Origin of the sequence: Alteromonas pelagimontana (genome assembly GCF_002499975.2) — a bacterium.
GTDB classification, from domain to species: Bacteria; Pseudomonadota; Gammaproteobacteria; order Enterobacterales; family Alteromonadaceae; genus Alteromonas; species Alteromonas pelagimontana.
This window is the reverse complement of record NZ_CP052766.1, coordinates 4,152,347-4,210,017: the sequence shown is the minus strand read 5'-3', so window position 1 is coordinate 4,210,017 and position 57,671 is coordinate 4,152,347. Positions and strand designations below refer to the sequence as shown.

Annotated in this window: 48 protein-coding genes and 3 pseudogenes (1 of these 51 cut by a window edge); 22 read left to right on the top strand and 29 right to left on the bottom strand. The window is 47.0% G+C overall.

The genetic code is table 11. From position 1 onward, the window contains the following. The 4 genes and pseudogenes from CA267_RS18940 to CA267_RS18465 all read left to right on the top strand — a co-directional run. Positions 1-101 carry the 3' portion of a Tn3 family transposase gene (locus CA267_RS18940; RefSeq protein WP_217358043.1) on the top strand. The gene continues 481 nt to the left of window position 1, outside the view, so 101 of the gene's 582 nt are visible here — the last part of the coding sequence; the start codon falls outside the window, past its left edge; it ends in the stop codon at positions 99-101. Beyond that, positions 31-601 (top strand): annotated as a pseudogene (locus tag CA267_RS19270) (Tn3 family transposase). The gene CA267_RS18940 and the pseudogene CA267_RS19270 overlap by 71 nt, the downstream one beginning before the upstream one ends. Positions 602-683: 82 nt before the next feature. Continuing rightward, positions 684-1,483, top strand: a pseudogene (locus CA267_RS18470) (undecaprenyl-diphosphate phosphatase). A gap of 24 nt (positions 1,484-1,507) precedes the next feature. Beyond that, a pseudogene (locus CA267_RS18465) lies at positions 1,508-2,524 on the top strand (FAD:protein FMN transferase). Between the two features lie 208 nt (positions 2,525-2,732). Here the strand turns inward: CA267_RS18465 and CA267_RS18460 are convergent. From CA267_RS18460 to CA267_RS19265, 7 genes are all read right to left on the bottom strand, one after another. Further along, positions 2,733-3,587: an acyl-CoA thioesterase gene (locus CA267_RS18460; RefSeq protein ID WP_075609425.1), complete on the bottom strand. Its 855-nt coding sequence runs from the start codon at positions 3,585-3,587 to the stop codon at positions 2,733-2,735. Positions 3,588-3,602: 15 nt separating this feature from the next. Then, positions 3,603-5,435, bottom strand: coding sequence for a protein kinase domain-containing protein (locus CA267_RS18455; RefSeq protein WP_075609426.1), 1,833 nt, complete (start codon positions 5,433-5,435; stop codon positions 3,603-3,605). Continuing rightward, on the bottom strand, positions 5,432-6,292 hold the full coding sequence (locus tag CA267_RS18450) for a 23S rRNA (adenine(2030)-N(6))-methyltransferase RlmJ (protein ID WP_075609427.1): 861 nt from the start codon (positions 6,290-6,292) through the stop codon (positions 5,432-5,434). Before CA267_RS18450 ends, CA267_RS18455 begins: the two co-directional genes overlap by 4 nt. 371 nt (positions 6,293-6,663) lie before the next feature. Next, complete coding sequence (locus tag CA267_RS18445) at positions 6,664-8,286, bottom strand: dihydrolipoyllysine-residue acetyltransferase (RefSeq protein ID WP_075609428.1); 1,623 nt, start codon at positions 8,284-8,286, stop codon at positions 6,664-6,666. An 11-nt stretch (positions 8,287-8,297) separates the two neighbouring features. Next, entirely contained in the window at positions 8,298-9,275 is a 978-nt protein-coding gene (locus CA267_RS18440; protein ID WP_075609429.1) for an alpha-ketoacid dehydrogenase subunit beta, read from the bottom strand. After that, entirely contained in the window at positions 9,275-10,462 is a 1,188-nt protein-coding gene (locus tag CA267_RS18435; RefSeq protein ID WP_075609430.1) for a thiamine pyrophosphate-dependent dehydrogenase E1 component subunit alpha, read from the bottom strand. The genes CA267_RS18440 and CA267_RS18435 overlap by 1 nt, the downstream gene beginning before the upstream one ends. A 371-nt stretch (positions 10,463-10,833) precedes the next feature. Further along, on the bottom strand, positions 10,834-10,902 hold the full coding sequence (locus CA267_RS19265; protein WP_170669111.1) for a hypothetical protein: 69 nt from the start codon (positions 10,900-10,902) through the stop codon (positions 10,834-10,836). Between CA267_RS19265 and CA267_RS19170 the strand changes: the two genes are divergently transcribed. From CA267_RS19170 to CA267_RS18405, 5 genes are all read left to right on the top strand, one after another. Then, a complete protein-coding gene (locus CA267_RS19170) occupies positions 10,890-15,404 on the top strand; it encodes a S8 family peptidase (RefSeq protein ID WP_170669091.1) in 4,515 nt (1,504 codons plus the stop codon). The genes CA267_RS19265 and CA267_RS19170 overlap by 13 nt on opposite strands. 346 nt (positions 15,405-15,750) lie before the next feature. Next, positions 15,751-17,049 carry an efflux RND transporter periplasmic adaptor subunit gene (locus tag CA267_RS18420; protein WP_075609431.1) on the top strand — a complete coding sequence of 433 codons (1,299 nt, stop codon included), beginning with the start codon at positions 15,751-15,753 and terminating at the stop codon, positions 17,047-17,049. Between the two features lie 17 nt (positions 17,050-17,066). After that, the gene (locus CA267_RS18415; RefSeq protein ID WP_075609432.1) at positions 17,067-17,768 is read left to right on the top strand and encodes an ABC transporter ATP-binding protein; all 702 of its coding nucleotides are present in this window, start codon (positions 17,067-17,069) and stop codon (positions 17,766-17,768) included. Between the two features lie 10 nt (positions 17,769-17,778). Continuing rightward, positions 17,779-19,092, top strand: a complete 1,314-nt coding sequence (locus CA267_RS18410) for an ABC transporter permease (protein ID WP_075609433.1) — start codon at positions 17,779-17,781, stop codon at positions 19,090-19,092. A 10-nt stretch (positions 19,093-19,102) separates the two neighbouring features. Then, the gene (locus CA267_RS18405) at positions 19,103-20,326 is read left to right on the top strand and encodes an ABC transporter permease (RefSeq protein ID WP_075609434.1); all 1,224 of its coding nucleotides are present in this window, start codon (positions 19,103-19,105) and stop codon (positions 20,324-20,326) included. Between the two features lie 48 nt (positions 20,327-20,374). Here CA267_RS18405 and rmuC read toward each other — a convergent pair whose 3' ends face one another. Together rmuC and CA267_RS18395 are read right to left on the bottom strand one after the other, a co-directional pair. Beyond that, the gene (gene rmuC / locus CA267_RS18400; RefSeq protein WP_170669090.1) at positions 20,375-21,832 is read right to left on the bottom strand and encodes a DNA recombination protein RmuC; all 1,458 of its coding nucleotides are present in this window, start codon (positions 21,830-21,832) and stop codon (positions 20,375-20,377) included. A gap of 126 nt (positions 21,833-21,958) precedes the next feature. After that, entirely contained in the window at positions 21,959-23,488 is a 1,530-nt protein-coding gene (locus CA267_RS18395) for a fumarate hydratase (protein WP_075609436.1), read from the bottom strand. A 203-nt stretch (positions 23,489-23,691) separates the two neighbouring features. On the opposite strand from CA267_RS18395, the gene pabB reads away from it, so the two are divergent. From pabB to CA267_RS18380, 3 genes are all read left to right on the top strand, one after another. Next, positions 23,692-25,116, top strand: coding sequence for an aminodeoxychorismate synthase component I (pabB, locus tag CA267_RS18390; RefSeq protein WP_075610067.1), 1,425 nt, complete (start codon positions 23,692-23,694; stop codon positions 25,114-25,116). After that, positions 25,109-25,681, top strand: a complete 573-nt coding sequence (locus tag CA267_RS18385; protein WP_075609437.1) for a CoA pyrophosphatase — start codon at positions 25,109-25,111, stop codon at positions 25,679-25,681. The genes pabB and CA267_RS18385 overlap by 8 nt, the downstream gene beginning before the upstream one ends. A 179-nt stretch (positions 25,682-25,860) precedes the next feature. Then, on the top strand, positions 25,861-27,231 hold the full coding sequence (locus CA267_RS18380; RefSeq protein ID WP_075609438.1) for an L-serine ammonia-lyase: 1,371 nt from the start codon (positions 25,861-25,863) through the stop codon (positions 27,229-27,231). A gap of 18 nt (positions 27,232-27,249) precedes the next feature. On the opposite strand, the gene cysB is transcribed toward CA267_RS18380, so the two are convergent. Beyond that, the gene (gene cysB, locus CA267_RS18375) at positions 27,250-28,224 is read right to left on the bottom strand and encodes an HTH-type transcriptional regulator CysB (RefSeq protein ID WP_075609439.1); all 975 of its coding nucleotides are present in this window, start codon (positions 28,222-28,224) and stop codon (positions 27,250-27,252) included. Between the two features lie 181 nt (positions 28,225-28,405). On the opposite strand from cysB, the gene CA267_RS18370 reads away from it, so the two are divergent. Together CA267_RS18370 and CA267_RS18365 are read left to right on the top strand one after the other, a co-directional pair. Further along, the gene (locus tag CA267_RS18370; RefSeq protein WP_075609440.1) at positions 28,406-29,119 is read left to right on the top strand and encodes a sensor histidine kinase; all 714 of its coding nucleotides are present in this window, start codon (positions 28,406-28,408) and stop codon (positions 29,117-29,119) included. 86 nt (positions 29,120-29,205) lie between these two features. Next, complete coding sequence (locus CA267_RS18365; RefSeq protein ID WP_075609441.1) at positions 29,206-29,967, top strand: hypothetical protein; 762 nt, start codon at positions 29,206-29,208, stop codon at positions 29,965-29,967. A 25-nt stretch (positions 29,968-29,992) separates the two neighbouring features. On the opposite strand, the gene CA267_RS18360 is transcribed toward CA267_RS18365, so the two are convergent. Next, entirely contained in the window at positions 29,993-30,874 is an 882-nt protein-coding gene (locus CA267_RS18360; protein WP_075609442.1) for a LysR family transcriptional regulator, read from the bottom strand. Positions 30,875-30,981: 107 nt separating this feature from the next. Between CA267_RS18360 and CA267_RS18355 the strand changes: the two genes are divergently transcribed. The 3 genes from CA267_RS18355 (at position 30,982) to CA267_RS18345 (ending at position 34,085) form a co-directional block, all read left to right on the top strand. After that, positions 30,982-31,689 (top strand): CoA transferase subunit A, encoded by a 708-nt coding sequence (locus CA267_RS18355; RefSeq protein WP_075609443.1) that lies wholly within the window; start codon positions 30,982-30,984, stop codon positions 31,687-31,689. 1 nt (position 31,690) lies between these two features. Then, positions 31,691-32,347 carry a 3-oxoacid CoA-transferase subunit B gene (locus CA267_RS18350; protein ID WP_075609444.1) on the top strand — a complete coding sequence of 219 codons (657 nt, stop codon included), beginning with the start codon at positions 31,691-31,693 and terminating at the stop codon, positions 32,345-32,347. Between the two features lie 391 nt (positions 32,348-32,738). After that, entirely contained in the window at positions 32,739-34,085 is a 1,347-nt protein-coding gene (locus CA267_RS18345; RefSeq protein ID WP_075609445.1) for a DEAD/DEAH box helicase, read from the top strand. 248 nt (positions 34,086-34,333) lie between these two features. Here CA267_RS18345 and CA267_RS18340 read toward each other — a convergent pair whose 3' ends face one another. From CA267_RS18340 to CA267_RS18330, 3 genes are all read right to left on the bottom strand, one after another. Then, positions 34,334-34,576, bottom strand: a complete 243-nt coding sequence (locus CA267_RS18340; RefSeq protein ID WP_075609446.1) for an EF-hand domain-containing protein — start codon at positions 34,574-34,576, stop codon at positions 34,334-34,336. Between the two features lie 62 nt (positions 34,577-34,638). After that, positions 34,639-35,634: an oxygen-dependent tRNA uridine(34) hydroxylase TrhO gene (gene trhO, locus CA267_RS18335; RefSeq protein ID WP_075609447.1), complete on the bottom strand. Its 996-nt coding sequence runs from the start codon at positions 35,632-35,634 to the stop codon at positions 34,639-34,641. 305 nt (positions 35,635-35,939) lie between these two features. Next, positions 35,940-36,452 (bottom strand): VC2046/SO_2500 family protein, encoded by a 513-nt coding sequence (locus CA267_RS18330; RefSeq protein ID WP_083638446.1) that lies wholly within the window; start codon positions 36,450-36,452, stop codon positions 35,940-35,942. Positions 36,453-36,578: 126 nt separating this feature from the next. On the opposite strand from CA267_RS18330, the gene CA267_RS18325 reads away from it, so the two are divergent. Next, positions 36,579-38,219: a response regulator gene (locus tag CA267_RS18325; RefSeq protein WP_075609448.1), complete on the top strand. Its 1,641-nt coding sequence runs from the start codon at positions 36,579-36,581 to the stop codon at positions 38,217-38,219. A gap of 308 nt (positions 38,220-38,527) precedes the next feature. On the opposite strand, the gene CA267_RS18320 is transcribed toward CA267_RS18325, so the two are convergent. Beyond that, entirely contained in the window at positions 38,528-39,004 is a 477-nt protein-coding gene (locus CA267_RS18320) for a LabA-like NYN domain-containing protein (RefSeq protein WP_075609449.1), read from the bottom strand. 208 nt (positions 39,005-39,212) lie between these two features. Continuing rightward, positions 39,213-40,061, bottom strand: coding sequence for a DUF6279 family lipoprotein (locus CA267_RS18315; RefSeq protein ID WP_075609450.1), 849 nt, complete (start codon positions 40,059-40,061; stop codon positions 39,213-39,215). Positions 40,062-40,306: 245 nt separating this feature from the next. Here CA267_RS18315 and CA267_RS18310 point away from each other — a divergent pair, with 245 nt between their 5' ends. Continuing rightward, complete coding sequence (locus CA267_RS18310; protein WP_075609451.1) at positions 40,307-41,305, top strand: 6-phosphofructokinase; 999 nt, start codon at positions 40,307-40,309, stop codon at positions 41,303-41,305. A 129-nt stretch (positions 41,306-41,434) separates the two neighbouring features. Here the strand turns inward: CA267_RS18310 and CA267_RS18305 are convergent, their stop codons facing one another. The 4 genes from CA267_RS18305 to CA267_RS18290 form a co-directional block, all read right to left on the bottom strand. After that, a complete protein-coding gene (locus CA267_RS18305) occupies positions 41,435-42,262 on the bottom strand; it encodes a LytR/AlgR family response regulator transcription factor (protein ID WP_075609452.1) in 828 nt (275 codons plus the stop codon). 2 nt (positions 42,263-42,264) lie between these two features. Next, positions 42,265-43,341 carry a sensor histidine kinase gene (locus CA267_RS18300; protein ID WP_075609453.1) on the bottom strand — a complete coding sequence of 359 codons (1,077 nt, stop codon included), beginning with the start codon at positions 43,339-43,341 and terminating at the stop codon, positions 42,265-42,267. A 144-nt stretch (positions 43,342-43,485) separates the two neighbouring features. Continuing rightward, positions 43,486-43,947, bottom strand: coding sequence for an Mpo1 family 2-hydroxy fatty acid dioxygenase (locus CA267_RS18295; protein WP_075609454.1), 462 nt, complete (start codon positions 43,945-43,947; stop codon positions 43,486-43,488). Between the two features lie 50 nt (positions 43,948-43,997). Then, positions 43,998-44,678 (bottom strand): PilZ domain-containing protein, encoded by a 681-nt coding sequence (locus CA267_RS18290; protein ID WP_075609455.1) that lies wholly within the window; start codon positions 44,676-44,678, stop codon positions 43,998-44,000. Positions 44,679-44,790: 112 nt separating this feature from the next. On the opposite strand from CA267_RS18290, the gene CA267_RS18285 reads away from it, so the two are divergent. Further along, positions 44,791-46,584 carry a M61 family metallopeptidase gene (locus tag CA267_RS18285; protein ID WP_075610069.1) on the top strand — a complete coding sequence of 598 codons (1,794 nt, stop codon included), beginning with the start codon at positions 44,791-44,793 and terminating at the stop codon, positions 46,582-46,584. Positions 46,585-46,608: 24 nt separating this feature from the next. Here the strand turns inward: CA267_RS18285 and CA267_RS18280 are convergent, their stop codons facing one another. From CA267_RS18280 to yejK, 3 genes are all read right to left on the bottom strand, one after another. Next, on the bottom strand, positions 46,609-47,433 hold the full coding sequence (locus tag CA267_RS18280; protein WP_083638448.1) for a M23 family metallopeptidase: 825 nt from the start codon (positions 47,431-47,433) through the stop codon (positions 46,609-46,611). 29 nt (positions 47,434-47,462) lie between these two features. Further along, positions 47,463-48,338: a 6-carboxytetrahydropterin synthase gene (locus CA267_RS18275; RefSeq protein ID WP_075609456.1), complete on the bottom strand. Its 876-nt coding sequence runs from the start codon at positions 48,336-48,338 to the stop codon at positions 47,463-47,465. A 63-nt stretch (positions 48,339-48,401) separates the two neighbouring features. After that, positions 48,402-49,487 carry a nucleoid-associated protein YejK gene (gene yejK / locus CA267_RS18270; RefSeq protein ID WP_075609457.1) on the bottom strand — a complete coding sequence of 362 codons (1,086 nt, stop codon included), beginning with the start codon at positions 49,485-49,487 and terminating at the stop codon, positions 48,402-48,404. A 157-nt stretch (positions 49,488-49,644) separates the two neighbouring features. Between yejK and CA267_RS18265 the strand changes: the two genes are divergently transcribed. Together CA267_RS18265 and CA267_RS18260 are read left to right on the top strand one after the other, a co-directional pair. Continuing rightward, positions 49,645-49,860 carry a YejL family protein gene (locus CA267_RS18265; RefSeq protein ID WP_075610071.1) on the top strand — a complete coding sequence of 72 codons (216 nt, stop codon included), beginning with the start codon at positions 49,645-49,647 and terminating at the stop codon, positions 49,858-49,860. A gap of 11 nt (positions 49,861-49,871) precedes the next feature. Next, a complete protein-coding gene (locus tag CA267_RS18260; protein WP_097349135.1) occupies positions 49,872-51,395 on the top strand; it encodes a DUF3413 domain-containing protein in 1,524 nt (507 codons plus the stop codon). Here CA267_RS18260 and CA267_RS18255 read toward each other — a convergent pair. From CA267_RS18255 to CA267_RS18230, 6 genes are all read right to left on the bottom strand, one after another. Next, positions 51,392-51,946 carry a D-glycero-alpha-D-manno-heptose-1,7-bisphosphate 7-phosphatase gene (locus CA267_RS18255; RefSeq protein ID WP_075609458.1) on the bottom strand — a complete coding sequence of 185 codons (555 nt, stop codon included), beginning with the start codon at positions 51,944-51,946 and terminating at the stop codon, positions 51,392-51,394. The two genes, CA267_RS18260 and CA267_RS18255, sit on opposite strands and share 4 nt — an antisense overlap. Then, complete coding sequence (locus CA267_RS18250) at positions 51,943-52,788, bottom strand: putative RNA methyltransferase (RefSeq protein WP_075609459.1); 846 nt, start codon at positions 52,786-52,788, stop codon at positions 51,943-51,945. The genes CA267_RS18255 and CA267_RS18250 overlap by 4 nt, the downstream gene beginning before the upstream one ends. Positions 52,789-52,925: 137 nt before the next feature. Further along, positions 52,926-53,819: a 3-hydroxyisobutyrate dehydrogenase gene (gene mmsB, locus CA267_RS18245; protein WP_075609460.1), complete on the bottom strand. Its 894-nt coding sequence runs from the start codon at positions 53,817-53,819 to the stop codon at positions 52,926-52,928. Further along, positions 53,813-54,958, bottom strand: coding sequence for an enoyl-CoA hydratase/isomerase family protein (locus CA267_RS18240; RefSeq protein WP_075609461.1), 1,146 nt, complete (start codon positions 54,956-54,958; stop codon positions 53,813-53,815). Before CA267_RS18240 ends, mmsB begins: the two co-directional genes overlap by 7 nt. Before the next feature lie 17 nt (positions 54,959-54,975). Continuing rightward, on the bottom strand, positions 54,976-56,130 hold the full coding sequence (locus CA267_RS18235; protein ID WP_075609462.1) for an acyl-CoA dehydrogenase family protein: 1,155 nt from the start codon (positions 56,128-56,130) through the stop codon (positions 54,976-54,978). 17 nt (positions 56,131-56,147) lie between these two features. Further along, complete coding sequence (locus CA267_RS18230) at positions 56,148-57,638, bottom strand: CoA-acylating methylmalonate-semialdehyde dehydrogenase (RefSeq protein ID WP_075609463.1); 1,491 nt, start codon at positions 57,636-57,638, stop codon at positions 56,148-56,150. Positions 57,639-57,671: the final 33 nt, after the last annotated feature.

Below are 57,671 nucleotides of genomic sequence, written 5' to 3'. Positions count from 1 at the left end.
CGCGACCTCAAGGATCAGCAGCTCTACCGGGTGGAACGCAACGTCAATTACGGCGTATTTACGCCCTTGCTGAACAAGACGGCGGATCTGGACATTATTGAAGAGCAGTGGGATGAAATGATCCATGTGGCCACGTCGTTAAAGGAACGCACGGCACCAGCACATGTGATTGTGGAGCGGCTGACCGACAGCTTTCCCTCTGACCGGTTGGCGAAGGCCTTCACCAACCTGGGCAGGATCATCAAAACCGAATACATCCTGCGCTACATTACCGACAAGGATGCGCCGCACGGTTCAGCTCCAGCTCAACAAAGGCGAGTACCGGCACAATCTGCCGCGCTGGATTTTCTTCGCCAACCAGGGTGAGTTCACTACCGGCGACTACCCGGAAATCATGAATAAGGCGAGCGCCTTAAGCCTGGTATCCAATGCCGTCCTGTATTGGAACACATCCAGAATCAGCAGCATAGTCGAACAGCTTCGGAAGCAGGGGGAGACGGTCGATGATGATCTACTGGCTCACATTTCCCTACTGCCGTACAAACACGTACTGCCTAACGGCACTTATTTTATCAACGATGAGGTAACGCTGCCCCCATGAGAAAACACGCGTTTTTATTACCATACGACAAATCAAATCGCAGGCAACCCATTGAGTTTTGGGTGTTGAAGCGGGAGGCCTGATGGATTTTCTTCAAGCGCTTTGGCTCGGAATCCTTCAGGGCATTACGGAATTCTTGCCAATTTCCAGCTCGGCCCATTTGATTTTGGCACCCGTGTTAGCGGGCTGGTCGGATCAGGGCGTGGCCTTTGATCTGGCCGTCCATGTAGGTACTTTGCTGGCCGTGGTGCTGTATTTTCATCGCGATGTCATAGCCCTGTGCAAAGACAGCGTCACCTCACTGGGGCAGCGGCGCTTTGTTGGATAAGGCTTGATGGCCACCTATTTGGTCATTGGCACCGTTCCGGCTGCACTGGTCGGTTTATTGCTGCTAGACCTTATCGACAGCCAGTTGCGTTCTGTGGAGATTATCTTCTTCACCACGCTGTTTTTTGGTCTGCTGCTGGGTTGGGCGGATTGGCGACCCAACCAGCACCGGGACATTACCACGCTTACCTGGCGGTATGCGTTGTTGGTTGGTGCAGCTCAGGCGCTCTCCCTGATCCCGGGGACGTCCCGCTCTGGTGTGACCATCACCGCCGGGCTGATGCTCGGCCTGAGTAGGAAGCGGCGGCCCGCTTTTCGTTCCTGCTGGCCATTCCCATCACCGCATTGGCGGCGTCCGCCAAATTGCTTGAAGTCGCTACTCGTGATGTGGCTGTGGATTGGCAAGGCTTTCTCATTGGGGGAATTACGTCATTTGCCATGGCCCTGACCGCCATTCACTTTTTTCTAAAATGGCTCAATCGTTTCGGCATGTGGCCCTATGTGGTCTACCGCTTGGCACTGGCCGCCCTGATTTACCTGGTTTTAATGAGATAAGGAAACGTGATCTTCAATGTTTCAATGTGTATTCGGGGCGTGTTGCTTGCTTTATCGCTCATGCTGGTTGCCTGCGGTCCATGGGACCAAGTACATCAACTGAGCGGCGCTGCCCAGGGCACCACCTGGCACGTCAGCGTCTGGCAACCGGGTGGGGTGGATGTTAACGCGCTCCAGCAACGAATTAACGCAGAATTTGATCGCCTGGATCGAGTGTTATCCAACTACCGGCCGGATTCGGACATTGAGCGTTTCAATGCCACGGATACCACCGCTTTGATTGATGTCGGCTCCGAGATTGTCGGACTGATCAGAGCTGCCAAGCAGGTTAGTCAAGCCAGCCAGGGATGCTATGACCTGACGATTAAACCATTGTTTGATCTCTGGGGGTTCTCGGGATAAACTCTGACAACACCGGACCCGACCACCCTGATGCAACAGCTACAACACGTCGGTTTTAGCAAGCTGGAAACCCCGACACCCACCCAACTGCGTAAAATCGACCCACAGATGCACGTTGATCTGTCCTCCATCGCCCAGGGCTACAGCGTTGGTCGGATTGCCGCCGTGGTCGAAGCTGCTGAAATACAGAACTATCTGGTGGAGATTGGCGGAGAGTTACAAACGCGAGGGCATAAGCCGGACGGCTCCCCCTGGCGTATCGGTGTCGAGCGGCCTCTGCTCGGTGGTCGTTCAGTGCAAAAGTCACTCACCAACCGCCAGGATGCCCCGGTTTCTGTTATGACGTCGGGCACCTACCGCCATTATTTCGATGACCGGGGTAAGCGTTACAGCCATTTGCTGGATGCCCGCACGGGCAAGCCGGTAAACCACAATACAGTCTCAGTCACTGTCATCAATGATAATCCAACCGTGGCAGACGCCTGGTCCACGGCACTCCTTTGCCTGGGCCGGGAAGCCGGTATGCCTGTCGCGAATGATAATGGTATCGCCGCCCTTTTCATCACTACAAACAATAGCCAGTTCGAAGAGGCTGCGACTCTTCGTTGGCAATCAATGAAAACGATAGAGGTTCATTAATGCTGAGACTATTTAAGATTGAAGGTGGCCTGATTCGCGAAATTAAGTGCGCTCCTGAAGAAAAACGGGGGTATCATTCAGAACCGCCCGCAGGCGCTGTGCAACAGGCGCTATGAACAACATGGAGCTGCTGCACAGCGGCCAAGGAAGGGTTTACAGCGTGTTCTGAATAGTGTCCTCGTTATGACTCATACTTCGGAACTGTTATTTAGACTTTCCTCATTAACCCTTCTTGCATGGTTGACGCCACTAAATCGCCTGCTTGATTAAAAATTTGTCCTTTAACAATTCCGCGGGCGTTACCGCTAAAGGGGCTGTCCATCACATAAAGTAGCCAATCGTTGAAATTTACTTCCCTGTGAAACCACATGGCATGGTCAATAGTGGCTATGCGCAGATTTTTGTCGGTTAATGATATGCCATGTGGCTGCAGTGACGTACTTAAAAAATGGTAGTCTGAAGCGTAAGCGAGTGTCGCCTGATGCAAGCTAAGATTGTCTCCCAAAGCTTCTCTGGCACGTAACCAGATTTTCCTTGTAGGTTCACTGGGCCGAGCGCGAAAAGATTGCGCGGCGTTTATTGTGCGGATGTCCACCGGGCGATGGTAACTGAGCGCTTCACGCATGGGGCGCGCTATTTTTTCGTAATTGTCTTCATAAAAAGTAATGTCTGACTGAACATCTTCGGGGGGTGGCACGTCCGGCATTTGTGCAAACTGATGTGACATGCCCTCTTCGGAAGTTTGAAACGAGGCAGTCATATAAAAGATATTGCGACCATCCTGAACTGCCTTCACTCGACGAGCCGAAAAACTGCGTCCGTCACGAACGGATTCAACTTCGTAAACAACAGGCTTTTTAGCGTCTCCAGGTAACAGAAAGTAGGTATGAAAAGAATGTGCGATTCTGCCTGGCTCCACGGTTTGGTAAGCGGCGGCTAGCGCCTGCCCTAATACCTGACCGCCAAACAGGGCAGCGAAGCCGAGATCCCAGCTTTGCCCGCGAAATAAACTGGCTTCAATTTTTTCCAGTTCCAGTAGCGAAGATAATTTAATTTCAGCCATGAATTTTGCTTTCTCCTAATGCGCCGCTTTGGGATTACGCGGATAGTATTTTTCGGGCAGTTGAGCCCGATGTTCAAAATAACGGGTATCTTTGTAAGGTAACTTCATAAATCCTGATATGCCCAGCCCTTCGATAGTTGGTACAGCTTTAACAATAGCCTCCAGTAAGGCAGAAAACCGCTGTTGTTGGCTGTGATCCAGCAACATATAATAACTGTGAATTTTCAGGTGTTTGGGCAACGCTTCGAAAATAATGCACCCTGTATGATGGATGGTATTCAGCTCCTCTAGCAACTGCATCATGGGCTCGGGCAGCTTTAATAACTCATCCGGGTCTTCCCCGTCTTCAAAGTACGAGTGGGTACGGCTCTCGTCTTTCATTGCCGGAATGCGTGAGAGTTCAAAGGGAATATGACAACCTTCGTCCGGCTGAAACGGTAGATTTTCATTTTCACGTTCGATGTGTAAGGTATCTTTTGCATTAAACATACAACATTTAAAGATACCACTGCGATGGATGGCGCGCGCAAGGGTTATGACATTATTTACAGACTGCTCGAACGCTCCCTTGACATCGTTGTTATAAAGATTAAGGCTGGAATCGACATAGATGCCGTCGGGCTCCCATCGAATGGCTATTCCGCCAACGACAGGGAAGCGCCCTAAGCGGCTGACCGCCGACACAAAACCTTTTTCCGTTTCTCCCATCCCTTGCAAATAATTTTTATAATAACGCTCGAATTGTGCATCATTAATATACTTAAGTTCGTTTTCTGCGTTTTCAGCATGTTGGCGTAAATAAGATTTACGGGAGCTATAGACTACCGTTTCGATTTCTTTTGCCGATTTCGCCACCCAGGTGGGAATGAATGCTTGATACGCGTTAGGTTTATCATCAGCAAACACCAGTTGTCGCAGCACATGCAGATTGTTAAAAAAATAATCGCCGCCCTGAATCCGCTGCTGAGGATCGTCACTCAGCATATAATCTAAAATATTTGCCAGAAGTTTTGGTAAACCCAGCGATAAGGGGGTGATAACTTTGCGACCAAACCGGCTTGACTGTCCAGATGCCATAGCGTAGAGCGTACCCGCCAAACCCTGCTCATCAAATCGAGGCGAAGATAAGGTGCCATTTAGCTGATCTTCGCCGATGAAATAAACATCGCCTAAACGCGCATTAGTTTGTTGCATGTCTCCTGACATCAGATCCATTACGTTATTACCAACAAACTGGCCAGTTTCGTCAAGCTGTGCAAAAACCGATGATCCCCAGTCGATCAGCTGTAACCTCTCCTGTTCCGCATGCCACACCAGGTTAGACGGTTTTATATCACCATGTACAATAGGTTTTGCTTCACCGGTTTCCGTAAAGTTTCGCAGCGCCAGCAAAATTTCGCCCATCTGCACAGCCATTTTCACAATAATTCTCGGCGATAACGGCCCATGTCGCAGGCTTACCTTTTCAAGGTCTTCGCCAGTCGCTCTATCCATAACCAGTATTGATTGCTTTTTGACCTGCTGAAACTCAACTAAAGGCGGAACTAATGGGTGCTCAACATGGCTAAGCATAAAAGCTTCTTCTTCGAGACGATCCTGCACATGCTGAGGTAAATTGATACGAGAAAATTTGAATACCCGTTGTCGGTTATCTGGCGTGACACCCCCAAATACAAAGCCGAAAGCCCCTTTTCCAATCAGGGAAATCTGGCGATATCCTAACCGGCTAAGTTGATCAATACAAAGGTTTACCCAATCTTTAAGCTTCTTCGCATCAGCATGCGAAAGCAGATAAATTGACTGCTCTTCAGGTATGTAGAAATGCTTAAGCGCTTTGGGCTGATTCATGCGCCCTGCTCTGTTTTCAGCCATTGCAAAGAATAAGAAGTGTGCTCACCAAGATAAGCACAGGCTTCCTCTAAAGCTTCCCGGAGCTGCTTATCCAGTTGCCACGCAGGATTAATCACACATACTCCCGAACCATACATGCCGGTATCATCGGCATAATCTGCCACAGTGAGTTCGGCACTAAACGCGGTTGTACCCAGCCTAGCTATTCGTTTTATCATAGCTTCACTAGCACCGGACTTCTCACCGGCTCGTGCAGACAGCAGCGGATACCAAAGCACAACCTGAGCGTTCTGCCAACGGTGAAACATCTTTTCAAGTGTGTCAGCAATATGCTGATACTCGCGATACTGTTCGTATGGCGGATCGATCAGTACTGCTCCACGATTGGGTTGTGGCGGCGTCATCGCTATCAATCCTTCCAGGCCATCGCGATGATGCACACAAACATTCTTGTCTTTACCCACCGCTCGCATCGCAGCATTAAGTGCATTTGACTCACCGGGATGCAATTCCATGAGATGCGCAATATCCTGTTCACGCATAACTGCTGCGGCTAAGGCGGGCGAACCGGGATAATGTTGATGAGCTAAAAAGTCCTGGGTAAGCGAGAGATAGGTTGCTAAAAGTTCGCTGTTTGCAGATATTCCGCTGAGGGGATGGATACCGGTCTCAAATTCTTTATTTTTTTGCGCCTGCTCAGAATCAAGTGGGTAAAGACCTGCTCCAGCGTGTGTATCAAAAAGTGTGAAAGGTTTATTTTTGCGTTTTAAATGGTTAATCACGCCTAACCAGCAAAGATGTTTTATCACATCTGCGTGATTGCCTGCGTGATAGCCATGTTGATAACTTAACACCGATTACCTGCTTGTTCGCGCTAAAACCGTTATTCTACATGTAGCTCCCAAAGGTAAACAAGAGCAAGTAACGTGAACATCTGCCGTTGCGGGCATTAAAGGATTTTTCCGGTATTATAGTGATTACCAGGGCGAATTCGTGAATATTTATTAAACATTAAGTGAAAGTTACTTAGCCGAACTTCTGGAGCATGGATGCTCCAGCAGAGCCATCAGGAATGATTTTACGGCGTATCGGATAAGAAAATATTACGTATTTTCACAGCTGATGGTTTTTCGCTCACTCATGCGGTTGCCCTGGTAATAGCCCCAACACCGTTTCGAACCGCCGTAAAAAACAGTGTCAGGTTTTGCTGCGCTACATTATCAACCTACCGTAAATGCATTAGCATTTTTACAGGGTCTGCTAAATATTTACACCACAGATTGTTAAATTTAACCATAGTCGCACCGTCTATGATTCGATGATCCCCTGACCAGTTAACCTGCATAATATGTTGCGCAATCACACTACCATCGTCGTTAAAGCGGGGAAGTTTTTGCGTTTTCCCTAACGCTACAATGGCAGCTTCCGGCTTATTTATCACCGGTGTAGCTGTAATGCCGCCTAACGCGCCAATATTGGAAATGCTTATGGTGCCGCCTTTAAGAGAATCGCCGCTCAATTTACCCTCACGCGCTTTCTCAATAATTTCTTGCATCTGGCTGGCAATCTCCAACAAAGAGAGATCCTGCACACGCTTGATATTCGGCACGAGTAAACCAATTTTTGAATCCACTGCAAAACCAATATTATGATCATCAAAAAAATGAAGTTCAGAGCCATCGTTATTCAGTTGACTATTAATAATGGGAAATTTCTGCAGAGCTAAAGACAGTGCCTTTATGAAGAAAGGCATAAAACTCAACTTAATACCTTGTTCGGCGAATTCCGGCTTAAGTGAACTTCTCAGTAACATGAGCGCATCCATCTGAAGCTCATCACTCACGGTGAAATGCGGAATGGTGTGTACGGAAGCGGACATCTGTTTAGCCATTGCCGCACGCACGCCACGTACCTTCTCTACTCTTACACCGCCCTGTCCTGGATTCTCGTTTGTCACTGCGCCTGAAGTTTCATTGTTAGCCATGAGAGTTGCAGAAGCTGACGAATTTTGAAGGTCTTTTTTAAGAATGCGCCCCTTTTTCCCAGACCCGGTAATATCAGCAAGATTAATCTCTTGTTCTCTGGCCATTCTGCGCACCGCCGGGCTGGCTAAAACTTTTCCAGGAATAACTACCGGTGGTTCGTAAGCGCCGTCAGCAAATCGCTGCTCGGATACGGGTTTTGTAGACGGCGATGCCGCTATAGCTTCTGTAGTCTCATCGTTGTCTGACGTCAGCGCTGCTGTCGATTTCTCCGCGCTTGTGCTGGCTACGGATAATGCGAATAATGGAGCGTGAACTTTGGCAATATCGCCTTGTTGATAATATAACTTGTGAACCGTCCCGGCATGTTTAGCAGGAATTTCTACCACCGCTTTATCTGTCATTACTTCGACAACCGGCTGGTCTTCCTCAATAGCATCGCCTTCCTGCACATGCCATTTAACAATTTCACACTCGACGATGCCCTCGCCGATGTCGGGCAAAATGAAGTCTTCCACATCGCTGCCCAGCTCACTTTGATGAGCAAACTGAGACGCTTCGTTTTCAGACTGTTTTTGGGGATCAGCGGCAGAAGCATCAGCATGATCGTCGTTTCCAGGGCTGGCGCCCTCAATAGACATTGCAAAAAGCGGTTTGTGCACTTGAGCAATATCGCCAACTTTGTAGTGCAATTTTACTACAGTTCCTGCATGCATAGCTGGAATTTGAACTGTGGCCTTATCTGTCATCACTTCAGCGACTGGCTGATCTTCAGCAATGTGTTCGCCTTCACTGACGAGCCATTCAAGCAGTTCACACTCAACAATACCTTCGCCAATATCGGGTAAAATAAATTCTGTTGTCATAATGCCTACCCTTAATAGTTCATTGTGCGCTTGATGGCTTCATACGTTTTGTACTGATCAGGCATGTATTCTTTTTCATGTGCCAGCGGATAGGGCGTGTCCAGACCACACACCCGGGCAATAGGCGCTTCAAGATATAAAAAGCATTTTTCCTGCACAGTTGCTGCAATTTCACTGGCAAAGCCACCTGTCTGTGGGGCTTCATGATTGACGAGTAAGCGCCCGGTTTTCCTTACCGAATCGACAACCGCCTCGGCATCCCAGGGTAAAATACTGCGTAGGTCGATAATTTCACAAGACACGCCATCTTCCAGGGCCATTTCTGCGGCCTTTTGCAGCACTTCTATCTGTGCGCCCCATCCCACCAAAGTGATGTCGCTGCCTTCTTCAACAATATCTGCCTTACCTAAGGGTAGCTCGTAATCATCTTCCGGCACGTCACTCACTGAAGCGCGGTAGAGCCGTTTCGGTTCCATAAACAGTACTGGATTGTCATCTCGAATGGATGCTAACAGCAGGCCTTTTGCCTGATAAGGATTGCGAGGAATGACAATTTTCATACCGGGAATATGCGCGAAAAAGGCTTCTGGCGACTGGCTATGATAATGTCCGCCGGCAATTCCGCCGCCGTATGGGGTGCGTATAGTCAAGGTTCCACAGGAAAACTGACCGCCCGAGCGATAACGAAACTTCGCGGTCTCATTGACTATCTGATCAAACGCCGGAAAAATATAGTCGCCGAACTGAATTTCAGCCACCGGGACAGATCCTTGCGACGCTAGGCCATTCGCAAAGCCGATAATCCCCTGCTCCGTTAGAGGCGTGTTGAAACAGCGGTCTCTACCAAACTTTTGTTGTAAATTACTGGTTGCCCGAAATACGCCGCCAAAATGGCCAACATCTTCACCAAAAACCATCACCCGCTTATCTTGCTCCATCGCGGTAATAAGAGCGCTGTTGATGGCTTGTAATAAATTCATCTTTGCCATTATTTCACTCTCCCTGAGGTTTTCGGGTACATCTGCGGATATAGACGAATATGAGATTTAAGGTTTTCCAGCTGCTCTTGTAAGTGCCAGGGCACTTCTGAGTAGACGTCGTTAACGATATCTTCAATGGGATTAATGGCGACTTTTTCTGCTTCTTTTAATGCACTGAGCACCGCCTGACGAGACGATTCAATGAGTTTTTTGTTGGCCTCTTCATCGAACCAGCCTTTTTGCTTCATCCATTTTGCCATACGGAGGATGGGATCCTTAGCGCGCCATTTATCTTCTTCGTCACGAGAGCGATATCCCGTTGGATCATCCGAGGTGGAATGCGCGGCTAACCGATAGGTCATAGCTTCAATTAAAACAGGGCATTTCTCATCAAGGGCAAGTTTTCTTGCATGCTGTGTGGCGGCAAAGACTGCCAGAGGATCGTTGCCGTCAACCCTGATCGTTTTTACGCCGTATCCTAAGCCTCTCGACGCAATGCCATCGCCAGCAAACTGCTCTTCAGCAGGTGTGGAGATGGCATAGCCGTTGTTGCGACAGAAGAAAATGACTGGACAATGCAGTACCGCCGCCATGTTTAAGCCTGCATGAAAGTCACCCTCTGACGCTGCACCTTCACCAAAATAACAAATAGTAATGGCGTCTTTACCAGCCATTTTTTGTCCATAGGCATAGCCGGATGCTTGCGGGATCTGCGTTCCTAACGGCGACGAAATCGTCATGAAGTTCAATTCTTTATCACCATAATGAATCGGCATCTGCCGACCTTTATTAGGATCTTTTTCGTTGCTGAACATCTGGTTCATGAACTGTTGAGTCGTGTAACCGCGATACGCTAGTGCTCCCTGCTCCCGATACTGCGACATGATCATGTCCTGATCGCTTAAGGCTGCAGCACTGGCAACTACCGCGGCTTCTTCACCCGTCGATGCCAAATAAAAACTGATGCGACCCTGACGCTGCGCGCCAATCATACGTTCATCAAGTACCCGCGTGTACTCCATGGTATCGTATATTTTTCGGGCTGTTTGCTCTGATATGTCCGGTTCAACAGCCTGCTCGTGGAGGCTACCGTCTGGCTTGAGGATTTGCAGCATCGGAATATCAATCAGGCCATTTTCAATAATGTTAACCTGATGCGTGGTAGATACCCGTGCGAGATGATTTCTGTCTTGCACTTTTGATCCCTCTTTTGTAAGGCGGTACCGTTAGTACCATTGTGTCCTTATGCTAGACCATCTCGAATTAAATCACCTTGCTATTTACCTGTCTCAAAGAGGCGGAGCTAGGAGAGATATCATGATGGTTTCCTCAGAAAGAGGATGATTATCCTAGTTTTTAATAATTTGTTAAATTGTAGCCGTTAACGTTAATATTTTGTCTTCTTGCCCACCGTTTTTTGTTTCCGTACTTTTTTACATACTGTTGCCGCGTAATGAAAAAGCAAATATTTTCATAAATGGTTACACTATGGCTATCGAAGGGGCGTCAATGATTCTCACGGCACCGGAGTTTTCGTGTCTCCCGCAACCTGCTATTGTTCAAAGTGTTACTCATATAATGCTAAATATAAATTCAGACATGTCCCGTAGTCGGAGTAAGCCTGTGAAAATTTCAACTTCTATTGCAGTGGCACTGGCGCTGCTATCGGCATCGGCATCGGCAAACAGCGATCAGCAACCAAATGCCGCCTGGCTGCAGCCGGTTTCGGTTAATAAAAAAGCGTCATATAACGTAACAACTCCTTGGAAATTGGATGAAAGTTATGCTGAGCGTGATATCTATATTGTTGAACTGAATGATGCTCCGGTTGTTAGCTACGAAGGAGCTAACCCTGCCTATTCGGCAACCGCTCATTATTTTAAGAATAGCGGCAATACTAGTGTGCAGCGAATCAGTGGCAGTTCACAGTCGGCAGTAAAAGCGTACCGAGGCTTCTTACAGGGTAAACAACAAGACGTGCTTGCTGAAATAAAGGGCAAAGTGGGAAAAATTGCGCCTGTAGCAAATTATGAGTACGCCTTAAACGGCTTTGCCATACAAGCCACACCAGAACAGGCGGCCGCTATAGCCGCGATGCCCCAGGTCAGCCACGTAGAAAGGGACAAAATCGTTTATCTTGATACCGATACCGGACCGATACTTATTGGTGCTAATAAGGTATGGGATGGCACTGCTGCACCTACGTTAAATGCACTTCAGGGTGAAGGCACGGTGATCGCCATTTTGGACACTGGCATCAATACCGACCACCCTTCTTTTGCTGCAGTAGGTGGTGATGGATATGCTCATACTAATCCGCTAGGAAACGGGGCATTTCTCGGCGATTGCGCGGCGTCCTTTCCGTCTCTTTGTAATGACAAGCTGATTGGTGTATTCAGCTATCCTGATATCGTGAACGCGTATGCAGACAGCGATGTCTTTACCAAAAATTTGCAGCGCAACGGCGAAGATTACAACGGTCACGGTTCGCATGTAGCAGCCACTGCTGCAGGTAACGTATTATTTGATGTTAAAGAACGTGTTCCAGAAGCCGATGTTAACGAAAGTGATGGTATAGAATCAGGCTTTGTTTACGACCGCGTTTCTGGCGTTGCGCCTCACGCCAATATTATTTCCTATCAGGTTTGCCTGCCTGGTGATGAAGGCGACGCTTATGTTGGCTGTATCAATTCTGCCATTTTAGCTGCGCTGGATGATGTAGTGGCCTCTGGCATTGTTGATGTAGTCAATTTTTCTGTTTCCGGCGGCGACGATCCATGGTCTTCCAATGTCAATAAAGCCTGGCTAAGAGTACAGCAGGCTGGCATCTTTGCTGCGCATTCAGCGGGTAATGACGGGCCAGACGATTACAGCACCGATAAATACTCTCCCTGGTATACGGTGGTGGGCGCAACGACTCACGGGCGCTTTATCAACTATGAGAAAAACCTGACCGACTTCTCAGGCGGAAACTTTACTCCCAATCCGATGATCGGAACAAGCAATACGGGTGAGATTACCGCACCAATTGTATATGCAGGCAATTACCCGAACAGCAACGATCCTAACGGCGATCCCGCGCAGTGTCTTGAACCCTACCCTGAAGGAACGTTTCAGGGAGAAATTGTGGTTTGTGATCGTGGTGACATTGCGCGCATCCAAAAAGCGAAAAATGTGGCAGTTGGAGGAGCTGGCGGTTACGTGCTTGCTAATGTCCCGGGTGGCGCAGATGATTTAGCAAATGATGTCTACATTGTACCGGGCATTCACATTAGCACCAGCAATGCAAAGGAGTTACGCCAGTGGCTGGCAACTGGTTCAGGCCACATGGCTACCATTACTGCCTCAGAAGGAGGAATTACTATTGATCCGGCATCAGCGGATATTTTGGCGTCATTTTCATCTCGTGGCCCTAATTCGACGATAAGCACGTTGACTCCTCATCTCGTCGCGCCGGGCGTCAATATTTTCGCGGCTTATTCAGATGAGCAATACGGTCATGATCAAACCGGCACTGCCCCTTCTGACTACAATTACCTTTCAGGCACGTCAATGGCCAGCCCTCATGTTGCCGGCGCAGGAGCGCTGATTAAACAAGCGCACCCTAGTTGGACTCCGGATCAAATTCGTTCGGTACTCATGATGACAGCGACAACGGCAGTAACCGGGGAAGATGGCGTTTCTGCTGCAAACTGGTTCGAGATGGGAGCAGGCCGCATTCGCGTGGATGAAGCCATTCGCAGTTCATTAACGTTGGACGAAAGCCGTGACAATTATCTGGCCGCCAATCCTGCAACAGGTGGCGAGCCGCGTTCATTGAATGTACCGGCTTTCACTGATGCAAATTGCGTCGGCACCTGTACATTAACCCGAACAGTTACTGCAGCTGAAGCTGGTGAATGGCAGGTATCGCTCGATGTTCTGACTGATGATTTTGATGTAAGCGTTTCGCCATCTTCTTTTGCTTTGGATAAGGGAGAATCACAAACCCTTTCGGTAACAATGAATACAATGGCCATTAACGGCAACGAATGGGCATACGCCAATCTTTTACTTACTCCTGCGTCTGGCGTTGAATTACATCTTCCTGTTGCTGCCTTTGCTGCTAACGGCACGATACCGGACGAACTAGAGATTACCGCACATAGAAATCATGATAGTTACTTGTTGCCAAATTTACTTAGCGTGGAGATCACAGATTTCAGTTACGTCTCTTACGGTCTGATCCCCGCCTCAGTTGTCAAAGGAAGTTTGCAAGGTGACAGCGACAATAGCGACTATTTAGATGATACCTCTGATGGCATTTTCCTACAAGAAGTGACAGTTTCTGAAGGTGATATTCGCTTGGTGGCGCAAACCAGCGATGTTACTGCCATTGATCTGGATATGTACATCTTGTACGACAAAAACAATAACGGCATACCGGAAGAAGGCGAAGTGGTCGGCGAAAGCACCTCGTTCACTGCAGATGAATACATCAATCTGCGTCAACCTGAAGCAGGCCGTTACTGGATATTATTGCAAAACTGGAAACCTTCCTTCGCCAGCGCTACCGACACATTTATGCTCAGCTATGCCGTCGTCGATAGCTCACCCGATTCTAGCCTGGTTCTGCAGGGTCCGGATACCACCGCCGCGTTAGCAGAGTTTGATGTGCGTCTGCTGTGGGACCTTGATGATGCGTCTCCCGGCGATCGCTTTTTCGGAGCTTTTGCGCTTGGCACCGATAATGACAATCCTACCAACCTGGGTATCACATCTGTGGATATCATTCGCGGCGAGAACGATGTATATATTGATTCGCCCTCTTCACAAAGAGTGTCGGTGGGTGAAATCTCAACATTTTCCGTTAACGTAATGTCAAACTACACGTCTGAAGATCGACGCTACGCGATTGATGTTATTTTGCCTGATAGCGTAACTGTAATCCCTGACTCTGTAGGTAGCGGCGGGACTGTCAATGGTAATGTTATTTCATGGACTACGCTTCAACCTGCTCTTGAGCGTCCCACCTCGGCGTATTATTTTACCAATAGCATAACGGACAAAACTTGTGCGGCGAGTACCGCAATTTCAGATGCCTTGTCGCAGTTATCTTCAGGTAGAGATATATCGGCAATTGACACCGTCAATTCCTACGCAACCTATCGTCATCCGGTACGGTTTCTAGGTAATGACTATGCAGGTTTTACCGTAACAAAAGACGGATACATTACCTTTGCCAATACATTGGGTGCGTCACCCTGGACTTCGCAGTCGTTGCCTTCCGAGGTTGCGCCTAACGCTGTTATTGCAGCTAACTGGCGGAAAACGAATGTTAACGATAGCAGCAGGATCGGCGTAGCCGGTCTGAGTGATGGTAGTGCCGTCATTTCCTGGCAACGAATGGAAGACGCAGCCACCGCTACTGAGCTTCCTGATTTTAGCGTGTGGCTGAATGCTAAAGACAATGAGGATATGCCAGCCGTAATTTTGCATTACGCCAACCTTACTTCACCGCAGGCGCTTACCGGTATCTTTGGCTTTGAAAATGCAATGGGTACGGCTGGCTTATCAGTCCCCGTGAGTGAATTACCATCCCATAAAGATCTTCAGGTTTGCTTTTATCCATCTGAAGCAAATACCGAAGCGGTTGCTAACTTGAGTTTCAATGTGCGACTAAACCAAGACGCCGCTACCGGCCCTATTGAGGTGTATGCGCGCTCTGCCGTGACGAATGTTCCCGGGACGCGCGAGGAAACATCTGCGGTGTATAGTGGCGTTCAGGTTGAAGGCGCTCCCACAGTCAGTATTTCCGGCAACAGCTCCATTACTGAGTTACGGGGCCAGACTTATACTGCAACGGTCTCAGATCCTAATGATGATGAGGTAAATGTAAGCTGGTCCCAGGTCTCCGGTCCGACAGCGACGTTACAAAACTCCAACCGGCCAACGGTGACCTTAACGGCGCCCGAAATAGAAAATACAGCGACTATTGTTTTACAAGCGACAGCAACGGATGCCATGGGCAACACCGCTTCCGCTCAAATAAACATAACCGTTAACGACCGCCCTTCGAGTTCTGGTGGCGGTGGCGCTTTTGGGTGGTTAATGTTGCTGATAATCCCGTGTTTGATGCAACGACGTCGAAGCCACTAGTCTCCGTCAAAAATTGTATAAACAGGTCGCGACAGCGGCCTTTTTTCATCGCTTATGTTGCCATTAATACTGAAGTCTGTTGACCTTTGTTGTTTATTTTTGCAGCGATTGCAGGGTTCTTCATAACCTATCTTGCTCTTTGTTACTCACTGTTTACTTAGGTGACTTTTTTACTAAGAGAGGGGGCTTCATAACTCGCACCGCAATCAAAACAAGTTGATTTTGGACAAGATTCTGACGGCAAAGGTCAACACGCCCCCTAATCCACAAAAAATAATTTATGGCAATTTAAACTTTCTTTAGGAATCATTCGACATAGCAAGAAACCTCTCATCAGGAACTTGCTATGCATATCGCTGACACCAGCGGACAGGATACCCTGCTGTCGCCTACAAAAAGCGCCAAGCGTCCATTGTTAATCATCAGTGGCGCTGGGCTACTACTTCTTTCACTATTTTATATTATTCCTGCACTTACACAGTGGGGCAGCTCTCAATCCAGCGTGCCCTTTTCCCGTTTGCGTGTGGGTGAAGTGACGCAGGGAAACCTGGTGCGCGATCTCTCCGTTCAGGGGCGTGTAGTGGCTGCCGTTAGTCCTAAACTCTACAGTCCCGCCCAAGGCACTATAACATTCAGTGTCGATGCAGGAGACGACGTAATGCTGGGGCAAGAATTGGCCCGCATTGAAAGCCCTGCGTTGACGAGCGAACTTGAGCAGGAACAAGCTGTACTCAGTGAACTGTCTACTGCCATCGAGCGTCAGAAAATTCAGGCTAAGAAACAAATGCTGGAGGATCAAAAAGCCATTGATATGGCGGCTGTCGCTTTAACTGCGGCCGACAGAGAAAAACGTCGGGCTGACACTGCTTACACCACCAACGCAATCAGCACAATCGATTATGAGAAAGCACAAGATGAGCTGCATAACGCCAGGCTGGTTCATCAGCATGCGGTAAAGGATGCGCAGCTCAACGTCGAAAGTCTCGCCTTTGAAATTCAGAGCAAAACTCACCAGTTGAACCGACAAACCCTGAAAGTGGCGGACCTACAGCGCAAAACTGACCAACTGATTTTACTCTCTCCCGTAAACGGTATCGTGGGTAACCTGGCTGTTCAGCAGAAGAACCAGGTTACCCAGCACCAGGCTATTTTGAGCGTGGTGGATTTAAGTGAATTTGAATTAGAAGTCGACATTCCCGAAAGCTACGCCGATGACCTTGCCATTGGCATGATTTCAGAAGTGGAATTTAACGGCAGGTTGTACCCAGCGAAACTTGTCACTATTTCTCCGGAAATTCAGGATAACCAGGTGGCTGGCCGCATCAGATTTGTGACTGAAGATGCGCAAGGTGAACCTGTTATTCCCCCTACTGGCCTACGGCAGAACCAACGCCTGACTACCCGCATACTGATGGAAAACAAAGAGAACGTACTGATGGTGCAACGCGGACAGTTTCTGGAAAGCGGCAGTGGGCGTATCGCCTATAAAATTGAAGACAATGTTGCTTATCGTGTGCCGATCACCACGGGCGCACGTAGTTTGGCGGCAGTCGAAATTGTATCAGGTCTGGCGATACACGATCGGATCATCGTTTCAGGAACCGACCAGTTCAACGGCGCAGACACCGTACTTATTACCCAATAATTGCACAAGGAACGCACATGCTTACAATGACCAATTTAACTAAAACCTTTCGGACCGATCTGGTCGAAACTCACGCTCTGAGAGATTTTAACCTTACCGTCAACGAAGGCGAGTTTATTTCCGTTACCGGGCCGTCCGGTTCAGGAAAAACCACGTTTTTAAATATCGCGGGTCTTTTAGAAACCTATACCGCAGGCGTATATGCGCTGGACGGGCAAGATGTTAGCCACCTGTCTGATAAGCAGCGCAGCAAACTGCGCAATGAAAAAATTGGGTTTATCTTCCAGAGCTTTAACCTTATTCCCGATCTTAACCTTTACGACAACGTAGACGTACCGCTGCGCTACCGCGGGTTTGGCAAAGCTGAACGGAATAAGCGTATTCAACAGAGTTTGGAACGCGTGGGGCTGGCAAATCGCATGAAGCACTTGCCTTCGCAGTTGTCCGGTGGTCAGCAGCAGCGTGTGGCGATTGCCAGAGCGTTGGCAGGAGAACCACGCTTTTTGCTAGCCGATGAACCTACAGGAAACTTAGACAGTAACATGGCAAAAAGCGTAATGGCGCTGCTTCAGGAAATTAACGATAACGGCACGACCATTGTGATGGTGACCCATGATCCAGAGCTGGCGATGCAAACCGAGCGCAACGTGTTTGTGCGCGATGGCCGCATAAGCGAAAGCGAGCAAATCATTCCTGTTGCTATGGTTTCTAATCAGTAAGGAAGACGTCATGTTTGGTTATTACTTACGCCTGGCGATAAAAAGCATTCGGCGCAACCCTTATCTCAGCGGGCTCATGATGCTGGCTATTGGCTTAGGCATTGGTGCCAGTATGACAACGCTAACCGTTAACTACCTGATGTCCTCAAACCCTATCCCGCAGAAGAGCGATACGCTTTATTATGTGCAATTGGATAGCTGGAGCCCGCACGAACCAGCACAGGAACCTAATGAGCCGCCGGATCAAATCACCTGGCGAGATGCCATTAATTTGATGCAGGCAGGACAGGCGTCAAAACAAAGTGCGATGGCCTCAAGTGCTGCAGTTATAGAGCCTGCAGACCGAAACAACAAGCCTTTCCTGGCCTCGTTACGCTTAAACTACACCGATTTTTTTACCATGTTTGATGCACCATTTCTTTACGGCAGTGGTTGGGCTAACAGCGATGACAAGCAACGCAAGCTGGTGACGGTGATCAGCAAAAAGACGAATGATCGGGTGTTCGGTGGTGAGAACTCTGTCGGCCGCTCGGTAACCATCGGCGGTAAGCGTTTCACGGTGACTGGCGTATTAAACGAATGGGTGCTGGTACCAAAGTTTTATGATGTGACCACCGGTGCATTCGACGAAACTGAAGATGCCTATATTCCATTTTTATTAAAAGAAACGCTGGAGTTGCCAAACGGCGGGAACACAAACTGCTGGAAAAGCCCTGAAGGTGAAGGGTTTCAAGCATTCCTGCAGTCGGAGTGCGTAAACTATCAGATGTGGGTTGAGCTGCCGACTGAGGAAGATCGCGACAACTATATGGCATTTTTAGATGCATATGCACAAGAACAAAAAGCAATGGGGCGCTTTCCTCGTCCGCTAAATAACCGCTTGCCCGATGTCATGACGTGGATGGAGACCGAAGAAGTTGTTGCCGATGACGCCCAAATCATGATGTGGCTGGCCTTTCTTTTCTTACTGGTTTGCCTGCTGAACACAGTCGGTCTGTTACTTTCCAAATACGCTACGCGCACTGGCGATATTGCACTTCGGCGTGCTGTCGGTGCCAGCAAAGGCGCAATTTTCACCCAATATATCATCGAATCCGCCGTTATCGGCCTAATTGGTGGCGCTTTGGGACTGGCGTTAGCCGCAGTAGGATTACAAGGGATAAAGTCGTTATACGGGGATTTCGTCAGTGAGCTGGCACAACTGGATTTGCTGATGGTAAGTATTGCCATTTTGCTGGCGGTTGTTTCCAGTGTCATTGCGGGATGCTATCCGGCATGGCGTGCCTGTGCCATTCCTCCTGCCAGTCAACTGAAAAATCAGTAAGGAAAGCGTTATGAATCAATGGGAAATAGGTCCGATTTTTCGCGCGTTAAGCCGGAATAAAGTGGGCGCTGTATTAATAGCGCTGCAGATGGCAGTAACTATGACGATTATTGTTAATGCGGTATTTATCATTGTTGAACGTAGTGCGCTGATGCAACGAGAAAGTGGCGTTGATGAAGCGAATACTTTCTATCTTACCTCTACCGGGTTTGGTAAAAACTTTGAACATAAACGAGTCGTCACCGAAGATCTCGACAGGCTGCGCCGCACACCAGGAGTGGTTGATGCCATTCAGATTAATGCCATTCCCATCAGTGGTGGTGGCTGGTCTATGAGTCTTTCGACTGAACCTGGCGATGATGTGGAAGATGTTGGCACTGCAAATTATCTTGTGGATGATCACGCAATCAACACCTTAGATTTACAACTTATTGCCGGCGAAAACTTTACGCCATCGGAAATAAGATGGCGAGAGCGCAATCAGCCGGATTGGCCTGCCACTGCAATTTTAACCAAAGCGCTGGTACAGAGCTTGTTTCCTGATACGCCCTGGCAGCAAACCGTGGGAAGTGCGGTATACATCGGTGAAGATGAACCTGTCATTATAAAAGGAATTGTCGATAAACTTCAGGCTCCATGGATAGGTTGGGATGATTTGGAACACGCTATGTTATCGCCAGAAAAAACAGTTAGCGAATCTACGCGTTATTTAATTCGAACCGAACCTGGCCAACGGGATGCATTAATGGCTAAGGTAGAAGCCACCCTGGCAGAGGCTTACCCCAACCGTATCATTCGCGATGTTACCACCTTAACGGAAACCCGCGAACGCAGCTATCGTCAGCACAGCGCCATGATAAAAATTCTTGCTCTGGTAATGGTGTTATTAACTGCAATAACCGCAATGGGAATTGTCGGTTTAGCCAGCTTTAACGTTAATCGTCGAAAAAAGCAAATTGGTACCCGCCGCGCCCTGGGCGCAAGCAAAGGTGCGATTATTCGCTACTTCATGCTGGAAAACATGATGATAAGCACGGCGGGTATTATGTTGGGTGTGGCGTTAACTATTGGGCTTAACATGCTGCTAATACAATGGTTTGCTGTTTCTGCGCTACAATGGTTTTATATTCCGGCTGGCGTAGTGCTGCTTTTAGTCGTGGGACAACTTGCAGTGCTAGGTCCAGCGATGCGCGCGTCTAACATTCCTCCGGCAATGGCCACCCGAACAATTTAAGAACTGAGGGTGAGTTTTTTGCGGCTCACCCTGTTTCCCTCGCTCTATTTATTCGTCATCGGGATCCGCATCCTGTAACGCAAGATCATTGGGTAGCCGCTTGCTCGGCTGTACGCCCAGCGCCCTGAACTGCTCTACCTGCCGGATCATATTCCCCCGGCCACTGGACAGTTTGCTAAAAGCGCCATCGAAGTGCTTTTGCGTCACTTCCAGTGAACGGCCAATTTTCTCCATATCCGCAACAAATCCGGTAAATTTGTCATACAGTTTGCCTGCATGAGCAGCAATTTTCTGTGCATTCTGGTTCTGGTACTCATACTGCCAAATATTATTAATCGTTCTTAGGGCAACCAGCAGATTAGTTGGGCTTACCAGCATAATGTTGTGATTTAACGCCAGTGATATAAGTTCCGGCGCCTCTTCCACCGCGAGCAAAAAGGCAGGCTCAATGGGAATAAACATCAGCACGTAATCCAGCGTTTTCAGCGCTGTTAGCTCGTGATAATCTTTATTGCCCAAGCCTTTGATGTGGTTGCGGATAGACGCTACGTGTTCACTGAGGCATCGGGCGCGCTCACTGTCGTCATTAGCATTAAAAAAGCGTTCATAAGCAGAAAGACTGACTTTAGCATCAATGATGACATCTTTATCATTGGGTAAATGCACCACTACATCGGGCTGTTGCAGCTTGCCCGCTTCAGAGCGCACTGAAACCTGGGTTTCAAATTCATGCCCTTCACGTAGTCCTGACTCTTTTAAAATTCGTTCGAGCACAACTTCGCCCCAGTTCCCTTGCTTTTTATTGTCGCCTTTTAAAGCCATTGTCAGCGCACTGGCTTCTTCGGTAATTTTTTGATTAAGTTCTTTAAGCGTCATTATTTCCGTTTTTAGTGACGCCCGCTCCTGCCCTTCACGAATGTATTGATCACTAACCTGCTGCTTAAACCCTTCAATCTGTTCTTTAAGCGGAGTGAGCAACGCTTCAATACCTGATTTATTGAGCTTGGTAAAACTTTCACTTTTTTGCTCAAAAATCTGATTCGCGAGATTTTCAAACTGGACCTGCAGACGCTGCTCTGCTGCATTCATGATTTCAAGCTTCTCCTCATGCGCGCGTTGCACTTCAGAAAAACTGGCGCGTTGTGACTCGTATTGAGTTTGCAGTGCTGAAAACTCACGCTGAACAACTTTTAATTCTTCTTTTAATGAGGCGTGTTCATCTTCAAGCTGATGAAGTTGTGTGGCTTTCTGGTTTAACTGACCGAGCTGGTTTTGCGCCTGATAAATTCTCTCCCGACTATGGAAAAGTTCTTCATCCCTGGCATCAATCTGCACCTGCGTGCTGCTTTTCAGTTGCTCGTATTGCTGCGCTACAAGTTCTTTATCTCGCTCCCAGGACAGTTGATCCTGACTTTGCTTTCTTTTAGCCAGAAAGGTCGCTACGGCCGCGCCAACAGCCAAACCCGCTAATGCCCAGGCTATTTCATAAACCTCAACAGCAAACATAGTTATTGTATATCCATCCAGTGGCATTTTGACTATTATGCGGAATATTTTCCAAAATGCAAAAGCGGGTGCACTTGGGCACCCGCTTTATTCTTGCTTCGAGACTAAGAGAACAGCTACAACATTCTATTTAGATAGGGCCTTGTCCAGCTCCTCTATTTTTGCCTTCCAAATCGCCGGACCCGTTTTATGCGCGTTAGCGCCGGTGCTGTCCACCGCAACCGTTACCGGCATATCCTCGACATCAAACTCATAAATGGCTTCCATTCCTAAGTCTTCAAAGGCCACCACGCGGGATTTCTTAATAGCTTTAGATACCAGATAAGCCGCTCCGCCTACAGCCATAAGATAAACTGATTGGTGTTTGGCGATAGAGTCCACTGTCGCCGGACCTCTTTCTGCCTTACCAATCATGCCAATTAAGCCGGTTTGCTCCAGCATCATATCGGTAAACTTGTCCATGCGCGTGGCAGTTGTAGGGCCAGCAGGACCAACAACTTCGTTGCCCACCGCATCAACCGGCCCAACATAATAGATAAAGCGATTGGTTAAATCGACGCCTTCGGGTAAACCTTCGCCATTGTTCAACATGGTTTGAATACGCTTGTGCGCCGCGTCACGGCCTGTAAGCATTTTGCCCGACAGCAACACCGTTTCGCCAACTTTCCAATCCTGAATATCGGCTTTGGTGACAGTATCTAGATTGACCCGGCGAGTATCTGCGCTCACTTCCCAGGTCACTTCTGGCCACTCTTCCAGTTTCGGTGCTTTTAATTCGGCCGGCCCACTGCCATCCAAATAAAAATGAGCGTGACGGGTAGCGGCGCAGTTAGGGATCATAGCCACTGGCTTAGAGGCCGCGTGCGTCGGCAGCGATTTTATTTTTACATCGACCACTGTTGTTAAACCGCCGAGGCCTTGCGCGCCGATACCAAGGTTATTCACGCGTTTAAAGATTTCCAATCGCAGCTTTTCTTCAGTTGTCTGCGCGCCCCGGTCCATTAATTCCTGAATATCCACGGGATCCATCAGACTTTCTTTTGCCAGTACCGCCGCTTTTTCTGCAGTACCGCCAATGCCTATACCCAGCATTCCCGGCGGACACCAGCCCGCGCCCATTGTCGGCAGCGTTTTTTCCACCCATTCAGCAATATCATCGCTAGGGTTTAGCATCACCATTTTAGATTTGTTTTCCGAACCGCCACCTTTTGCCGCAATCATTACCTCAATTTTATCCCCCGGCACCATATCAATGTGAACAACGGCAGGTGTATTGTCTTTGGTATTTATTCGCGCTCCTGCAGGGTCAGCAACAATAGAAGCCCGCAACGGATTATCGGCGTTGTTATAGGCGCGACGCGTTCCTTCATCGACCATTTGTTGAACAGTCAGATCGTGTTTATCCCAGGTTACCGCCATGCCGATTTTCACAAAACAGGTTACAATGCCGGTATCCTGACACAAAGGCCGTTTACCCTCAGCGGACATACGGGAGTTGATGAGGATTTGCGCCATCGCATCTTTAGCTGCCTGGCTTTGCTCTTTCAAATAGGCCTTTTCGACGGCTTTTACATAATCCAGAGGGTGATAATACGAGATAAATTGCAAGGCATCTTCAATACTATCTATAAAGTCTTGTTGACGAATAACGGTCATGGCGTCCTCTTTTCTAATAGCCTTTCGTGGTGTTAGCTTTCTAAAAACGCGTATACTAGCGCATCTGAAGAATTGTCACCAAGTAAAACCTGTTAGACGTTAGCGCCACAGTGTTGGTATCGGATGGTATCGGCAAAACACGCAAAATTGAAACGAATGCTTTACCTATACCTGACAACAATAGCCGTAATTTTATTAACATCATGTACGCACGCTTTTCAAAAGAACTAAAAATTTCTGTACTGCCAGAGTCTTCCGGTATGACTTTGCATACCCTGTTTGAACGCATTCAGCTTCAGCCGGGTTCTGTATTGCTGGATACCGCCAATAACCGCAGTAGCAACAGCCGATTCAATATCATGCTATGGGAGCCAGTATTTTTAGTGACAGCGGAACAAGGACAGACGCTGCTAACGGATTGTCTTGAGCAAACGACGACAATACTGGAAGAAAAGCCTTTGGCCGCGGTCCAGCGAGTGACAGACACATTTTTTGCTGGCGTTAATATTGAAGCGCAGAGCCATACCTACGCAGATTTTCTTCCCTTTCTCGCCGGTGCTGCAGGATTGTGTGGTTATGATCTTGGCCGCTACTATGAATCGTTACCGTCTCACGCATTGGCGGATTACGCTTGTCCTGATATGGCAATTGGCATTTATCCGCGCTCTTTAATAGAAGATACCACCACGGGTATCATTTACGATTGCAGGCTTACCAATCTGTCGCAAATAGAGGTTGGCAACTGGGGCATTTCTCCTGACTCAGAGATCGCTCCAAAAACCGCTCCTTTTTCCCTCACGCAGCCCTGGCAATCTAATCTTAGCAAAGGCCAGTACACCGACGCGTTACATCGTATTGGAAAATACTTAAGAGCTGGCGACTGTTATCAGGTAAACATGGCGCAGCGGTTTTCGGCCCCGTACACTGGTGATGAATGGCAAGCATACGTTTATCTTAGTCAACAAAATCAGGCGCCTTTTTCCGCTTTTGTCCGGTTAGCCGAAGCCTGCGTTATGAGTATTTCTCCTGAACGTTTTCTTGCGGTAAAGGAAAGCCAGGTGGAAACCAAGCCGATTAAAGGCACCCGCCCAAGATATAGCGATCCGCAATTAGATAAAGCCAGCGCAGAGGCATTGTTGTCCGCAGAAAAAGATCGGGCAGAAAATCTGATGATCGTTGACCTGCTACGCAACGATTTAAGTAAGCATTGTAAAGCCGGCAGCGTAAAAGTACCCGACCTCTTCAAACTGGAAAGTTACGCGGCGGTGCATCATATGGTAAGTACCGTACTTGGTGAACTCAACGAACGTTCGACGCCCCTTGATCTGTTGACGGGTGCGTTTCCCGGTGGTTCGATTACTGGCGCGCCAAAAATTCGGGCAATGGAAATTATTGATGAACTTGAGCCGCATAGGCGCAACGTCTATTGTGGCAGCATTTTCTATTTAGGTTTTCGACAAGATATGGACTCAAGCATTCTTATCCGTACGTTATTGGCAGAAAACGGCGTGCTTCACTGCTGGGCGGGCGGCGGCATAGTGCTGGATTCTGACGCTGACGCTGAATATCAGGAAACATTGGATAAAGTGTCGCGGATATTACCGGCTTTGGAGAAATACGGTGCATAAAGCGGAATTCATTCGACGCTTTCATCATATTCAAGCCGTTGCTCTGGAGCCTGACTATCCCTTACGCAGTAAAGGACGACCTGCTGCGGTATTGATTCCGCTTGTGGACAAGCCTGATGGTTTACATGTATTACTTACCGAAAGAGCGCATCATTTACGTCACCACCCCGGGCAAATCAGTTTTCCCGGCGGTGCTGTTGACCCTTCAGACGCCAGCATATTTGATGCAGCGATACGCGAGGCGCAGGAAGAAATCGGTCTTCCTTCCCAAAACATCAGTATTGTGGGAGCTTTACCTGTCTACCGCACGATAAGTGGATATACCATTACCCCGGTAGTGGGTTTCGTTGATCCTGACTTTGAAACCAAACTTGATGCTAACGAAGTGGCCAGCGCCTTTGATGTTCCCTTAGCATTTTTAATGGATCGGCAGAATCATCTTGCTCACCATACTCATCGTCATGGTGAGACATTTCCTATCTATTTTATTCCCTGGCAAGACCGAATGATATGGGGAGCCACCGCTGCAATGTTACGAAACCTCTCATTTTACTTAGCTGAATAGGCGTGAGGGTTCGTCCAGCGCTCACGTTAACTTATCGGGTTCCTGCTGCTCTCAGGTTTAAAGTTTAGTTTACACACGATTAGCTTTCCTTATTAAACTATTAGCTTTTCTGTATTGTAGTTGTTCCCTACTCCATGCATGATCACTCTATAACCATAAATAAGTGGAATAAATACCCTATGATAAGCGTATTCGATATGTTCAGTGTCGGCATCGGCCCTTCCAGCTCCCATACCGTGGGACCAATGCGGGCTGGGGCTGAGTTTGTCTCTCAACTGGACAATGATGGCTTGCTTGACGCGTTGACAACGGTAAAGGTTGAGCTTTTTGGCTCGCTAGGCCAAACAGGAAAAGGGCATGGTACTGGCAAGGCGGTAATATTAGGCTTACTAGGCGAAAATCCGGAAACTATCGATGTTGATCTTATCGACAGTACATTGGAAACCATCGAGCGTGAACAGCGAATTACTCTCAATGGACGACATAGTGTAAAATTTCCCAATAAAAATGCTATTACTTTTCATCGACGCAAAACACTTCCCCGCCATGCTAACGCATTAACATTTTTCGCTATGAAAGGCGATGAGACCGTGCGAGAGCAAACCTATTATAGTATTGGTGGCGGTTTTATTATCAAAGATGAAGAGTTTGAAGCCGTAAAAGATAATGCACTGTCGGTGCAGGCTAAAGTTCCCTTTCCGTTTAAAAGCGCCGCCGAACTGATGGAAATGTGTAAAGCCAACGGATTATGTATCAGTTCGCTGATGTTAAAAAACGAGGCCGTACATCGACCTGCTCATGAAGTCAAAGAAAAACTTTTTGGTATTTGGCAGGTGATGAAGGCCTGTATTCAGCGGGGAATTGAAAGTGAGGGTATTTTGCCCGGAGGCCTGAAAGTGGTGCGTCGCGCGCCGGGCCTATATCGACGGTTGCAAACGGAACACACAACTGATCCTATGCAAACGATGGACTGGGTTAACTTATTTGCGCTTGCGGTAAACGAAGAAAATGCCGCTGGCGGTCGCGTGGTAACGGCTCCGACAAATGGCGCGGCTGGCATTATTCCGGCGGTGTTACAATACGTCGACAAGTTTATTCGGCCGGTAGATGCAGAAACCGCAAGCCGGTTTTTGCTGACCGCCGGTGCCATAGGAATTCTTTATAAAGAAAATGCCTCGATTTCTGGAGCCGAGGTGGGTTGCCAGGGCGAAGTCGGCGTTGCTTGTTCTATGGCGGCAGGCGCATTGGCAGAAATTATGGGAGGTACTGTAGCTTCAGTAGAAAATGCGGCAGAAATTGGTATGGAGCATAATCTGGGGCTAACCTGTGATCCGGTCGGGGGGCTGGTACAAGTTCCATGTATCGAACGCAATGCCATGGGTGCCATAAAAGCCATTAATGCTTCGCGTCTGGCATTGCGCGGCAGCGGCGAACATAAAGTGTCGCTGGATAAAGTAATAAAAACGATGCGTGAGACGGGTAACGACATGAAAACAAAATATAAAGAGACCGCGCGAGGCGGCTTGGCTGTCAACATTATTGAGTGCTAAAGACACTACGTCACGTTGTCATTTCACGGGCAGCGTGACGCCTTTGAACATTTTCTCCACTTCATCGTTGTTCTTTAGCATCATTGCCTTTTCCACTTTGTCTTTAGTCAAATGTGGCGCAAAGCGTTCGATAAAATCGAACATGTAGCTACGCAAAAAAGAACCTTTGCGAAAGCCGATTTTGGTAGTGCTGTAGTCAAACAAATGGCTAGCATCAATTTTCACTAAGTCAGCGTCCAGATCTTCGCTCACGGCCATAGATGCAATCACGCCAATTCCCACACCCAGACGCACATAAGTTTTGATGACGTCAGCATCAGTCGCCGTAAACACAATCTTGGGTGTTAAACCTGCCCGCTCAAAGGCATGATCCAGTTCGGAGCGACCAGTGAAACCAAAGACATAAGTCACTAACGGGTATTTCGCGATATCACTGATATCAATTGACGATTTTTTGGAAAGTGGATGGTCTTTGTTAACGATGACACTGCGATTCCAATGGTAGCATGGCAGCATTACCAAATCGTTGTAGAGATGCAGCGCCTCTGTAGCAATGGCGAAATCTGCCTCGCCTTTAGCAGCAAGATCGGAAATCTGCGATGGCGTACCCTGATGCATGTGCAAGGAGACTTTCGGGTATTTGTTCATAAAGCCCTGTATTACATCTGGTAACGCGTAACGGGCCTGAGTGTGGGTGGTGGCAATATTCAGCTTGCCTTGGTCAGGTAACGTGTGTTCACGGGCCACGGCCTTGATGCTTTCTACTTTTGCGAGAATTTCCCGGGCAATATTAATCACATCACGCCCCGCATCGGTTACATGCGTAAGATGTTTACCGCTTCGGCCAAATATTTGTACGCCCAGTTCATCTTCCAGCATGCGTACCTGTTTACTGATCCCTGGCTGAGACGTATAAAGGCTTTCTGCTGTTGCTGACACGTTTAAGTTATTGTTTTGAACTTCAACAATATACCGCAGCTGCTGTAATTTCATATCCTTCTGTCTCTCACCTACTGGAACTAATTCCTGATTATGGTAACGTTATATCGAAAACAGACGCTTATTGCTAGAGTCGGTTCGTTTATTACCGTGCCTCTTATTCGATAAACCGGGGCATACCTTCGAATTATCAGTAATACTAGCATAAGCACAGAAGCAGAATCGATGGCATTTCATGACAACCCAATCTAAAGCAGATATATCTTCACCCTCGTCAATAGACTTTTCTTCGGTTTTAGCAGCCGCGGTCCACGATATGAAGAACTCGCTGTGTTTACTTATTCAGTCCATTGAAAACCTTTCTGCAAATATTCCTATTGCAAATACCGGTGCTCATGAGCAAGTGGCAAACGTGCATTATGAAGCCTCGAGGTTAAACACCAATCTGGTACAAATTCTTTCTCTCTATCGTGCGGAACTAAATAATTTGCCCATTACGGTGGACGAGTGTTTTATGGACGATTTATTTGAAGATGTCATGGGTTCAGTGCAGGTATATATGGAGCAGAAGAACCTGCAGGTCGATGTACAAAGTCACGCAGGGCTCAGCTGGTATCTGGACAGCGAACTGATTTACCTGCTTATCAACGATGTCATGATAAATGCGATGCGTTACGGTACCGCAAAAATTCGTTTGCAAGCCTTTAAAAAGGATGATTATTTAATCATACGTATTGAAGATGATGGACCAGGCTACCCTCAAGCGATGTTAGATAACAGCCATACTGCATTGGCGAACTTCAGTGTAAGTCAGGGAAGAACCGGGCTGGGATTGTTTTTTGCGCGAATGATTGCCTCTGCTCATACGCAGGGAAAAAGATGTGGCGAGATTTCGTTAAGTAATGGTGGTACGCTGGGCGGCAGTGTATTTGAAGTAAAATTACCGTAAACTCTGCCGATAGAAAAATAAACCTTTGTCGAAATTCCTGGATTCAGATCGGGGCGACAACATAAAAAGCGAACGGAAACACACTCATGTTTACCATAATAATTATACTCATTGTGGTGCTCATCATTACGGCCATTTTTATCAACGCGTTTCAGCAGCACCGCGCAAAGGTAGATGCTGAGAGGCGAGCAGAAGTTGCCAAACAGAGAGCCATTGTTGATGAAACTGAAAACGTCATTATGGCTTGCAATACTATCCCCATTTCCCAAAGATTAATGCAAATCCTGCATCGGCGGGTTCTGAATGCGTTAAAAATTATGAATGAAATGGGGTCGGCGGCGCCCGACATTAAACAGCGTATAAGTGATGCAGAAACACGCACTGCAAATCTGGATGCCAGCGATACCGCGCAGTTAAGTGAATTTACGTTACCTGATAATGACAAACTGATTATTCAGTATATTCAAGCGGTAAAAAAACTACGGATCCTGCTGCGTTCAGAGCATGGAAAAGGAAAGACTGACACTAAGACCTATATTGAAGAAGAAAAATATCTGGAAAGACTGCAATTAAAAGTCAATGTGGAAACCTTAGTCAAACGTGGCAATGCGGCGCTACAAGCGAATATGTTAGGTTCTGCACGTCAGTATTTCGAAAAAGCGGTGGTAGCACTGGAAAATCAGACCCAGCCGGATGATTACGTGAAAACGCGTATTCTTACCGTAAAGCAGTCTCTCGCCGATATTCAGAATAATTTGAAAAATGTCAACGCGCAGGATCGAGCTAAAAAGAAAGCCGACGAAAGAAACGAACTCGACGAGCTGTTCGCACCGAAAAAGAAATGGTAGCGAGAGCGCCCTGCCCGGCACCCGCTTAAGAAAGCACCGGGCACATCTCCCACAGTGCCTGCGCAGCGGCAGACAAGCTGCCACGCGATTGGCGAATCATGCCGACGCGCTTAATTAGCGGGCTGTTCTCTATAGGTAAACAAATCAATCCTTTGCTTTGCATTTGTGCCGTGCATAATGCCGGTACTACTGACACTCCCAAACGTTGTGCAATGAGCTGCCCTAAAGATCCTAATTGCCCAGCCTCAGCGATAATGGTTAACGTACCAACATCTTGTGCAATTTGTTCAGTCCACTTACGTACCGCTGAGCCGCGGTTCATGGCGATAAAAGGGTTTGCCAGTAGCGCTGGCCAGCCGATACTTTTTGCTGATGCCTGCGGATGAGAAGGATATAACACAGCAACAAAATGGTCGCTGAACAGCGGTACAAACTCAAATCCATCCAATACTTCAGGCTCAAAGGTAAAACCAATTTCAGCGCGTCCGGTAAGTACGCTATCAATAGTGGCCTCCATTACAACATCAAGAATTCGTAAGCGCACATTAGGATAAGCATCGTGATAGGCTTTTAAAAAAACAGGTAGTTTGGATTCTGCAAAGGATGGCATGGCTGCAACAGTCAGCTTTCCAGTCTGCATTGCAAACAGGTTCTGCATGTCATGGAAAGTCTCGTCCCATTCATTTAAAAGACGCTGCGCCGTAGGCAGCAGTGTTTCTCCTTCAGGCGTAAGCTGGACGTGGCGGGTGCTACGACTAAAAAGTTTGCCTCCCAGCTGTTCTTCCATTTTCTTTATTGAGGAAGAAAGCGCTGGTTGTGTGAGATGCAGTTTTTCTGCAGCTTCTGCGAACGTTGCAGACTCAGCCACACGAATAAATGCCAACATATTGCGATAAGAGACAGCCATTTTATTGATAAATTTAATTTATTAATGTTGATATTAAATCGATTTTACAAAAAATTAGCAATCGCTGATACTTTTGTTTAGCAAAACACAACAACAGGAGCGTTCGTATGTCAGGTTTCGATAAAGTCGTAGCCAATTATGATGAAGCTATGCAGGGATTGGCTGACAACATGACCGTTATCGCTGGCGGTTTTGGGCTGTGCGGCATCCCAGAAGGACTCATTGCAAAAATTAAAGCCATGGGGGTGAAGGGATTGACGGTGGTGTCTAATAACTGCGGTGTAGATGGATTCGGATTAGGCATATTGCTGGAAGATAAACAGATCAAAAAAATGGTGTCATCCTACGTCGGCGAAAATGCTTTATTTGAAAAGCAGTTATTAAACGGTGAACTGGAAGTGGAATTGACTCCTCAAGGCACATTGGCAGAAAAGATGCGTGCTGGAGGGGCCGGCATTCCGGCTTTTTATACCGCTACCGGATATGGAACACCCGTTGGCGAAGGTAAAGAAGTAAAAGAATTCAATGGGCGACCTTACATTATGGAAAAGTCAATAACAGGCGATTTCGCCATTGTAAAAGCGTGGAAAGCAGACCGATATGGAAATTGCATATATCGACATACCGCTCAGAACTTCAATCCTATAGCCGCAACTGCAGGAAAAATTACGGTGGTTGAAGTAGAAGAAATTGTGGAGCCTGGAGAGCTTGACCCTGCACATATTCACACCCCCGGCATTTATGTAGACCGCGTTATTAAAGGTGCTTTTGAAAAACGTATCGAACGCAAAGTCCTGGCAAAGGAGGAGCGATAACATGGCACTGACTCGAGAACAAATTGCAATGCGCGTGGCGCAGGAATTCAAAGACGGCAGCTATGTCAACCTGGGGATTGGCATCCCTACCCTTGCGGCGAATTATGTCCCTGCCGGTGTTGATGTAATGCTGCAGTCTGAAAACGGCCTACTTGGCATGGGAAGGTATCCCACCGAAGCTGAAGTGGATGCTGATATGATAAATGCAGGTAAAGAAACGGTAACGGCTAGCGTGGGTGCTTCTATTTTTCATTCGGCCGAAAGTTTCGCCATGATCCGAGGCGGCCACGTTGATTTTACCGTCCTGGGCGCCTTTGAGGTTGATGTAAACGGAAATATTGCCTCATGGATGATTCCCGGGAAGCTGGTTAAAGGAATGGGCGGCGCGATGGACTTGGTTGCGGGAGCAAAAAATATCATTGTCACCATGATGCATGCAGATAAGCACGGCAATTCTAAACTTCTTCAAGAATGTTCCCTGCCGCTCACCGGCGTAAATTGTATTACGCGAATTATTACGGATTTAGCTGTACTGGAGGTCAAAGATGGGGCCTTTCATTTACAGGAACGCGCGCCAGGTGTAAGCGTTGAAGAAATAAGGCTAAAAACAGCCGGGAGATTAGTTGCCGCAGATAACGTACCTGAAATGCAGGTGTAATATTTATTCACATTCATGCGGATCAGTATAATTGTTCACATTTAGGAGCGGACGTAGTTCCGCCTTCTACTGACTATTTTCTCAGAACAGCAAAATCCGTTTCAACGCCTTACTTATCGAACTGTTACAGCCGCTTGACCGCCGTACCTTTCTTTAGCATTTAAATCCAGCGACTTCTTTTGCCAATGAATTATTAACTCCTGTGAAAGCTAACACGTTAAACGTTTGGAAAGATCAGCCTGAAATTATCATCAATCTGGACTAAGCAAAACCCATTATTTCGATGAACTGTCAGCGTTAGCTCATTAGCAGGGGGAGTAAAAATGACTAAACCTTTAACTTGCCGTTTTATTCAGAGATAATGGGCTGGATATAATCATGAGGCTATAACTTGCAAATCAGCGATCTCCCCGTCCATCACAAAATAATCTCGCGCCTTCAGGAAAAAGGTTTTGAATCATTGACAGAGATTCAGCAACAGACAATTCTGCCTGCAATCCAAGGCAAAGATATCGTAGCGTCTTCTAAAACGGGCTCAGGTAAAACCCTGGCGTTTCTTATTCCCACCATTAATCGCTTATTAAATACCAAAGCGCTAAGCCGTCAGGACCCTCGCGTACTGATTCTTGCTCCTACTCGCGAGCTGGCAAAACAGGTGTTTATAGAGGCGAAAAGCCTGTCCGGCAAATTGGGTATTCAATGTGCGTTAGTGGTAGGTGGAGAAAACTTTAATGATCAGGTAAAAGTGTTGCGGCGTAGCCCACACATTATTGTGGGCACAGCGGGAAGGATAGCGGATCATTTAACGGATAAATCGTTTTTTATTAATGGCTTAGAGCTGCTTATTTTTGATGAAGCAGATCGTATGTTAGACCTGGGATTCGCCAGCCAGCTGAACCAGATCAATCATTTCGCTGATCATAGAAAACGTCAAACCATGTTATTCTCTGCAACGTTGGATAATCTGGCTCTTAGTCATTTAACTAAAAGTTTGCTTAAGGCACCGGTTCGAGTATCAGTAGGTGAATCTAACGCTGAACATGTAGATATAGCGCAGTCGGTATTTTTTGCCGATGATGTTAATCACAAAGATGCCATGCTCCTCGCTTGTTTGCAGCAGCAATCTTATAATCAGGCGGTTATTTTCACTGCTACTCGTGAAGACACTAATCGTTTGGCAGACGCGCTGAATGCACAGAATTTACATGCCATAGGTTTACGTGGCGATTTACCGCAGCACCAACGTGCGCAGATTATGAGTGAGTTTGGTCGCGGCCAGCATAGCATTTTGGTTACCACCGATGTTGCTTCCAGAGGCCTTGATCTTCTAAAGGTCGGGTTAGTTATCAATTTCGATTTACCTAAACAGACTGATGAATACATTCATAGGATAGGACGCACCGGCCGGGCAGGACAAAAAGGTGTGGCAATATCATTTGTCGGGCCACGTGACTGGCGCAGCTTTCAGGCTATTCAAAATCATGTGGCCTATCCGCTACTCGCTGAAAAACATCCTGAACTCCCTTCTACCTTTACAGGTAGAGAAGCTCCGCAAAAAGCTTCCCAACGAGCCACTACATCAGATCATCCAGCGCGAGGCAGCCTTAAAAATGGTGCTAAACCGATCGTAAAGAAGCGAGTTAATACATTGGAAGGTAAAAATGTGGGTGAACTGCCGGTGATGAGAAAAAAGGGGCCAAGGCGAGATCTGAAGGAAGACGACGATAACAACTCATAAATTTTGAGCTGGAATAGTGGGAAATGTCTTCCCGCTACTCCGGAAGTTGACTAAGTAGGCAATTCACCCGGCAATTTAGGGTGTGTTGGTCTTTTCTGTTCATTTTTGCAGGGTTCGTCATAAACCTGTCTTGCTCTTTGTTGCTCGCTATTTACTTAGGTGAGTTTTACTAAGAAGGGCTTCATAGCTCGCGCCGCAATCAAAAAGTTTTATTTTGAACAAATTGGAACAGCAAAGGTCAACAAGCCCTAGTATTCCCACCACCCTTCCTGCCACCAGGATAAGAATTCTTCAAAATCGATATAACCATCATTGTTACTGTCAATCAATTTGAAGCCTTCTTCAACGTGATTCACTTTGGTCTTGGGTGACAGTGTGGTGAGTAGCTCGATAAATTCAGGTAAATCTATTTGACCATTTCCATCACGATCAAAAAAACTGAAGTCACTTTTAATTTCGGCAATTTTATCTTCTGAAAGTTGGGCGTCCACTGAGTTTCCCTAATAATATTACTACGTTAGCTACACAGTTTACCGCCCACTAGAGCCAGTGTCTACGCTTGATTCTGTTTTGCCTGCAAGGCCCGTAAGCGTTGAGCTTGCGCCTTTTCCTGACGCTTCTTCAGCATTACCATTCGAGCATCCGTTCCAACATGTTCCTCAGCGCGAGACTTAGCTAATTGAACTTGTTTTTCACGTTCACGGAAGCGCGCAAGTTGATCTTCTGTATGAGTACCAAAGCAATGAGGACAACTGACACCTGCTTCATATTTTTCGCTTTGTTTATCTTCAGCCGTTATAGGTAAACGACATGCATAGCATTGTTCATAGTGGCTTCTTTCCAGCTTATGGTTAACCGCCACGCGATTATCAAAGACAAAACAGTCGCCTTGCCACAAGGATTCTTCCTCAGGGACATCCTGCAAGTACTGCAGAATTCCACCTTCCAGATGGTAAACTTCTTCAAACCCCTGCTCTTTAAGATAAGCCGTGGACTTTTCACAGCGGATACCGCCGGTACAAAACATCGCTACCTTTTTATGTGAACCGGGATCAAGGTTCTGTTCCACATACTGTGGAAATTCACGAAATGAGGAAGTATTAGGATTTTTTGCGTGCTTAAAAGTACCAATTTCAATTTCGTAATCGTTGCGGGTATCAATAACCACTACGTCCGGATCACTGATTAAATTATTCCAATCCTGAGGTTTTACGTAAGTGCCAACGGTATGACGAGGATCAATGCCTTCAACACCCATGGTGACAATTTCATTTTTCAGCTTTACTTTGGTGCGATAGAACGGCTGCTCATCGTGCAGAGATTCTTTCGTCGAAATCGGTCTAATGCGCGCATCTTCATTAAGATAGGCAAGTAAACTGTCAATACCTTCGCGCGTACCCGATACGGTGCCGTTAATACCTTCAGAAGCGAGGAGCAACGTGCCTTTAATACCGTTAGCTTCCATAGCTTTTAACAGCGGTTGCCGCATAGATTGATAGTTGTTAAGCGCTACAAATTTATACATCGCGCAAACAATATATTGAGCCATATTTATATTACCTTTGCTGATTGGAACGTAAGACCAGTGCAAAATGCGGCGGGAATATAACAAAACCGATTAAAAATTTCTACTTATAGTATCGCCTTGATGTGCGATCATCTCAGAGATAGAGGTAAGATCGCGAATGATTTTTAAGCGATAAGTGAAGATTTCTTCGCCGAACGTCTGGAGCATGGATGCTCCAGCAGAGCCATCAGGGATGATTTTACGGCGTTTCGGATGAGAAATTTAGCTTATTCCCTGAGACTGCTGAATTTTTAATCGTTCATGCTCTTCCCTGGTATTTACCTACTTTATGCTGCGGCAAAAAACTGTTCTGAACCCGCAATAATATCAGTCAACAAGGTCTCATCTGCATTAACCGTAGTTGACGAAGCCACCTGAAGCTTCATCTGCGTGGCCATACTACAGTTTGCGATAACATCTGCGGGAATGTGCTTGGCATTATTTCTTATACTCAGAGGATCCGGATGCATGGCCTGCCAAAGGTTAACCGAAGAAATATCCCGTTGGTTGATCAAATTACCGGTTACTAATAAACGTTGAAACGCCGCATCGTCTGCACCTAGCGGCGCACGGGGATAATGATTCAGGTGATCCAAAGCTGCAGCATCTGAAGAAGCATTTTCTGCTTCTGAATGAATACGAACAGGTTCGTGACCCGGCTGGCAATGCATCGCCAAATACAGCGAAAATAACGCTCCTTTTCCCGCAGATGCGGACAAAGCCCCGGACCATTCGAGGTTACTAATGGGTGCGAAACCTGTTAACTCAGTCAAACCTATTGGCCTAAATTGCTGCAACACAGTCTCCTTATCGACCTCTCTTTAATAACCTTTAGCGCAGATGTATTAATAGAGATACTTGCTAATCTTGCCTATATCTTTGATCATGGTCGGGAAAAGGAGGATTTTTACGCGGATGACAACATCATGATATACGCTGATAAACAAGTACTCATCGTTGAGGATCAGCGCCCGTTTCTGTTGCTATTGAGAGGCCTGATGAATTCGATGGGCGCGACAGACGTAGTGACAAAGTCTTCCGCAGAACAAGCTATATCGTTATGCCGACGGCAGAAATTCGATATTGTCATTGCTGATCTGCATCTTGGCAGCGATAAAAAAAATGGATATGAGTTTATTGAAGAGCTGCGGGTGCGCCAGTTAATAAAGCCGTCCACCATTTTTTTACTTATCAGTGCTGACAGCGCCCGCCCTGTTGTATTAGGGTCAATTGAACGTCGGCCTGACGATTATCTGGTCAAGCCATTTTCTCAGGCTCAGTTAAAAAGCCGAATTGCACGAGCCTGGCATAAGCGACAGTACATGGCTCCTATTTATGGAGCATTGTTTAAAAACGATACCAGCGCTGCAATTGCCGCATGTAAATCGCTCGCCGTCGAAGGGTCGCCTTACCAGCGTTCCTGCGAGCAGATGCTGGTTCAGTTATACTGGAATACCAATGAACTGTCAGCAGCGTTAGCGATTCTGACGCCTTATGAAGACAAAAAGCCCGCTTTATGGGCATATTTGGCGCTATCGCGTACTTACCTGCTACAAAATCAGAAAGAGCGAGCCATCGAAGTTGCGCGTAAAGTTTTAGAACTCAATCGCTTTAGTGCAGAAGCGTATGATGTTATTGCCGAAGCACAGAACAACACTCCTGAAGCTGGTGAAATGGCGCTGGAATCAATCCGTCATGCGATAAAACTTTCACCGTTTTCTTTGTCCCGTCACTTTACCGCCTGTTCTATTGCCAGAGACAATAACGACTATGCGCTGGCTAGTGAATCCAGCCACAGTATCTGGCATTTATCCAAACGAACCGTTCATCAGAGTATTGTTTATTGGTGCGGATACATTCGAAGTATTTTGGATGTTGCCGAACATGCCGAAGATAAGCGCACGCGAAACCGATACCAGCAAGAAGCAATTTTGGTTCTGCAACGCGGCAAATTTGATGAAACGCTTAGCCGCATGGATGAAACCTTTAGCGTTGATATTTTTGAGCAGGTGATGAATGCCAGAATCTGTAGTCTGGATGGCAAAATGTTGGATGCCAAGCGTAATCTGGTGCAATCGCAAAGCGCCATAAAAAAGCAGTACGAGAATTATCCCCCAGCCTACGCACCCGACAGCTTGAAAGTCATGTATGATTTAGGCGAATACGATGATGCGCAGGATTTGATTGCACTGCTAAAACAGCGCGGAGAAGATCTGGATCCTAATAGTCAGTACCTGATAGCTTCAGAACTGGAACGAAGTGCAGAACGGCAACGAGAGTACGCGACGTTTAATCGTAAAGGTATCCAGCTTTATCAGGAAGGCCAGTTTGAGCAGGCCAAAGAACAATTTATCCTCGCCCAGCAACTTGCACCGGTAAACACGGGTGTCGCACTAAATTTGTTGCAATGCATGTTAAAGATACTGCATAAGAATACAAAAGGCGAGCCTGCACTTATTAAAGAGTGCAAACGCATGTATAAACTAGTGGAAGACACACCGCTGCAGGAAGAACATGCGCAGAAATTAGCCGACATAAAAGACGAACTCTTTAGTTATATTCAATAGCTATCTGAGTATTAGGTGCGGCTGAGCTACTACAGCTGGCACTAGACTCTCATTCTTAACTGGTTAGGGTTTAATTGCTCATCAGCGAACTGATAGACTTCAGGCTATCGCTCGCCTTTAAACGCTCCCTTGTTCTATATTGTTGGAAAAACGCTCTTTTCTCTGCCTTCCAGTGATCGAGCCCTGAACAACCTATTCATGGCGGTGACTTGGGGAAATTCACTTGTAAAAACGTCGCGGATGATATTCCACTTGTCGATGTGCAAAAGTGAGTTTCCAATAACCGTGCGGGATAAGCGGCTATCAAACTATCCCAACAACAACGTTTCATCGATGGGAATAAACCGGCTGGCTGCATTTACCAAAGAGGCAGCCGTCAGTTGTGGAACACCATATACTTCCACCCTTTTATCTGTGTCCTGCGTGAGTCTACCAGCAAGCAGATCAAAGTCGCCGTCGCCCGAAACCAAAATGACGGTGTCTACAGCCTGCGAGTAGTCCATAACGTCGATAGTAATACCCACATCCCAATCGCCTTTCGCTGAGCCATCAGCGCGCTGAATATAAGGCTTCAGCTTGACTTCAAAACCAATTCCCCGAAGTATGTTCTGAAATTCCTGCTGCTTCTTATCACCTTTATCTATGGCATAAGCTATGGCTTTTACAACTTCTCTACCCTGAGTAGCCTCTTGCCAAAACGCATTGTAATTAAAGTGTCTTCTGAACGCTTCACGGGAGGTGTAGTACACATTTTGTACATCAACGAATAGTGCTACTTTTTCCATCACTTGCCCTAAATATTATTGTTCTGCCAATGTTGTACATCTTAAGCTGAAAGCGTACAAGCCAGGACACCGATAATGTGCGACAACAGGCCACCGCTGCGAATAACAATTGGCGCTGCTTTCAGCTTATGGAGACGCCCTACTGTACCAGAACGTTTGCAGCGACAAAAACTTCAGCGCCCGCCAGACTATTCAAGGCATTAGGCGTTCAATCATCTTGCTGAAAGCCTTCAAAGTCACTGATAGTATCGTTAATCTCGCGTAAGAGCTTGTGCTTTTGCTCCGGCGTTAACGTTTTGGCGATAGCAGCTGCCATTTGAGCGTAGAGTTCGCGGTTTTGCGCCCGATGTTGCTGATAGCTTTCACTACGATATTCATCAGGGTGGGTCATAACATAGGTGAGATCGGCGACAAAGTCAGGGTTGCTCTGGCGCGTCGCAAAAAGTTTGCGCGCGGCTTGTTGAGTATCCCGCCGATACTGCAACCATTCTGCATGGGTAGATGTAAAACGAGGCGAAAAACGCGCAATAATGGCTTTCTGCTCGTGGGTTAAATCTCCCAGCCTTTCTTCCATATCTTCCTCCATGTCCTCCAGATGGTCTTTAGCCTGTTCCTCCTCAGACTCTTCTAACAACTCCTGCAGCTCTTCCTCTTCTTCTTTGTTATCCGCTTCCAGAGCTGCAAATAAACGAATTACCTGCTCATCTTCAAGTTTTTCTGCCATTGCGGCCAGTTGTGGCGCCAGCTTATTCCTCACCCTGTGCCAATGATCTGTGGCTTCACTCAGATGTTTTAATAACTGGCTCTCAGTAAGATTATCGTTCTCTACGTCCGTTCGTAATGTTTTTAATTGCTCAATATATTTCTGAAGTTCCTGAGAGCGATGCCAGTCCAACCAGCCAGAAAGCTTTTTATCAAAGGCTTTTTCCTGAGCATCGTTAAGTTCGATGTAATCATCCATGTACCAGTAAACCAGCCAATCAAGATTATTATACGCGAGCTTGGATGAGCAACCGGCTAAAAACATCAGCCCTAGCCCCATCAACAGGTTCTTCATAACTTGTCCTTAAGTAATATTTTGAATCTTATTAATCGTTTGGGAAGTAAAAAAGTTCGGGAAATCACCGCAATTGAACAAGCTGTGATATACACAAATTCTGGACGCTGCGACACTGGAAGTTTTTTATTCATCTGCCATGCTTAGTTCGGGACTCGGGGGCTGATGGATCAGCGCAGCGACATCAGGTAACTTTCAATGTACTTTGAAAGCACGGATTATCAATTAATAAAAGGTTACCATTTGTGACAAAGAAAGTAGCCGTTTTGACATCAGGCGGCGACGCGCCTGGCATGAATGCATGTATTAGAGCGATTGTACTTGCCTGCGAACGGGCAGATTATTCGGTGCTCGGCTATATGCACGGTTTCAATGGTTTGCTTCATCAGGAGTATCGTCTGTTAGATGGCCGCTCGGTGCATAACCTCATTCAGCAAGGCGGCACTATGTTACGCAGTGCGCGATGTAAAGAATTTGAAGGACGCGAGGAAGCGAAGCGTGCAGCAGACAATCTTCGCCAGCTTGAAGTTGATACGTTAATTATAATCGGCGGTGATGGTTCCTTTCGCGGAGCGGTGCATTTAAGCCAATTCTGGGAGGGTCAACTTCTTGGGCTGCCCGGTACGATTGACAATGATATTCAGGGCACCGATGTCACTATCGGCTACCACACGGCTATTGAAACCGCAGTAACCTCTATTGATAAGGTACGCGATACCGCCGATTCTTTCGAACGGATCTTTTTGGTAGAGGTCATGGGGCGCCGCGCTGGGTTTCTCGGCTTGAACGCAGCGCTGGCCTCTGCTGCAGATTATGTCATTTTACCCGAACTTTTTGAAAGCGAGGAGCAGACACTTGAAGCGATAATGCAACAGCTTACCAAGCGCCGTAGAGAGCGCGGCGATGTGAGCTACATTATTGTGCTGGCGGAAAACCTGTGGCCTAAAGGTGTAAACGATCTGGCTGAACAACTGACAAAATTAACAGAATCTGAAGTGAAACCGGTAATTCTTGGTCATGTTCAAAGGGGCGGCTCGCCGGTAAGCCAGGATCGTCTGCTTGCCACCCGCTTAGGTGCCTATGCGGTATCTTTAGTAGGCAGTGATATATCCGGAATTATGATTGGTGAATGTCACGGTAAACCTGTGAAAGTCCCGCTTCCCAGCACCTGGCAGAAGAGGAAGCCGCTGGATGAATTTACCGTCTCGACCATGGAAAGCCTGATGAATAATCGTTACGCGTAACGCTTACTCAGAAAAATCAGACGAATGTTGATGCGTCGCTATTGCTTGCCCCTCTACCAGCAAGCAATAAGCACCAGAAAGGCTATGGGAACAGTTTTTTCACACTGCCGCTAAGTTAGCGGCAGTGTGCTACATTTTCATCGCCGCTTTTACTTTGTCACGATGGCTGCGACTCACCTTTAATTCTGTATCATTTTGTAAAATCAAATGGTATTCGCCGCTAATATGACTCACCAGCTTTTTTACAAATCGAATGTTAGCAATAGCCGAGCGATGAACGCGCACAAACCATTGAGGATTAAGTTCCTGCTCAAGCTCTTTCATGGTTTTACGCATAATGTGCATACCATCAAGAGCATGTACACACATATAATCACCAGCAGCATCAATCCACTGGATATCCTGCACGGCAACGCGTGTTACCTCAGAGCCATCTTTTATCGCTAAAACATCAGGATAAGGATTAGTTTCAATCGCTTCACCGTTCGCAAGCTTACGCAGAATTTCTTCGCAGTCATCGCCCGTAAGGTCAGCAACAAGATCTACCAGTTTACGGGACTGCTCATCCTGATGTTGATTACCAAAATAATTCCTGACTTTTACCAGCGTTTCACGCAGACGTTCATCGTCAGCGGGCTTGAGTAGATAGTCCAGTGCGTGAACATCGAACGCTTTAATGGCATAACTGTCATATGCCGTAACAAACACGATTAACGGGATCGGCTGATGGAGTTCACGCAGTTTATGGATCACCTGAAAGCCGTTTAGCCCCGGCATCTGAATGTCTAAAAAAACAAGATCCGGACGCAATTTTGATATCACGCTCACCGCATCAACGCCATTTTGGCATTCTGCTACCACTTCAATATCAGCGTGACGTTCAAGCCTGGTTCGCAGCCCTTTGCGTGCTAACGGTTCATCATCTACTACAACAGTTTTAATTTTTTGCTCACTCATGCTCATGCGTCTTTTATTTCATAAGGGATGCGAAGCCGTACTCTAACACCTGAAGGCTGGTTATGCTCTATAGAAAAGGCAAAATTCCGGTGATATAGCGACTGCAGTCTTTCTCTGATATTTACCAGCCCCACGCCATTCACTCGACTCAACTGGCCGTCTCTGATATCTGCTCCAGGGCCGTTATCGGCGACATCCATCAATAAATCATTCCCAAAGGTGCGAGCAGATATGGCTATTCTACCGCCCTGCTCCATTTTAGATATGGCGTGTTTGACAGCGTTTTCAATAATAGGTTGCAAGATCATACTCGGAACCAGGGCGTTTTCACATCGTTCATCAATATCCCAGTTCACTTCCAGCCTGTCGTCAAAGCGAACTTTTTCTATTTCCAGATATAGTCTTAGCGCCTTGATTTCCTGTCCCAGAGGAACACGCTTTATGGGGTCGTTATCTAATGAATACCGTAGAAAATCACTGAGTCGCGAGACCATAGCCTCTGCGATATCATTCTCCTTTAGCAGAATAAGCGTGGAAATAGCATTAAGCGTGTTAAAAAGGAAATGGGGGTTGAGCTGATAGCGCAACATCTTAATGTGCGCCTGGTGCGCCATCGTGCTGGCTTTGAGGGCATTTTGCTTCTCTTTTTGTAACATCTGAAAGTTTTTAATACCAAAATACACACCGCTCCAACAGCCTATCATTATCAGCGAGTTAATCGTGTTAGTGAAATACATGTACCAGGCTTCGGGACGGTAACCGTGTTTGTATATCTCCCAGTAATTAATATTTTTCACCACTGCCCACACAAGAGCGACGATGTAGCAGGCAAATACTACCGTGATAATCATTTTTAACGGGGGCAGCTTGCGGGTCCACTGAAATACAAAACGTAAGGGAATGGTTAGGAGCCATCCTGCGTAGGCGTTCAGCAGAATTATAAAAACCCAAATAGGGCGAACATCATGAAGAAATGAGCCAATATAATAGATTAGAGCGAAACCTGCCCAGCCTGCGCTGTGCAGCGTCCAAAACAGACGTTCGTTACTCTCAAAAAGACGTTGCCAGCGACTGCTCACGTTGCTACCGTTTATTTATTATTAATCCACAATTATACGCATATTTATCAGGGCTATGGCTGCTTTGGTCGTAACCCTTATACGGCTTATCGCACCATCAATGGTTATTATTTAACGGTAAACGCATACCTTCCCGTCTGCCGATTAATAGCTGATATTTAACCGCTTCAGCCAATGTACCCACCACCACGCCGGGCCGACTAACAAAAATCGCAAATCTTGCGTGAAAGAAGGCTTTTTGCCTTCAATTTTATGGCCCACGAACTGCAACATCCACATGATCACAAACAATATTACACAGAACTGCCAGACGGGAATATGCATCATTTCCAGCAACGAGATTCCGCCAAATGCGATAATGGTCAGAAGCGTCATTGCTGCTCCGATTGGGCCAGAAAGCAGAAAATAATAATACAGAACAGGCAGTGCGATAATGTGGGCCCAGGTCACATCTGCCTGCGCAAGCCACTGAGGAACGGGGATAGACCAGATCAGCCCTAGCGTTACAAAGTAAATGCTAGGCACAGCAACAGCGTGAATCATGATATTGGTACGATTTTGATGACTATGGGAATATTGGGTTAATAACCTTTCTATCTGTCGCATGGGCTATCTCCTTAAGACATTACTATTGTGTCAGTCAGCATTGAGCGCAGCTATTCAATTAGAATATGCCTTTCCAGTAATATCTCGACTGCGGGCTGGTCTTCATCAAATTGAATTCCATAATACAGATGACCGGCTTCCTGAGTTTTATTTTTAATTTGTCCGGTAATAGTAATAGGTTCTCCTTCGAGTTTATAGTGCAATGTTAATAAATTGTTGTTTTCCAGCTGCGGGCACTGCTGGTTTATCGGTAGCGCCACCCGGCATCCTTTGGTCGATACATCGACAATGACCCCACTCACCGCTTCTGAGGCGGCGAGGCCTTCGGCAACAATATCCACGGCAATGCCCGGCTGATTTCTCTTTTCCGAGCGTAAGCCAATGGTTTGGATCGAACGGGGAAAGGTGGTGATCAACATACTGAACGGTTTGGACATAAGCCGGATAACCTTAACGCGAAAAGCAATGACCTGTCCGGTTTCACCTTCCAGCACATAACGAACAATGATGGTATTGCCGGGAACCAGCAAATCACGTACAAAACTCCACCGCGGGTTTATGGGAATCTGAAACATTACGCCATTGGGAATGTCCATGCCAATGTACTGCGTCTTTACGCGCTTCGGCGCTGTTGGCGTAGTAATCTGAAGGTCGACGCTGGATCCCGGAATCAACCCTTTTAAACACTGTAAATCTTCGTGACAGAGTCCCGCTTGTTGTTGGCTTTCCATAACGTCGTATGTACCGCTTGCGAATAGGTTTATATAAGCATACTTTTCTTATACTGACAAAGTGTTGTTGGTCATGCATCATAGTGGCATGTTCTGTATACGTGATTCCTTTATGACTACTGAAATGTCTTCTGTTTCTTATTCCGTGAGTGTAATTTCTCAGGCCGATCATCTTTTTGGCATAACCATGGCAATTCCTGCGTTGCCAGATTCTTCTCTCGTACTTAGCGTACCCTCCTGGATCCCTGGCAGTTATATGATTCGTGAATTTGCCAGAAACGTCGTCGCTCTTTCAGCAGTTGGAGAGAATGAAGAAGCGCTGGAGGTGGTAAAACTGGATAAGCAGCGCTGGCAGGTAAAATCAGACAGTCAGGCAGTGACAGTGACTTATCAGGTTTACGCGTTTGATTTATCAGTACGCTCGGCTTACCTGAGTGACGAATACGGGTTTTTTAACGGCACCAGTCTTTTTCTTGCAGTAGACGGCCATACCGATTTGCGTTGCGAGGTTGCAATACGGCCTCCGCAAAACCAGCCTGACTGGCAGGTATATACCGCCATGACCGAGGCGCCGTCGAATTCCCAGGGACATTACTGCTATACATGCGAAGATTATGACGAAGCCATCGATCATCCTGTATTTATAGGTAACTGTACCACGACATCAATAACCGTTGACGGTGTAGAATTTGTACTGTTATTCAGCGGCAGCACGGGCACCGATCTGGCAAGAATTGGCGAAGATCTGAAGCCCATCTGCGCTCACCATCTGAAGCTGTTTTCCAAGCCAGCGCCAATATCGCGGTATCTGTTTATAACTTTGCTCAGCGACACCGGTTTTGGAGGGCTTGAGCACCGTAGCTCCACTGCCCTGCTCTATCCGCGCTTTGACTTGCCACAAGTAGGAGAAAGTTCAAATAAAACTGACGGCTACATTACCTTTTTAAGTTTATGCAGCCATGAATTGTTTCACACCTGGCATGTAAAACGAATTAAACCGGATGTCATGGTGACGCCAGATCTTTCTGCAGAAGTATACACTGACCAGCTATGGATATATGAAGGCTTCACTAGCTTCTATGACGACCTGGCGCTGGTACGGGTAGGTACCATTTCGCCGGAAAAATACCTGGAAATCCTCGGCCAGAATCTTACCCGTTTACAACAAACCCCCGGACGCCTTAAACAAAGTGCGGCTGCTTCCAGCTTCGACGCCTGGACGCGCTTTTACAAGCAGGATGCCAGTAGCGTCAATCACATTGTAAGTTACTATTTGAAAGGCGGCATTATCGCGTTGGGTTTGGATCTTCTGCTGAGACAGGAATCAAAAGGTCAGTATTCACTTGATTCGGTTATGCAAATCCTGTGGGATCAATATGGCAAAGATGAATCTGGTACACCAGATGAGATTATTGCAGACATATGCCGCGAGCACTTTGATATTGATGTTAGCGGCTACCTAGAGAAAGTGACCTATGGCACCGACGATGTTCCGCTCGAAAACTGGTTACCGTCAGTTGGTGTAAGCTTACATTATCGAGTGAAACAAGGCGCGTCGGACAAAGGAGGAACGCCGCCGAATGCCTCTGCGCCAAAACGCCAGCTGGGCGCAACATTAAAAGCGGCTGAAACCGGGGTAACGGTAACGCAGGTAAAAGAGGGCCTTGCAGCCAGTGAAGCCGGATTGCAAGTCAATGACCGCATCATTGCGCTGGAAGGATGGCAGGCTACCGACGGGTTACTACACCGTTTACTGGAAGCCACTGACAAACCGGCTTTATCGTTAAGTGTATTACGGGAAGGACGATTAATTACGCTTTCGCTTCCCGTTCGGGCTGCTCACAAAGATGTATGCTACCTCACCATTTATGACAAAACAAAAGTGCAAAAATGGCTAGGGCTTTAGCTGGTAGCGTTCAATCGGCTACGATTATTTGTCAGGTACCAGCAAGGCGGGATCCAGACGCTGGGTTCCTAAATTAATACGCCAATCCAGATGCGGGCCAGTTGCGCGGCCCGTTTCTCCAATTGTGCCGATTGACGCCCCTTGATCAAGTACATCTCCTACTTTTACTGCCATAGTATCCAGATGTAAAAATGTCGAAAACACGCCCATTCCATGATCAAGAATAATGGTGTTGCCGGAATAATAGAGATCTTCGGCTAAGGTAATAACACCTGCTGCTGGCGCAACGACTGAAGCACCTTTAGGACCTGCGACATCCACGCCATAATGCGGCCACTTTGGCTCACCGTTTAGGATCCTCTGACTACCGTATACTCCGCTGATCGGCCCTTCCGCTGGCCAGATAAAGCCGGAAAAAACGCCATCCTCAGCCGATTTTTTTGAACGCGCACTAGCCACACGAGCGCTGTCACTGCGAATACGAGCGGTGACGGAATCTGGCGGCGTAACCATAGTAGATTTAAGCCCATCAATGCGCTGAATGTCGTAATCCCGTTTCGTTAACGTAATTTCCCTTTTGCCTTCAGAGCCATCTGGCAATGTCCAGCTAAGTGTATGAGATAAATCAGCTTCACGCTCAAAGCCAAAAACAAACTTACCCTGATTATTCATTTCTACTGGTTTTCCATTCAGCTGCACTGAACTACCAGCAGGTAACTGCGCCCGAATTAAACTGCCCTGCGTCAGCTTTCCGTTCAACACAAGGGCGTCAGAACTGCCGCCTGCACAATGGTGACTGATGAATAAACAAAATAATCCCGTTATCCAAACAAGATTGTTCCAACCCATGGCTGTCTCCATAAATCTAGGTGTGATATTTATTCTGTCACAATTGCGCCCTTGCCTACACCTTCATAGGCAACGACCTGAAGAGAACCTTTTGACGAGCGCATTTTCTGCTGAGTAAAAATATACTTCGCCAAACATTCAACAGTGGAATCGGTATCAATAACTTCACAATCCGATTTAGGTATGACAATTTCAAAGTACCCTTGCGACGCTTCGTAGGCAAAGCAGTAATATTCGTCTTCCTTCGGTACTTTGCCTGCGCCCTGGCGGTCACTGAATGAAATAGCATCTTCAGTTGTGCCAATATATATGTCTTGCCAGCGTTCAGCCCAATACTTCTGACTCTCCAGGCATGGCTGTTTATCAATAATAATATCAATTTTAGAGCGATGACCATGAGCAATCCGCTGACAGTTGCCATCGTGTTTTTTCAGCCCATGAGTGTAGTGATAAAATGGCGTGTCAATCACTTCCGTTCGCAGTTTTAATTCAATGTTATCCACGTTCTCTGGAAGATGCGTTGCGATGACCTCCCGCAGATACCGTCCAACGGAATCCATTGTTACGCTATCGGAATAAATAAAGGCGTAGGCGTCCGCCGGACAATACAGCTGTATTTGTCTTTCATCATCACAGGTAAACCGCACCTCTACCTGATCATTTTCTTCATTATGAATAACGTCTGCGTTCACATATTCTGCGGGTACAGCAAGTTTGTGATCGACATAATCATCAATCAATCGCTTTAAATTCTTTTTTACCTTTCCGAAATCCTGAATCATGCTTTCGTCATTCAGATCGCCATCTAAAATAACATCCACAATCCAGCTTTCTCCTACCATTCCTCTTTTAGGACAAAGATAAGAGAAATCCATCACGGTTAAATCATTTACAAATAATTGCATAACACCCTTTTAATGTGTATTACAACGTGTATTTATTCGACAAATTCTTGCCAGAAAACACCGTTAGTGTGAGCCGGACTGGCGTTTAAGCTGATCTTTAAGATTTGGCGGGATACCTTTGATAGTTAAGGTATCACTGGCCGGATCATAGATTATTCTGTCACCTAATAACTTACGTTCGAAGCTTAACGACACGCCTCCGCCCTGCCCGCTGAATTTTGCCAGCTGCCTTAGCGCCGCAGGATCAGGTTGAATATCTTGCTCCAGCGGCGTTTCCAGTGTTTGAGTATAAGCAACAAAGTTCCGTTCTCCTTCTTCGTGAGAAGGCAATCTACCGGACAATTCGCTTACAGATAAACTCTCACCGCTATCGATTTTTTCTTTAAAATAGCTCTTCACCTCTTCGCGATGATGCTGTTGCTCTTCCGCGTTTAGATTTTCGCTGGCAAGATAGGCATCAACAGAAGAAATCAGCTGCTTATTTTGCTGTTTTATATCAACAAGTTCTTCACAGCCGATAAACTGCATAAAGAAGTCGGAGACTTTTCGACCCATACGTCCCTTGATAAAGCTAATGTAACGCTGCTGCTCTGGTTGTACGGTTAACTGCGTTAAATCTATACGTACCGCTAATTGCATCTTCGCCAGATCCAGGTGCTCTCGGGCTGTAAGTTCCAGTGCCTGGTTCACTTCAACGTGAGAACGGGTATTTAGCAATGTAATCATGAGATATTGTGTAGCAAGAAACTCGTATTGGCAAAAAATAAGAAATCCGGTTTCCACTGTCCCCGTATCGGCCAAAGCCTTAATTAGCTGCTTGGTAGCCGACAGAGAAAAATCCAGAAAAACGGTTTCCAAATCGTCCCGATTTTCTTTTTGGGCTTGCAAATATAACGCTAGATTGCTGGCAAAAGCGCTGCCATCTGCAGCAGCTGATTCAACTTCATCGGCATCTTCACTCTGAGTCTGAGAAGCAAAATGCCCCACACCTTTGCCAGGTTTGGTATTGAAACTGTGATTAATCTGATGCGCCAATTGTTCAATTTCTGACGTAACTGGCAGACATTTATCTCTCGGAACTGCCTGGATTTTATTTTCATCATTCACAATCAGACGATGAACAACAAAATGATGAATCAGTGCACTCATAGCGATTAGTAGTGTCCTGTAGAGTAAAAGTAAGAAAATTTTCGAGGATTCGCGGGTTTTGCGAATGAATGATTGTTATCACTCAAACAACGATTATAATCATTTTATTTGTAATTCCATTCTTTTTATTAAAGAAATCACTAAAAGAGGCGTCACAATGCCCCAACAAAGCCGTTACAACGATACCGAATTTGAAGCGCTAATGAACAAAGTTATATTCACGCTGGAAGAAAACAGCGCGGATCGGGACCTTTCTCTTATGGTACTGGGTAATGTCATTACCCATATTCTGAATACTCAGGTACCTGCAAAAAATCGTAAAGCCATGGCCGAGCAATTTGCCAACGTACTTGCCAAAAGTGTTAAGGGATAACCAACCAGATTATGATTTTAGCTGAATCTCCCCGCCGCCAGCGAGTGACCAAGCTGGTTAATTGGGGTCACTGGTTTGCGCTGGTGAACATCGCCATTGCGCTTATCATTGCCTCCATCTTTATTTTTTCATCCCCTGCGCCAGGAACTGTGCTAGGTACGCTATACCTGTTTTCTAACTGGTTCGGTCATATTGGTTTTATGACCTTCTTTGGCTTTGTCATTTTTGTATTGCCGCTGTGCTATGCAGTCTCTAACGCCAAAGCAATTAAAGCATCAGCATCTATCATCGCAGCGGTAGGATTAGCTTTACTCGCCTTCGATGCTTTACTCTTTAATAAAACCGGATTTCATATCAGTCTTAATTCTGCAGACTTGCTGCGCAATGAAGCGCAAACCCAAATCAGCCACTTCGGCTTCCAGCAGTGGGGTTTTTTGTTACTGCTGTTTATCGTGTGGCTGGGTTTTCAGTTAATTCTGGCGAATGCGATATGGAAACGTGTAGAACGCTTTCAGCAGCATAAAATTGGAGCGCCGGTGACTTCTTTTTTCGTCGTCTGCTTTGTCGCGAGTCATGCGGTACATGTTTGGGCAGATGCACAGTTGTATCAGCCTATCATCAAGCAGGACAATATGTTCCCGCTTTCCTATCCAGCAACGGCGAAAACGACAATGTCGCGCTACGGTCTACTGGATTTGGTGCGTTACGAAGAGCGCAAACAATTACAATTCGACCAGGATATTCACCATATTACCTATCCCACTGAGCCCGTGTACTGCTCCATTGATAGCAAGCGTAATCTGGTATTAGTTGTGCAAACTGATACCCGCACACTGCCCGACTTATCATCTTTTGAGCTGCAGGAAATCAATAACTATTTCACCACTGCTTCTACACTTGATGCATTGGTGATGACTACCATGTTTGGTGTACCTGAAATTTATCAGGATTCGCTGGCCCATGAGCGCCCCGTGCTGCTTGCATTGCCGGTAGCGTTGGGAATGCCGGTTTCCATTCATGTAGATGAAGATTTGCCTACCAAGATGCTGGACGGCTACAAGCAACCGCTTAGCAATAATCACCGTGGTTTACATATTGCCTTTTTACCGGCGGCCAAAATTACCGATTATCTCACGTCAGACAGATTCGCTGACAGCGATGTGATTGTGGCGAGCGGCTTTGATCCAGAATCCGATAACAGCAGAGGCAAATTGATGACCAATTTGGATGTGCAAGGTGACTTAGCCAGCACTGAAGATTTGGCGCCAACGATATTAAATGCGCTGGGTTGCGCTGCCCCTACTCAATTTTATTCAACCGGCCAAAACCTGCTTGCACCACAAAAGAATTGGCTGGTAAGTACTTCAGGGGAACGGGTGATTGTAATCCACCAAAATCAGCGTATCGACGTTTTAAGTAATGGCAGCTACGAAATTACTGATATTCATACCAACAAGCGCAGCAATGAGCCGCTAAATGTTGACTTACTTAGCCGGGCGATAAAACATCTCACCCGATTCTCTACCCAAAACTAAACTTCACACCCAGGTAGCGACAGAATTTCTTTCACCGTTGCTACCTGCTTGATGTTGCTGTTAAATATGGCTGTTGCAGGTAAAGGATTAGTACTGACGTAGAAAAGCTGTTTCAATCCGGCGTTCTCACCTGCTTCAATATCTCTCCAGCTGTCGCCAATAAGCGATGATTGCGTCAAGTCGATGTTATGATCCGCAGCCGCTTGAAGCAGCATGCCAGCGTGGGGTTTACGACAGTTACACAGCTTCTTATATTGCCCTTTCCCTTCAACCGGATGGTGAGGGCAAAAATAGACTGGAATAGTGGGTAAATGATGCGCCTGAAACTGCTTTTGCATCCAGGTAGATAATGCAGCGAATTCCTGTTCTGAATACATACCTCGCCCGATACCTGACTGGTTTGTCACAATAACGGGGAACATGCCTTTGTCACAAAAACGTTGAATAACTTTAAAAATTCCTTCAACAAAAATAAAATCGCTTACACGGCTTACGTAACCTTTATCAATGTTAATAACACCATCGCGATCAAGAAACAGCGCCTTTTTCATTCTTCAGCCCCTGGAACTGTAGACTTCCCTTTTTGCCATACGTTAATAACAAAATCCGCTGTAACTGAATCCAGCGCTTGTTGAAGTTGCTCTAGTCTATTTGCGCTGAGTTTCCAGATAAAAGGCGTCATAGCGAGCAGCCCGTTTCTTTGTTCTGGGGTACGGAATTCTAGAACAAAGGAAACTTGCTGCGTATCACATAGTGTGAAACCTGCCAATGAACGGGTATGGGAATTATGTTCTCGAGGTGTATCGTAAACTTTTTGTTTAAGATCCCACAGATGTTTTGGTCCCGGGTCTACTGTTATCAGTACCCCATCGTCTTTCAGAACGCGAAGGTATTCATTTGGATCACCCGGCGCAAAAACCTGCACTATTGCATCCTGGGTTTTATCCTGCACGGGTAACGCAAAACTATTGGCCACCACAAACTGGGCGTTTTTGTAGCGCTTTGCGGCCATTTCAATTCCTGGCTTTGCAATGTCACATCCGGCACAGGAAACGCTGACCTGCTGTTGCTGTAAATACTGTTGGCAGTAGGCCAGATAACTGCCTTCCCCACAGCCAGCATCAAACAACGATAGATACTTTTTGCCGGCGGCGAATTCTGCCAGTTTAAGAGATATAGCTTCCATTAAAGGTGCATAGCCGTGACTATCGTGAAACGCGCGGCGCGCCTGCAACATGCTTTTATCATCGCCGGGTTGGCGGGAATTTTTATGTTGAACAGGGTGCAGGTTGACATAACCGACCTTTGCTACATCAAAGCTATGATGATTGGCGCAGTGCCAGGTTTGGGTTTCCGCTGCCAACGGTAAGTGACATAAGGGGCATTGCCACATAGTGACGATCCTCTGATAATTTTATGCGCCGAATGCTACCAGAGAAAAGCAGGGAAACGAAGCCAGTGAACAATTACTGGCTAAGTTGACGCTCTCGGCAAGCGTGAGAAATAACTGCACCGCACACTGCTTGCCGATTAAGGCTTGCGTTCAAACAACGTAAATATACTTGAGAAATCCTTGTCTGCATTACCGCGATTCTGATGTAGCCTGTAAAGATTTTGCGCAGCAGAAGCCATCGGTGTCGCCGAGCCGGTTACAGCGGCCGCGTTCATTGCGAGAGACAAGTCTTTGTTCATCAGCTTCACCATGAATCCGCCCTGATAGTTGTTTGATGCGGGCACGCCTTCCATTACGCCGGGACAAGGGTTGTATTTTTCCAATGTCCAGTTACACCCTGAACTCTGTAGCATTATGTCTGACATGACTTTAGGATCTAATCCGTTATCGATGGCTAACTGTAAGGCTTCCGACGTACCTGACATTAAAACGGCAAGCAGCATGTTGTTGCAGATTTTGGCAATCTGCCCCGCCCCTGTGCTACCCGCATGAAAAAGGTTTTTTCCCATACACTGTAAAATTGGCGTGGCTTGGGAAACTGCTTCTACCTCTCCGCCCATAATAAAGGTAAGCGTTCCTGCTTTTGCCCCTGCCACACCGCCGGACACCGGTGCATCAACAAAGGCGCGTCCCGTGCTGGTAACGGCTTCTCCTATCAGTTTGGCGGTATCGGCATCAATAGTGCTGGAATCTATTAACAATGTGTTAGGCTTAGAGGCATTAATGATCCCGTTGTCACCCAGGTAAAGCGCTTTAACATGCGCGGCGGCTGGCAACATGCTTACCACCACGTCCACATCCTTAACCGCCTGTATGGCAGAATCAGCTTTCTTCGCTCCTTCTTTGCAAACGCTTGCCACCGCTGACTCAACTAAATCAAATACAGTGACATCTTGTCCGCTTTTGACCAAATTGATGGCCATTGGGCCACCCATGTTACCCAAGCCAATAAAAGCTATTTTTGTCAACATTGTTCTCCCAAACGAGCCAGCGGATGCGCATCTTCATCCCATGGCGAAGTGAAAAACCGTTCCACTACGGCTTTTGGTACATTCTTTACACTCTCAAACTGCCAGTGCGGCTTCTGATCTTTATCAATCAACAGCGCCCGTACACCTTCCTGAAATTCACCTATTTCACCACAACGACAAGACATAATAAGTTCCATACGGAAGCACGCTTCCAAAGACATGTTGATGCCTCTTAGGTATTGCTGATAAACCAGATGCGCAGTAATGGGAGAGCCGGCTTTTAACGTTTGCTGCGCTCGACTAAGCCACTTGTCACCACTGCTGTCGAACGTCAGAATATTTTCCACAATTGCAGATACCGAAGATGCTCCGCACATGTTCTCAATATCCTGCTCAAGGCGCTTCACATTAGCCTCGGGTAAAACATCACTGTCAGGAGCCTGGCTGGATATCACTGCAGTAGCCTGCTGGTCGAGCGCCTGACTTGGCTGCCAGTTTTGTTGCACGAGCGCCGTCAACAGTGCGTCTTTTCCCTTATCGGCACATAAATAATCAGCAAAACCCAAAGCAAGTGCATCGGTGGCATTGACACTTGCGCCGGTTAAACCAAGGAAAAGTCCTGCTTTTTTGGGCAGTCGCGGTAAAAAATAACTGCCGCCCACATCAGGATAAAGACCAATAGAAATTTCGGGCATCGCTAATCGCGAAGTGGGCGATACAATTCGGTGACTGGCACCGCACAGCAGACCCATGCCGCCGCCCATTACAATACCGGCGCCCCACACCACTACAGGTTTAGTGTAAGTACGAATGAGGTAATCAAGCTCATATTCCACCGCAAAGAACGTTTGCAGAAAGTCTGGAATGACACTTGGCTCAGCGCGCATAGCGTTATACATAGAAACAACATCCCCCCCGGCACAAAATGCTTTTTCTAAGGTGCTGTCGACGAACACCGCCACCACATCTGCTTTATCCTGCCAGGTTTTTAGCGCTTCCAGCATGACTTTGGCCATTTCTAAATCCAGCGCATTTAACGCCTTGGGCTTATTCAGCGTAAGCCGTCCGATTACATGTCCCGAAGCGGTAGCAATTTCATCGACGAGCACTGGTGCGGCGTAATCATCTACCTGGCTCATACGTTCCCTCCTGTGCATTAATAAATTTCACGTTCATCGGCAATAAGGCGCCGCCCAATAATCACCCGCATTATTTCGTTCGTACCTTCAAGGATTTGGTGCACACGTACATCACGGACATAGCGCTCCAACGGATATTCTTTGATATATCCGTACCCGCCGTGCAATTGCAATGCGTCATTACACACTTTGAACCCTACGTCGGTAGCAAAACGCTTGGCCATTGCGCAATAGGTTGTTCTATCAGCGTCCTGATTATCTAGTTTAAAAGCGGCCAGACGCACCATTTGCCGCGCAGCAACCAGTTCTGTGGCCATGTCAGCAAGCTTAAACTGCAGCGCTTGAAACGCAGCCAGGGGCTTGCCGAATTGTTTCCTTTCCTGCATATAATTGCGCGCGGTATTCAATGCCTGTTGTGCAGTGCCAATGGAACAGGTCGCGATATTAATGCGCCCCCCATCCAGCCCCTGCATCGCCATCTTAAAGCCTTGCCCTTCTTCACCTAAGCGCCAGGTATTTTCGAGAAAAACATTCTCAAACGTAATCATGCGCGTTGGCTGAGCGTTCCAGCCCATTTTTTCTTCCTGCTTACCATAGATAACGCCGTCGGCGTCAGCAGGTACGGCAAAGGCTGAAACGCCAGCAGGACCAGGACCACCCGTACGCGCCATAACGACCAATACATCGGTACTGCCTGCTCCGGAAATAAATACTTTTGAACCGTTCAACCGATACCCGCCATCCTCGGCCTTTGCCGTAGTTTGTAGCGCTGCAGCATCAGATCCCGCTCCGGGTTCGGTAAGGCAGTAAGAAGCAAGTTTCTGGCCGGTAACAAGTAAATCGCACCAGCGCTCTTTAACTTCAGCTTGTCCCCACGTCGCTATCATCCAGCTTGCCATATTATGAATGGTTAACATGGCCGTGGTTGTTGTACATCCCATGGCCAGTTGCTCAAAAATGATAGATGAATCAAGACGAGGCAGACCTAGCCCTCCGGCATCTTCTGGAGTATATAGCCCGCAAAAACCCAGTTCGCCAGCTTTCTGAATGGCCTCTATAGGAAAATGGTGTTCTTTGTCCCACTTCGCGGCAAACGGTGCAAGCTCCTGTTCAGCAAAGTGTTTCGCCGTTTGCGCAAAAGCCAGTTGATCGTCAGTTAGTTCAAAATTCATTTTGCTACCTTTTGCAGCTAGTCCATGGAAATTGTGAGATTTGGCCCGCTTGGAATATCTCCTTCCAGCCAGCGAGAAGTAATGGTTTTGGTTTCCGAATAAAACCGAATGGCCTGTTTGCCATAAGCGTGTAAATCGCCGTAGAAAGAATTTTTCCAGCCAGTAAAGGAGAAAAACGGCAATGGAACCGGAATAGGGACATTAATTCCCACCTGCCCCACAGTGACTTCCCGCTGATATTTTCTTGCTGCCGGACCGCTATTGGTGAAAATTGAAGTGCCATTGCCATACGGACTGTTGTTTACCAGCGCAAGAGCGTCTTCAAGTGTGTCAACCGCCATGCAGCAGAGCACAGGCCCAAAGATTTCTTCTTTGTATATATCCATGTCTGTGGTGACGTCGCTAAATACGGTAGGTCCGACCCAGTTCCCATTTTCGTACCCGGCAACAGAAAAATCGGAACCATCTAACAGACAAGTAGCGCCTTGCTCTTTGCCTTCTTTAATCAACGATAAGACCCGCGCTTTTGCCTGAGGGCTGATCAGAGGACCGAAGCCAGCGTCTTTATCATCCCATAATCCAGGCTTGACTGTAGCAATGCGCTCGGCGAGTTCGGGGATCCAGGATTGCGCTTCACCGACAAATACGGCGACAGAAATTGCCATACAACGCTGTCCGGCTGCGCCAACAGAAGCACCCACAAGATTATTCAGTACATGTTCTTTATTGGCGTCGGGCATAACAACGGTGTGATTTTTTGCTCCGGCAAAACACTGCGCACGCTTCATATTCGAGGTCGCAGTACGGTAAATATGCTGCCCAACCGGCACGGACCCAACGAACGATACCGCCTTAACTGCCGGATCTGTCAGCAATGGTTCAACCTGCTCTTTGCCGCCGTGGATAACATTTAATACGCCATCCGGTGCCCCGGCTTCCTTGAATAGCTCTGCCAATCGCATTGGCGTAAGAGGATCCTGCTCAGAAGGCTTAAGGATAAAAGTATTTCCACAAGCAATAGCCAGGGGAAACATCCATAACGGGATCATCGCCGGAAAATTAAAAGGTGTAATGCCCACACATACGCCTAACGGTTGAATATAGCTATAGGTATCGATACCACGGGCCACATTTTCTGCTGTTTCACCCATCATCAGTGACGGAACATTCATGGCCTGCTCAACCACTTCTATGCCTCGCCATACATCGCCCTTGGCATCATCAAATGTCTTGCCGGTTTCAGAAGCCAAGATGGTAGCCAGCTCATCATGATGCTCTTTCAACAGAGCCTGGTAACGCATCATCAGCCGCGCGCGTTCAGTCACTGGTACGTTTTTCCAGCTTTCAAATGCTTGTGTTGCACTTTTGATCGCCTGCTGAATTTCATTTACCGTCGCGCAGGGAGCTTTCGCAATAACAGAATTGTCTGCTGGATTAGTGACGTCGATATAGGAAGACGTAGCTGATTGCACCAGCTCGCCGTTTATCATTAATGGAACCTTTTGCATTGCCGCCTCACAGGAATATTTCACGTAGTGCTG

Excerpts from the sequence above, each read along its gene's own strand:
- CA267_RS18460 (WP_075609425.1), bottom strand. The coding sequence starts at position 3,587 with ATGGCTGAAATTAAATTATCTTCGCTACTGGAACTGGAAAAAATTGAA.
- CA267_RS18455 (WP_075609426.1), bottom strand. The coding sequence starts at position 5,435 with ATGAATCAGCCCAAAGCGCTTAAGCATTTCTACATACCTGAAGAGCAG.
- CA267_RS18445 (WP_075609428.1), bottom strand. The coding sequence starts at position 8,286 with ATGACAACAGAATTTATTTTACCCGATATTGGCGAAGGTATTGTTGAG.
- CA267_RS18440 (WP_075609429.1), bottom strand. The coding sequence starts at position 9,275 with ATGGCAAAGATGAATTTATTACAAGCCATCAACAGCGCTCTTATTACC.
- CA267_RS18420 (WP_075609431.1), top strand. The coding sequence starts at position 15,751 with ATGCATATCGCTGACACCAGCGGACAGGATACCCTGCTGTCGCCTACA.
- CA267_RS18415 (WP_075609432.1), top strand. The coding sequence starts at position 17,067 with ATGCTTACAATGACCAATTTAACTAAAACCTTTCGGACCGATCTGGTC.
- CA267_RS18410 (WP_075609433.1), top strand. The coding sequence starts at position 17,779 with ATGTTTGGTTATTACTTACGCCTGGCGATAAAAAGCATTCGGCGCAAC.
- CA267_RS18405 (WP_075609434.1), top strand. The coding sequence starts at position 19,103 with ATGAATCAATGGGAAATAGGTCCGATTTTTCGCGCGTTAAGCCGGAAT.
- rmuC (WP_170669090.1), bottom strand. The coding sequence starts at position 21,832 with ATGTTTGCTGTTGAGGTTTATGAAATAGCCTGGGCATTAGCGGGTTTG.
- CA267_RS18395 (WP_075609436.1), bottom strand. The coding sequence starts at position 23,488 with ATGACCGTTATTCGTCAACAAGACTTTATAGATAGTATTGAAGATGCC.
- pabB (WP_075610067.1), top strand. The coding sequence starts at position 23,692 with ATGTACGCACGCTTTTCAAAAGAACTAAAAATTTCTGTACTGCCAGAG.
- CA267_RS18380 (WP_075609438.1), top strand. The coding sequence starts at position 25,861 with ATGATAAGCGTATTCGATATGTTCAGTGTCGGCATCGGCCCTTCCAGC.
- cysB (WP_075609439.1), bottom strand. The coding sequence starts at position 28,224 with ATGAAATTACAGCAGCTGCGGTATATTGTTGAAGTTCAAAACAATAAC.
- CA267_RS18370 (WP_075609440.1), top strand. The coding sequence starts at position 28,406 with ATGACAACCCAATCTAAAGCAGATATATCTTCACCCTCGTCAATAGAC.
- CA267_RS18365 (WP_075609441.1), top strand. The coding sequence starts at position 29,206 with ATGTTTACCATAATAATTATACTCATTGTGGTGCTCATCATTACGGCC.
- CA267_RS18360 (WP_075609442.1), bottom strand. The coding sequence starts at position 30,874 with ATGGCTGTCTCTTATCGCAATATGTTGGCATTTATTCGTGTGGCTGAG.
- CA267_RS18355 (WP_075609443.1), top strand. The coding sequence starts at position 30,982 with ATGTCAGGTTTCGATAAAGTCGTAGCCAATTATGATGAAGCTATGCAG.
- CA267_RS18350 (WP_075609444.1), top strand. The coding sequence starts at position 31,691 with ATGGCACTGACTCGAGAACAAATTGCAATGCGCGTGGCGCAGGAATTC.
- trhO (WP_075609447.1), bottom strand. The coding sequence starts at position 35,634 with ATGGCTCAATATATTGTTTGCGCGATGTATAAATTTGTAGCGCTTAAC.
- CA267_RS18325 (WP_075609448.1), top strand. The coding sequence starts at position 36,579 with ATGATATACGCTGATAAACAAGTACTCATCGTTGAGGATCAGCGCCCG.
- CA267_RS18320 (WP_075609449.1), bottom strand. The coding sequence starts at position 39,004 with ATGGAAAAAGTAGCACTATTCGTTGATGTACAAAATGTGTACTACACC.
- CA267_RS18315 (WP_075609450.1), bottom strand. The coding sequence starts at position 40,061 with ATGAAGAACCTGTTGATGGGGCTAGGGCTGATGTTTTTAGCCGGTTGC.
- CA267_RS18305 (WP_075609452.1), bottom strand. The coding sequence starts at position 42,262 with ATGAGTGAGCAAAAAATTAAAACTGTTGTAGTAGATGATGAACCGTTA.
- CA267_RS18295 (WP_075609454.1), bottom strand. The coding sequence starts at position 43,947 with ATGCGACAGATAGAAAGGTTATTAACCCAATATTCCCATAGTCATCAA.
- CA267_RS18290 (WP_075609455.1), bottom strand. The coding sequence starts at position 44,678 with ATGGAAAGCCAACAACAAGCGGGACTCTGTCACGAAGATTTACAGTGT.
- CA267_RS18285 (WP_075610069.1), top strand. The coding sequence starts at position 44,791 with ATGACTACTGAAATGTCTTCTGTTTCTTATTCCGTGAGTGTAATTTCT.
- CA267_RS18280 (WP_083638448.1), bottom strand. The coding sequence starts at position 47,433 with ATGGGTTGGAACAATCTTGTTTGGATAACGGGATTATTTTGTTTATTC.
- CA267_RS18275 (WP_075609456.1), bottom strand. The coding sequence starts at position 48,338 with ATGCAATTATTTGTAAATGATTTAACCGTGATGGATTTCTCTTATCTT.
- yejK (WP_075609457.1), bottom strand. The coding sequence starts at position 49,487 with ATGAGTGCACTGATTCATCATTTTGTTGTTCATCGTCTGATTGTGAAT.
- CA267_RS18265 (WP_075610071.1), top strand. The coding sequence starts at position 49,645 with ATGCCCCAACAAAGCCGTTACAACGATACCGAATTTGAAGCGCTAATG.
- CA267_RS18260 (WP_097349135.1), top strand. The coding sequence starts at position 49,872 with ATGATTTTAGCTGAATCTCCCCGCCGCCAGCGAGTGACCAAGCTGGTT.
- CA267_RS18255 (WP_075609458.1), bottom strand. The coding sequence starts at position 51,946 with ATGAAAAAGGCGCTGTTTCTTGATCGCGATGGTGTTATTAACATTGAT.
- CA267_RS18250 (WP_075609459.1), bottom strand. The coding sequence starts at position 52,788 with ATGTGGCAATGCCCCTTATGTCACTTACCGTTGGCAGCGGAAACCCAA.
- mmsB (WP_075609460.1), bottom strand. The coding sequence starts at position 53,819 with ATGTTGACAAAAATAGCTTTTATTGGCTTGGGTAACATGGGTGGCCCA.
- CA267_RS18240 (WP_075609461.1), bottom strand. The coding sequence starts at position 54,958 with ATGAGCCAGGTAGATGATTACGCCGCACCAGTGCTCGTCGATGAAATT.
- CA267_RS18235 (WP_075609462.1), bottom strand. The coding sequence starts at position 56,130 with ATGAATTTTGAACTAACTGACGATCAACTGGCTTTTGCGCAAACGGCG.
- CA267_RS18230 (WP_075609463.1), bottom strand. The coding sequence starts at position 57,638 with ATGCAAAAGGTTCCATTAATGATAAACGGCGAGCTGGTGCAATCAGCT.